The following is a 57,671-nucleotide window of genomic DNA, read 5'->3' as shown; positions in this document are numbered from 1 at the left end:
TTTAAATTACAGAGCTTTTTGAGTTCTATTTTTAAGTCACCATCAAATGCAAACAGACATATATTGTGGTATATCCGGGAGGAGGATGTTAGGTGGATAATCATTTATTCAAAGGTATAGAAAAGAAAACAGGTGTAAATATGAAGGATGTTTTTGAGCTGGCTAACTCGATGCAAAATGCTAATTTCAAAGACGAACAAACAGTACGTAATTTAGTCGGCCGTGTCGCAACTTTAGCAAACCGCAAGGTTCCAAAAGAGTTGGAAGATAAGATTGTAAATACATTGATTAATGGAAATAAACCAGTAGACATGGGAACTATTTCTAAAATGCTGAATGAAAAGAAAAAATAGCTAAAAAGAAAAAAATATCTGCCATCCTTTATTTGGAGTGTGGGAGATATTTTTTTCTATGCTAAACCAAATCCTTATAAAATTGTCTTCAAATTCTCCAGTATAAGCTTACGATCTCCATCCTTTATGATATGGGAGGCTGCTTCTTTGGCCATCTGCAAGTATTCTTCTTTTAAATCATATTGGCTCAAGAGACTATAAGCTCTTGCCATCGCCTCATACGCAAACGCTAAATCAAAATCTTCAATCTTATGCTCCAAACAAATCGAAAGGTTCCGTTTAGCATGTACCAATGAGGACTCTGCTCTCCCTATTACTGCGTACACCCGTGAAATTTGCCACTCACCCCGTGAAAAATTTACAGGTTCCCCTATCTCAGTCCAATGATATCGAGAGGCATGTGCCTTATGTATCATAAGAAAGTCTTCCTCTTCCGTACGATCTTCCTTTTCCAAGAGGTCCCACACTTGATTAAATAACTGTATTGCCTGATTGCGATGAAATTCTGTCCATTGAGCTTTTTCGTGTAATATGTTTGTCATCAGAAACCCCTTATAAGCTTTTATATGTATAGGTTAAATAATACCATCAAATAGTACATAACATAATATTATTTGCAGTGTTAATCTGAATGTTCCAGATGCTGAGTAGTTCTTCTTTTATTAATTTCTTCTTTTAACAACTGAATAAAATGTAAATCTAATTTTAAATCTTTTGCCTGTTTATAGGCAATGCGAAGTGACTCATTTGATAAGCATTTTATCGAACAGGGACTCTTGATTTGATGCACTTAAAAGATCAAACTCCTTCCAATATGGCGAAATAAGCAGCCGTCATATAAATCCTAATAAGTGGTAAATACCCAGACTGTCATTTTTCAAACGCTTTCCAAATAAGTTATGAAAAAATATGCTGATTCAGAAAACATCGGTACAGCCACTAAAAAAGCAACCCCATTAAAGGGATTGCATGAGTGGTTATAGAATATCTCTAATAAATCTAGTTATATATGCTTTTTTACCACGTCTATTTTCCGGTACCGATATGTATAGTGCTTCTTGAGCTCTTGTCATCGCAACATATAGTAAACGGCGTTCTTCTTCTAGTGCGTGTTGATCTCCATTGCGAAACGATTCTAGTGAAAAATCATGAGGTAAACTGCCATCAACAGCACTAAGTAAAAATACTTGTTTGTATTCGAGTCCTTTGGAACGGTGAATAGTAGACAATTGTATGGCATTTGAATGTTTTTTGCTAAGCTTCTTCATTTCATCTGTTTTAGCAATCATGTCATCCACATGCTCTAAAAAGCTGACAGTTGAATTGAATTTCTTGGCGACAACTTTTAAGTCGCGTATATCATCTGATCCTTTTTCGAGAGAATTACCTTCATTGCCACGCTTTTTAATATAATCATCAAAGCCCATGTCTTTCTCAATCATCTCTAGAGCAACAGAAGGTGTTACTGTCTTTAATACAGAAAACATCGGGATGATTTTTTTTATCTTTTTTAACTGAAAAGGCTGAAGATTACTTAAACTGCTTAGAGCTCTTACAAGACTGCAATCCTCTAGAATACTAAGAGCTTTGGCGTCTTGGAGACTGGATTGTTTTAAAAAGAGAGCAGGTAATATATTGGAAAGGGCTTGCACGTCATTAGGGTCATTACTTAACCGTAAAAAACCAAGAATTCCTTTTACAATACGACGATTGTAGAAGCTTTCATAATCCTGATCAAGGGAAAAAGGAAGACCAGACTGGGAAAGGCGTTCGAAGATGGCCCTTGCTGCACTGTGAGTCCGATATAATATCGCGAAATTTTTTGGTGCGGCTCCTTTTTTTATTTGTTGTTTCATATCCCAGACAATCATGGTTGCCTCTTCTTCTTCATCGTAAGGGTAGAAGAGCACCGGGTATGATTTATTGTCGTATCCTGCTAACATACGTTTTTGTTTTCGTCCTTTATTTTTAGCTATAACAAGATTGGAAGCTGCCACAATACCATGGCTCGAACGATAGTTGTTGGAAAGTGTCACAATTTTGGTATGTGGAAAATCTATATGATAGTTAAGAATGAAATCGGGACTGCTTCCACGAAAAGCATAGATAGATTGGTCATCGTCCCCAACTGCACATATATTTCCATCGAGTGCGAGCAATTTTATCGTTTCATATTGTACTTTATTAATATCTTGAAATTCATCAATCAGGAAGTACTTAAAACGAGCTTGATATTTTGCTAGCAAGTCAGGATTATTTGCTAAAAGCTCGTAACACCCCATGAGCATATCATCAAAATCAAATACCTGTTTTTCTTTTTTCCAATCTTCGTAGTCTTGATAAAGAGAAAGAATTTGCTCTTCAAGCTTATTATTCGCTTTTACCTTTTTAGGAAGAAGCATATTATTTTTCCAAAACCCGATTTGTTGAATAGCTTGATCAAAAGGAAAGTCCTTTTCATCAAGTCCAAGTTTGCGACCGGCCTGCTTAAGAAATTGCTCTTTTTGCCAATCCCATTTTAGAAGATTATCACCATTCCAACGGGTAGGGTGGTCGTGTGATAGGATTTTGTAGAAAATACTATGAAAAGTGCCAGTGACCAGGGATGAAATTTTACGAGAATGCTGGTCTTCAAAGAGTCGTAATCTATTTTTCATTTCATTGGCCGCTTTTGCAGTAAAAGTGATCAACATAATCGAACGCGGGTCTATTGCATGTTCCTGTACCATATAGGCAACGCGGGTTGTTAAGACACGGGTTTTTCCGCTGCCTGCTCCTGCAAGTACAAGCAATGGCCCATCTATCGAAGAAGCAGCTTCCTGTTGAAAGGAATCTAAGTAAATATGTCTTTGTTGTAGCCGATCAAAAAAACTACTTAAAACAGGTGATGTTTTTGACACTTCTTTTGTAAAAATCGGAAGATGGGAGAGGACTTTTGGTTCTTTCCAATCTAATTTTTTTGTATCTTGTGAAGAGGGAGAGATGGCACGTGATTTTGGGTAACGAAATCCATCCCGCTCCACATACTCTTCAGCTAAAGTGATAGCGGCTTCTTTTTGTGTTTTTCGTTCTATATTTTCATGAGATATGTCTTCATTGATATGAAAAAATTGAGGTTCTTTCCATATACCAAGATAGAGCTGAACTTTTTCTCCGCAAGTGGAGCATGTAAGAGTCCCTTTGATACCTGCTTCATGAATTTCCTGATAGCGTTCTCTTGTTATATTATCTAAATGGATGTTACGTTCATTCCAAATGGCAGACTTCATAAGATATGTACTCCTTTTTACCGTCAATCTTTCTCATATTAACACATAAACTATAGAGAAAACATCTGACTTCAATAAGTTTGTTTTTTTCAAATTAAGGGAAAAAATAAGTAAAGGAGTGATTATTAATGGGGTATGTCTTACCAGTACAAATGGATACGTATACACAATATGCTAATCGGACAGCTTCTACTAAAGAATATATAAAGCTAGATCCAGTAGTTAAACCAACTTTTTATCGTGTCGACTCCCAATATTCCTGGGAGGATATTCAAAAGAATAATCATAGCAGATTGGTTGAACGAAAAAGGGAAGAACAAACAAAGCAGATTAGTGATCGATTGCTTTTTGATATAACAGGAAAAGGAAGATATATTAACGAGTCTATCTAGAGGCTCGAATGAAAAGGACGGGTATCTAATGGTGTTTCATTCCATCACGGACAAAGCCGGGTATTTCCCTGGGGTGGTTAATATAGGATATATTAGATTATCGAAAAAAGAAGGGATGCTTATTGATGCCGGTTTAGAGGACCAGACGATGAAAAAGGTTATTAAAGAAGCACAAAAGATGGAAATACCAATTACCCACCTTTTTATTACTCACGCACATGCAGATCATTATGGTGGAGCTGCCTATCTACAGCAGGAATACCAGGTTTATACTATTTCCCCTGTCTTTGAGGCAGCGATCCTCCAACACCCGATGATTGAGCCGCTATATTTATTTCATGGTGTCCAGCCACTAAAGTCATGGAGAAATAAATTTCTTGAAGGAAAAGCGGTAAGGGTTGACCTTGTGCTGGAAGAAGAGGGAACAGTTCAACTAGCAGATACATCTATAGAAACCATTGCGCTTCCTGGTCATAGTTACAATCAATTTGGTGTCATTTATGACGAGGTTCTTTTTGCAGGAGATGGATACTTCGGAGTGGAATCTTTACACAAGCATCGAATTCCATATATTGTCGATGCCCATCAGACAATACAATCCATTGAAAAATTAAAAAAACTTTCATGCAAAGGAGCAGTTCCAGGACATGGAAGCTTTGAAGAGAATATTAAGTTAACCTTGGAAGAAAATCTTAAGGTACACAAAGAAATTGAAAATCTCCTATATGAAATGATCAGAGAAAGCCCAGAAGGTATTTCTTTGGATATGCTCATTACAAAAGCCTGTAGAGAAAAAGAAATTATGATAAAAAACACGTCTTCTTATATGTTATTTCGTACTGCCATAACGGCCTACCTAACAAAACTGATGAGGGAGAACAAGGTAGACCTATTAGTAAAGCATAATCAATTATTAGTAGAATCACTTTCTAAATAAGGAATGGCAAACAATGGATTGGCTTCTTCCCATTCAGCATAAATGATGTCGCGCGGCGTATGATATCCTAGTTTTTTTATTTCTGTTAGAAGCCATTGCTCCGTGAGGTTTGTTTCTTTTAGGTTGTCGGAAAGTATTTGTCCATCGGAAATTAAAGGGATGGCAAGGGTTACTTTCTTTTCCGGAATATTTAAGTCGGAATTGTAGGGTTGGGCATATCTGTGTTTTTTAAGAACGCTCACTGTTCCGTCTGTTTCTAATATGGCGTATTCCACTTCTTTTATGGAAAATGCTCCTTTGGAACGCAACAAGTGGCGAAGTTGATCGATATCGAGCTTTGCTTTTTTTAACTCTTTTTTTACAATCTGTCCCTTATGTATAACCATGGATGGGCTGCCTTCTAAAAAAACACGTGTTTTCCCCCACTTTTGTGTAATAAGCTCCAGTAAAAAAATGAGAATCCCCCATAGTGCTACCGTGAAAAGGATCTTACCTACACCAACCTCATCATCATACAGTGCATTACCAACTAATTCTCCTAATACCAGAGCAGAGATAAAGTCAAAAGGGGTAATTTGAGTAATCTGTGTTTTACCCAAAACTTGTGTGATGACAAAAAGAGCGATAAATCCAATTATTAACTCAACTGTAATTTGTCCATATTCCATCATAAATTAGCTTCACCCTTCATTCGTTATCCTCCAAATAGTTTGCACAAAATAAGGAAGCATTATGAAGTATATTTAAATTCTGGCTCTGTTAAAGTTGAGTTTTGATAATTACGCCATTCTAGTGATGATTGGAGCAAAAGGAGGCGGCTCCAACGGGAAATAGCCGTAGACGGCAGACAACGCAGGATTGCCGGAGGCTCCAGCACCGCCCCGTGGGAAGCGTAGCCTTTTGCGGCTATCAACAGCGGCGTTTAACACAGCTAAATTGTTAACAGGGCTGCTACATAACAGATGAATATAAAAATGGATGCACCTACACAGTAATCTGTATAGGTGCATCCATTTATAGTTTTTTTGTCATTGTTACATGTGGTATACCCGCGTCCATAAATAAGCCTGATACCGTTTCATAGCCTAACTTGGAATAAAAACCTTCTGCATGGGTTTGGGCATTGAGTTTTAAAGTAGAAATGCCTTTCTCTTTGGCAAAGTTTTCAATGGCATTCATAATTAAGCGCCCTGCACCTTTGGCAACTCGGTGAGAGGGGAGTACACAAATTCGCTCTACCTTACCGATTCCTTGCAGAACCCGAAAGCGTCCTGCTCCAACAGCTTGATTCTGATCATAAAGGACGAAATGTGCTGCCTCTTTTTCAAATTCATCGATTTCTTCTTCTAAAGGAACTAATTGTTCTTCTACAAATACAGTTTTACGAACAGAATATGCATCTTGTAGTGCCTGCTCATTTTCTACTAATTTTACTTGCAAGGTTCAGCAATCCTTTCCAAAACGAAACGTTTCATATACTGTCCACATACCATCTTCTAATTGGTATAACAAATGAAAGCGATCTGCCACTTCTTCATGCTCGATTTCTGTCATTTTAAGGGACCCTAATACATCAGAATGTTCATCGTCTGATAAATTTTGTCCAATTGTAATGTGAGGAACATAAGAATACTCGCGGTTATCTTCAAAATAGCCCATTCCAGCGTGCAATTTTTCATGAAGTGATAGCAATTCCTCATCAGGATCTACCTTGAGATAAATCACGTTATTAACTGGGACAAATGAACTGACTTTATGGATATTTATAGAGATAGGTGGGGTTTCTTTAGCAATTGAACTAAGCTCCTCCGTTACCGCTCTCATGTCTGATTCATTAATCTCAAAAGCAGTCTTTAATGTGATATGTGGCGGAATCAATGCGTAATGAGCATCATAGCGTTTACGATAAGAATTCGCAAAATCCTGTAATTTTTTTGATGGAAAAATAGCAATACCATATTTCATCCAATATCCCTCCTACATTTGCTAAAAATTTATAAACACATCGGAAAAACTTTTCTTTATTTTATCGCAGTTTTACGATAATTGATAGAAAAGAATTCTGAAAATTACTTAAGAAGAAAGCATTCTTGGCAAGGCTTTTTTTAAGTCAGGCTGCCAGTAAGTCCAAGTATGGGTTCCTTCGAATTCATCATAAATAACAGAATAATTCTTGTCTTTCATTAAAGTATGTAATTTCCGGTTCGGCTCAACAAAATCCTTCTTCTTGCCATCTGTGGTGGGGACTGCTGTTTCTTTAGTACCTATAACATGGTAGAGCGATAGTAGGGAAGTGTCTTGAAATTCCTCTATCTTACTTAATACTGACTCATCGACATACGGAGATTGCATAATTACTTTCCCGAACGTATGAGGATAGGAAAGAGCGGCAGTAAGTGATACTGTTGCACCTAAAGAGCTTCCGATTAATGCACGACCCATCCCCATTTGATAGGAAGGATATTCTTGATCAATATATGGTGTTAGTTCGTGAGCCAAAAAGCGTATATAGGCACCTTGCTTACTTCCTTCTGGGTGATATTTATCTCTGCGATCTTGTACAGTCTTATAAGGTATACCGATAATTATCGTGTTTTGAATTTCTTGGTTCTCTAACAGTTCATCCGCTAAACTACCTATTCTACCTAATGTGAAGTAGTCTTTGCCGTCTTGGGCAATGAGTAGATTGTATTTATAAAGTGGCGAAAAATTCGCTGGTGTATAAACCATTAAGGTTATTTCTTCTTGTAATTCGTTGCTATATAAAGTTTTTTCTTCGATGCGGCCAAATGCCTTTTTCATCCCTATTTAACCTCCTATGATGTCTTATTCCACTCTAGCAAGCGCTTTATAACCAATCATATCATATTCTTTAAAAAAAGTAGGAAAGGTTCGCTTGTTGTAAGGAGGAAAATATTTTTTTTGCTGTCAATATATTGACGAATAAAACATACGTTATATAATAGTTCTTATTCCTATTATTCCGATTAAGCTTATAAGAATTAAAGAAGCGGGTGAAACAATGTTTTTAAAACTTTCCAATATAACCAAACGATACATGCAAAATAATGAAGAAAATCTCGTGCTTTCCTCTATAAATGTGGATATTACAGAAGGTGAATTTGTGTCCATCCTTGGGCCTTCTGGTTGCGGAAAATCCACTCTTCTTTCGATGGTGGCAGGTCTTTTAAAACCTACAACCGGAGAAATCCGACTTCAGGACTCAGTTATTAAGAAGCCTGGAAAGGACAGAGGAATGGTCTTTCAGCAGGCTGCTCTATTTCCATGGATGACAGTGGAAGAAAATGTCCTATTTGCCATTCGGGATATTAAAAATAAAAGTGAACGCTTTGCCAGAGCGCATCTTTATTTAAAAATGGTACAGCTAGGAAGTAACCTTACTCAATATCCTCATGAATTATCAGGAGGAATGCAGCAAAGAGTGGCCATCGCACGTGCCCTTGCAATGGATCCGACCATCCTTCTTATGGATGAACCATTTGGTGCTTTGGATGAACAGACCAGATTACGCCTTCAGCAAGAGCTTGAAGGAATTTGGCTGCAAACAAATAAAACGGTGTTATTTGTTACACATAGCATTCATGAATCACTTAAGCTTTCGGATAGGATTCTCGTGATGGGAACAAGACCAGGCACAATTATTGCAGACATTAAAGTCAATTTACCAAGACCGCGACTAAGAACTGATGAAGAAGTTGCCGCCTTAGAAGCTGAAATTAGCAGTATGTTAGAAAAAGAAATAGATAAAGTGGTAAAAGAGGAGTTAAAGCAATGAATCCAAATTTAAAACGATTAGTATTCTTTGTCTCTCTCTTCTTAATTTGGGAGGTGGCAGTACGAATTATCGGCTGGTCACCGGCTGTAATGCCAAAACCGACAGATGTAGCAGAGGCACTATATAACGGCTTTGCCGATAAAACCTTACTTTATGATCTTCTAGCAAGCTTTAAACGATTAGCAGTTGGATTAGGGATAGCATTAGTACTTGGAACACTGCTTGGTATATGGTTAGCAAAATCTAAATCTGCAGACGAAACACTTGGGACGTTAGTTCTTGCGTTGCAAAGTGTTCCAAGCATTGTTTGGTTGCCACTTGCCATCATCTGGTTTGGTTTTAACGAAACAGCGATTATTTTTATCGTAACCCTGGGTGGTACCTTAGTTATGACCATCAATATGAGAATGGGGATCAAAAGTGTTCCGCCGCTTTATATTAAAGCAGCTTCAACCATGGGGGCTACAGGTATTGAAATGTTCTGGAAGATAATATTGCCGGCATCTGTACCATACGCAGTAACAGGTGCAAGACTGGCATGGGCATTTGCTTGGAGAGCACTTATGGCAGCGGAACTCCTAAGCATGGGACCTGGATTAGGTTATACATTGAAGTATGCTGCTGACTTTGGTCAGATGAGTTTAGTGTTTGGTGTTATTATTATCATTTGTGTCATTGGATCATTCGTAGATCTAGTAATCTTTCAGCGATTTGAGAAAAATGTAATCCGACGCTGGGGCTTGGATTCATAAGGTTGACTTTTACACTGGTATATCATTATCCGTTATGGGAAAAGGTTCATTCATAATAAGAGAGTATTGGGAGGAAGCAAAATGAAAAAAGGTTGGTTAGTTATCTCGGCATTATTTATATTACTAATGGGGGTACTAAGTGGGTGTGGATCTACTAGCGGTAGCTCAGCAGATGGAAAAGAAACAGTTGTTATCGGGTATTTCCCTAATATTGACCATGTGCCAGGAATGATAGCGCGTGAAAAGGAATTATACGAGAAGGCGTTAGGCGATGACTACGCGGTAGAATATAAAACTTTTCCTGATGGAGGAGCTTTTATGACTGCATTAAAGACAGGAGATATTGATGCAGGGTTAGTGGGACCAGCACCAGTTATGAACAATTATTCTAGTGGGGCAGACGTAAGAATCGTAGCAGGTGCTTCATCTGGAGGCACAGTTATCATTGCAAGTAAAGAAAGTGGAATTACTTCTATCGAAGAGTTAGAAGGTGCAACCTTCATTACACCTGGTGTTGGATGTACACATGATGTTCAAATGGAAACATTTCTGCAAGATTACGGATTAACTTCTGCAAGAATAGGTGGAACAATGAAACATGTAACAGGGAACCCTGCACAATATGGTGGTATGTTTGAGTCAGGAAAAGTCGATGCGGCAGCTGTACCTGAACCTTGGGCATCTGTTTTATCTATTGAAAATGGTGCGAAGATCTTAGTGGATAGCAATGAAATTTCCTTTGGCACTACCTTGCCGAACACCATTTTCGTTACAACAGGTAAACTAATTGAAGAGAATAATGAACTTGTGGGGAAACTGGTTGAAGCTCATCAAGATTCCGTTGATTTTATTATCGAAAACCCTGAAGAATCTAAAGAAATTGCAATCAAGTCGATTAAGGAAACAACCAACCAGGAACTTTCCAAAGAAGTAGTGGACAGTGCGTGGGAGCGAATTCGGTTTACACATGAAGTTGATGCTGAGGTTATTCAAGAGTTCGCAAACTCTTCCTTTGATTTGAAATTCTTAAAAGAAAAACCTGATTTCCAAAATCTTATTGATACACAATTCATTGACTAGCATAAACGGAAGGTGTCGGGCTATAATAGTTTCGACACTTTTTTTATAGGCTAAATAGGGGTGCTAGTGAACATTCTGGAGGTTTTTATAATGAAAAGATTAATATTCAGCTTTGGATTAATTGCAACTTTTCTATTTTTTACTGCATGTAGCAGCGAAAGTAAGGTTAATTTAGATGAAGAATTTTCCATGAAGTTAGAAGTTAGTGAAGTAAAAGGGATAAATCAAGATGCAGAGGGCTTTACGTCATTAGATCATCAAGGAGAATTTTGGCTGGCAAATTTCATTTTTACCAATTGTGATACCGTGTGTCCGCCAATGACTGCAAATATGGCGAGAGTACAACGTGAACTAAAAGCAGAGGGGTATAATGTCCCGATTGTTTCTTTTAGTATAGATCCAAATGTAGATACCCCGGAAATCCTTAAAGAATATGGTGATCGGGTGGATGCTGATTATGAAAGCTGGCAATTTGTAACTGGATATGACCAGGAAACGATTGAAAGGTTAGCGAATGTTTCCTTTATGGTACCAGCAGCAAAGGATGAAAGCTCAGACCAATATATGCATAGTACAGGGATATTTCTAGTAGACAAAGAGGGTTTTGTAAGAGAGCAATATAGCGGAATGGATGTTCCTTATGAAGAGATCATGGAGGATATTAAAAAAGTGACAGAATAGTTTTTTTGGGGTTTTTTTATAAAGGGATGATTCAGAAAGAAACCGTGATCAAGTAACGTAAGAGGTGGCAGCATTGGCTACCTCTTCTTTTATTTTTAAGTGTGTAAATCACATAAGCTTTTCTTGATTGTCGAGTGGGAGCTGTTGCTTCGATAGGTAGCGTTCCACAAGTTCATCTAGGTGTTGTATTTTCTCTAAAGCGGTAACCTTGTCAATCTGTTTGTAGTGGTGTTTTCCAGCCTGTTCTTCATCCATTTCATCTGCTAACTTTACAACCTTTTGCAGCGGGCTACGGTTAATATCAATTTCCGGCAAATAGCTATCAGTGTGCAAAAGGATTGCTACGGAAATAACTTTAGCGTTCTGAGGGTTTTCGCCCAAACGTATTAACAGTTTGTGGGCACGTTCAGCACCTTTAATCGCGTGAATATCATTTTTGCGATAAAGTTCATAATCCCACTTACCCTGACGGTACCACTCATAATGACCAATATCATGTAATAATGCTGCCTTTGTAGCAAGGTCAACACTCACATTATATTTAAACGCCAAGTGAAATGCATGATTTGTTACTTCTATGGCATGCGCAACTCCTGATCGTTGTAAATACTTCTGCGTAATAGGATGTTGAAATAAATCAGTTAATGTGACATTTCTCATGATTACTCCTCCTTTTTTGATTAGCATATAAAAATATATTACTGTATAGAATATCATAAGTAGTAAGCTAGTTACAATAGGTAAATTGCGGAATTTATATAGCAATGTTTTCCTTTCTTGGTTTCTTTATAGGGGCAAAGGAAAGGATATTCTCATACAAGAAGGTTCTGTTCGTTTTTCGTAAGTGACAGTATGCAATGACGCTTAAGTTAGTTAATTTTAGTATCGTGATGTTTCTTTGAGTAATCGTTCCGTTCTTCGCCATATAAATGATCTGTACAGGTTCTTTGTTCCCGCCATACCATTTTAATAAACGTTCCATTGTCATCACCTCCTCTATATTATATACGAACATATGTTTTTTATTCAACAAAAAACAGAACATATATTCTGGTTGTTTTCTTTCATTTGTAGAATATACTTTATTAGAAATGATTGTTTCGCCTATACTTAAATGGAGGTGATTAAATGAAAATCTCTACAACATTGAAATGGGTTACTGGTGGTTTAGAAGCTTTTTTGGCTATACCTATTATTGGAGGTACAACAGTTATTTCTCTATTGTATGCACCACTTGGCATTATTCTCGTGCTTCATATTATTACGCTGGTTTTTAGTGTGCAGGAGGGAGAAAAAAAGCATGGAAGCATCTGGGGAATTGTAACCTCTTGTTTAGCATGGATTCCGTTTTTAGGGTGGGCCTTACATACGGTTACAGCGATTCTGCTCATGATTGATGCTTATGGTTCAGGAAGAGAGAAGAATGTATTACGTTCTTAATTGGAGTATTGTCACTATCCATACCTATCAGTCTGCCTTGTGCTTTTTCTATAATAATTCTAGGAATTAGAACAGTGGTTTTTGTTGGTGTAAGGTAACTGGTTTTTGGATTTGGACATTTGAAGTATCGTTCTTACGACTGGCATTTGTAACCTTCCAATAAAGAATTCTTCTACAATCAGAAATTAACGACAAAAACCACTCCGTACGTCTAATGTATAAAAGACAATGGAAGTAGGAGGGGTATTAAAATAGGATAGTGATTATTTTCTGTTTTCCGAATTAATTAAGAGGTGATTCACAACTATGCATATTAACATTAGTGCAACAAACGTACCATTATCAGAAGGAGAAGAATCAAAAAAAGTTGGCCCTACAAAATAGTCAATTATTAGGATTAATATCGCCAATATCATTAGAATTCTATAAATCATAGATGTTCACCTCAAAATTATATATAATCATTCTGTAGTCCCCCTAAGCAATAGTTAATCTTTCAACTATCATCTATCATACCAAATATAATTCCAAATGTATCCATTCTTACGCATTAAACTTACTATAGTACATACACCTAAAGCGATTGTAAGTTTGAGTATATTGGTGCGGTAATGAAGAAAATATTTATAGTTTCTTGTGTAAAACTATTGCAAAGAAGTGCTCTAATAGACTATAATTTAGTATATTCAATAGAGAAACGTCATCAAGTTTTATTATTAATAAACACTTTTAAAATCTGCTTTTTTCAGTTTGGAAATCATATAAAAACATGATCTGATAGTTCAGCGGGAGAATACTACCTTGACAGGGTAGGGGTCGGGGGTTCGAATCCCTCTCAGATCATTTATGAAGAAGCTTCAATTTCTTTTGTTCAAGAAATTGAGGCTTTTTTTATGCAAATCTATTAAATTGGATAAATCTCTTAATGCATTAGTCTATACTAGAAAAATTGCTAGACATACTATGTAGAAACTACGGGGGACATCATCCTTGTAAGGAATGCTGTAATAAAAATACCCAATCATTCCTGAAAATATTTTTCGCATCGTAAGGTTAGTCGCAAGATAACCCCTTAAACCAACCTCACAGGATAAATAGACTGGTTTGTTTTTGGGTAACTCAGATTCAAAACATACAATACTTAATGCTAATTTTTCTGCTTAACCATATCCTTCCTTTGATTTAATCATATTTTTAAGGTATTTGAGACTGTTGTGGTAAGAGTATATAACTATTGACAATATACCCTAAGGGGTATAACATTAACGTAAAGTAATAATCCCTTCCATTTGACAAGGAGGTTAAATATGTTCTTTATTGTATTAATAGTACTTGGTATAATTTCTGCTGCCTTATATATAAGATATTTTCCTATCAGGGGGATTCCTTGTGTAAGTTCGTTAAGCACAAATGAAGATATCATAAAAATTGTAGATGTTAGAGATTACAACCAAGCTTATAAAGATTCAATCCGGGAATCAATTAATATTCCTGTAGCCTATTTAAAAAGAAACTACAGTGAATTACCCAAATCTAAAATTATTATACTAGCTTCTAATCATCTAGAGAAAAATATTAGTATTCGTTTTTTAAGAAAAAGAGGCTTTGAGATTATCGGTTATTCTCTAACAGATTGTGATTGTAAAAAAGAGATAAAACAGAGAACAGCTTAATTGCACCCATCAAAGCATGTTAATGTCCGATTATGTTCTATCTGAACAGGGGATAAATATTTTAAGAATAGGGTGATTAGAATAGAAAACAATAATCTTAAAAGTTGTGGTAATGGTACTTGAGGAATTAAAAATAAAAAATCCCGATTGAAATTTTTACCACCTATATGACCAGGGCTTTTATTTTGGCTCCTGGTAGGAGTCATCGTCTACTTTACAAAATATTATAAATTGGGGGGCTTTTAGCCTCTTTTTTTTCTATTCATTTTTATACAGAATCACAAAATTTAACTAAAGAGGAGTAGTATAAGATGAATCATTGAAAGACTCGATTTCAAGATAAGAACTATGTATATGGAACGGAACCAAATGTATTTTTAGAAGAGATACTGAATAAAATTCCTTTATCAGGTAATGCTCTGGCAATTGCAGAAGGTGAAGGCCGAACTGCTGTTTTTTTAGCTGAAAAGGGAATGAAGGTGACGGTATGGGATTTGCTGAATCCGGTCTAACAAAAACAAATGCGCTCGCAAATAAACGAGGAGTATCCCTTCACACTGAACTTGTAGACTTAAATGAAGCATCATGGGAAAATAATAAATGGGATGAAGTTGTATGTATATTTGGGCATTTTCAATCAGAACTACGGAAGAAAACCCTTGAGGGTGTGAAAGAGGCTGTCAAACCCGGTGGTTACTTTTTAGCGGAAGTGTATTCTATCCATCAACTCCCTTATAACAGTGGTGGACCGAAAGATTTGGAATTTTTGTATACACCGGAAGAATTTATGCGAACATTTGAAGATTGGCGTATTGTCCTCTTATTTATGGGCGAGGTAATCCGGAATGAAGGAGAACTACATAAAGGCTTAAGTCATGCCATTCAGTTTGCTGCACAATAGCCTATCAAGTAAACCAAGTTCAAAAACTGCAAGGTGTGGTTTACCATTTAGTTAAGGATGGGGGAGGAGACAATGCAGATACGGGAAATTGAAGAAAAAGACAATAGAACGATGGAACAAATTATTAAACGTTCATTAGAATCATTTAACTTAAATATTCCAGGAACAGCATATTTTGATCCCCAACTGAGCAATCTAGCACAGTATTACAAGCAATATACAAATGCAAAGTACTGGGTTGCAGTGAATGAACAAGATGAAGTAGTTGGCGGCGTGGGTATTGCACCATTTGGAGAGAATGAAGGGATTTGCGAGCTACAAAAGCTGTACATTACACCGGATGCTCAAGGTAGAGGTCTGTCGAAAGAATTGATGAAAGTAGCACTAGACTTCGCCAAAGAACACTATACCTTCTGTTACCTAGAGACAATGGAGAAACTCCAAGCAGCTAATCTTCTTTACATCAAATTAGGCTTCAAACAACTTGATAGAGCACTAGGAGGATCAGAGCATAATGCGATGGACGCCTGGTATATGAAAGAATTATCATAAAGGTGTACTTTTTTCTGTTTAATATTCACCACAGCTACTAATTATGAAACGATTTTTCCTGATTTCTAGTAACAACTGAATAAAGAATAAAAACCCATAGTCTATAGACCTGGGTTTTTTAAGGAAAAACATTTTAAAAAAATTCAATTAATATCTTTTGTTAAGCTCTCCATCATATTCTCATTCATAGGACCTATTATATAATACCTTCCGAGTCAATAACAAAACTGGTTGGAATCGAGAAGGCTTGATATTGCATACCAATCATACCGTCCTCATCAAGAGGGATTGGGAAGGTTAGCCCATACTCTAGTACAAAGGCATTGATAGCATCCTGACCTTTATCAACATTAGTTAAATTTACAGCCAATATCTCAATGTCATCTTTATTGTTTTCATAAAAGGCTTGCATATGGGTCATTTCATGAATAGGATTAATTACCAAGAAGAGAGCAAGGAGGGATAACTGTGGAACTTAATCAAGTATCAGTAAAGTTTAAAACATTTGCTCAAAAAGAATGTGCAGGGTCGAGTGAACTATATGAGTATTTATCATTAAAAATAGTAGAGGATGTTGAATTGCTAAAATTGAGTTCATATGCAAGGGAAGGGCAGCCGATTCCAAATTTATTCTTTGGAGCCGTACATTATCTTCTAATGAATGGAGAGGAACATCCATTACGTCAGTATTATCCTAGTTTGGTTGAGAAGCCCAAAGAAACGCAAGAATCATTTCAATATTTCAGGGATTTCTGTTCAAAATACAACGATCATATTATCTCTTTATTGAGAGAAAAGTTGGTACAGACTAATGAAGTTAGACGTTGTGGATACCTTTATCCAAGTTTCACCTATGTTTATAACAAGGCTAAAAAGCCATTAGCGTTGATAGAAATTGGAACAAGTGCAGGATTCCAGCTTTTATGGGATAAATACGCATACTCCTATAATTCAGATGAAGTATTTGGTGATAGTGATTCAAAGGTGTACATAAGGTCAGAAATCAAAGGGGAAAACACACCAATTCTTTCTAAAGTAATTCCTGCTGTAACTCACAGGTACGGATTAGATCTGCACATTAATGATGTTTCCAATGTGGAGGATGTATTGTGGTTAAATGCATTAATCTGGCCAGAACATAAAGAAAGAAGAGCATTGTTCGAACAGGCTGTTTCTTATGTTACTGACAATAAGGATGAGCTAAATTTAATTGAAGGTGATGGAGTTAAATTACTTTCTCGTATTATTGAGCAAATCCCAAATGATTCAACTATATGTATTTTTCATACTCACGTGGCTAACCAAATTCCAGTAGCTACTAAATATAAGTTACTAGAGAACGTTAAGGAAATTGCGAAGAAAAGAGATGTATGTCATATTTATAATAATATTTGGGATAGAGATCTTCATCTTGATTATTACATAAATGGTATAGAACATAACGAAACAATAGCGGAAACCGATGGACATGGAAGGTGGTTTAAATGGAAGCTATGAGTTATCTAAGTTTTTAGATAATGAGTCGATAAGGTAACTCTAGTGCTTTACGGTTCTATTAAAAAGATACAGGGAGAAGATGTCATGAGGGTTAGAGAGCTGGATGTTAACGAAATCCCCCCAATAGATTTATTATTGCTAGCTGACCCTTCTCGAAAATTAATAGAGGAATATGTGAGACGGGGAACATGTTATATAGCTGAAAATAATAAAGAACTAATAGGTGTCTATGTTTTGCTTCCCACAAGACCAGAAACAGTTGAGTTAGTTAACATAGCTGTTTCTGAGAACACTCAAGGAAAAGGGTTTGGAAGGCAGTTGCTTATGGATGCAATTCAAAAATCAAAAGCAGAAGGCTACAAAACAATAGAAGTTGGAACGGGAAATTCCAGTATAGGGCAATTAGCTTTGTATCAAAAGTGTGGCTTTAGAATTACCGGTGTTGATCGTGATTTTTTTATACGGCACTATGAGAATAAGATTTTTGAAAACGGTATCTGGTGCAGAGACATGATACGGATGTCCCAGGATTTGTTTTGAATACACATACCCATTTGATTTTGAAAAGATTAAAGAGGTCAAGTTTACTACTGTAAAATTTTTAAAGGAGGAACTATGGTTAAAAAAATTTATGTAATTAGACACTGTGAAGCGGAGGGGCAATCTTCTGATGCGCAGTTAACAGAAAAAGGGTTCATTCAAGCAAATGAATTAGCTGATTTTTTATCTAAAATAAAGATTGATCGAGTCATTTCCAGTCCTTACTTACGAGCCATTCAAACTATAAAGCCTTTTGCAAAGAGCCAGAAAATAGAAATAGAGATGGATAACCGATTAACAGAACGTGTGCTTAGCTCGACCTTTTTTCCTGATTGGATGAACAAACTGGAAGCAACATTCAACGATATGAAATTAAAGTATAAAGGTGGAGAATCCAGTAATGAAGCTATGATTCGGATTGTAAAGGTTGTAAATGAAATCATGGCTAGTGATTTTGAGAATACCATTATTGTTGCACACGGAGGGATAATATCCCTATTGTTAAACTACTTTGATAAAAATTTCGGCTTTGAAGAATGGAAGAGCTTGAGTAATCCAGACGTGTATTTATTGAGCATCACAACAGAGGAAGAGAAAATTGAACGGCTATGGAAAAATGGAAAAACCTTCACAACTTAGTATTTGCAAAAAATTACTCACTAGGAGCTTGAAGCAACCATAACGAAAAGAGTCTAATAAAAAGGACTTTTGAAAATTATAGCGAAATATGAAGAGATACATACAAAAGGGGGGATCGAAAAGATGGATGTCGAAATTGCTTTTCAACAACTAGTACAGAAAATGAACCAAGAGCCTGAAGGGATAAAAAATCTGAATGCAATTTATCAATTTGATCTTAGTGAAGGAAAAACCTATCAGTTTTCTTTTGAAAAAGGTCACGTTGATATGTTCGAAGGTTCAGATAAAGCGGCCGATTGCACGCTTCAGCTATCAGATGAGAATGTATTAAAAATGATTGCTGGAGATTTTAATACAACGATGGCATATATGACAGGAAAGCTCAAAGTCAAAGGGGAACTTGGTCAAGCGTTAAAGCTCCAATCTGCCTTAGAAAAATACCAATAAAATCGTATATGATTTAAACCCATAAGTGCACCGGGGTCCTAAGACTATTAAAGTGGAAAAACCGTAGACAACCTCATATTTCCTTGAGATTGTCTACGGTCAGTAATAACGACCTTAAGAGGTCTCTTTTTTTTCAAAATATAAGTGATAGTGCAACTCGCAGCCCGGGTTAAACTTTGCGGAGCAGTAAGGGCAGCTGGAATCGCTCATTAAATATTCTTCAATAGTTAGTTCGTTGCTGCAGGCTCCACATAGAATTGCTTTTTGATTCCATTTTTCCTTTGGCCATACTTTTATTGAATGATTTTCTTGTTCATCATGGCATTTGTAGCATGGAAAATATTTTTGACAGCAGTAGAATTTTATTGCAATGACATCTTTTGGAGATTGATAATGAACACATCTTGTTTCATGGTCAACAGTCTGGCCATGAACCTGGAGAATGTTTGATTTTTGCATCACTGATCGCTCCTGCGGCTAGTTTAAGGTACTTTTAATAATTCTCAATACAAGCCACTAAATCCTTTAATTATTCGTCAATAAAACAAATCTGGTGATCATTGCTGCAAGCCTTGGTTTTCAGCGGGGCAGGAATTAGTCAACGCTAGTACTCGCGCCGCGCTGATCTCTGGAACGGATATCATCCAGGGTAGAAGATTTTAATAATTATACGGTTGCCAAACTATTTCACCTGATTTTGATTCTTTGTCAATTTCCACCTGGAAGTTATGCTTTTCATAGAAGTGTATGAGACGGTCCACATGGCCCCAGTCGCGTTTTGCAATATCCCCTGTGATGGACTGGATATTCTGGTCTTTGGCCACTTCCTTAAGGTAGTTCATGCAGATAGATCCATAGCCTTTATTTTCAGGGCCTTTGATATCACCGATGAAGAGGGTTTCTTCATCCTTGTAGGTCGCCTGAATGGAGAAATCCCATTGGCCGCGGTAGGCGGTCTCGCAATCATTCAGCATGATTTTGCAGGAATTGTTATCATAGTTGGTGTATACAACTACCCAGGTATCGTCCTTAGTCTGATCAATGCCGATTACCTGCCACTTTTTGGCGATTTCCTTCATGTTTTCCTTCATCCGAAACATTTGGAATTCAAGCTCATCCAACTCCTGTTTTATCTCTTCTTTGTTTTTTGTCTCTTCTTCGGCTAAGAATAAGCTTGTAAAAGACATCGTATTCCCCCTTACAGAAAAGCCTTGTTAATTTTATTTAAAAATTTTTGACAATCCAGCAATACATTATACAGGTATTCAGACAAATAATCAAACGTGACATAATAAAAGCGGGCCGTCCCAAAGGATCAGCCCGCTTTTATCTTTATTGAGAGCGCTACTATTATTGATGCATAGCGCATTAGTAACTTGCTTCATCACAAGCATTATAAATGACATAAAAGTTTATATTCGTTTGCCGCGGTTATAAATTCCATGGTAGTTTTTCTTACCTTAAACAACGCAAGCCCTACCTCTCAGACGTCCTTACGGCTCCTAGACCGTGCCAGTACGATTAAGTTTGCTTAAAAAACTATATGGAACGCCAGTGCATCCTTGTGTTCTTTTTGTAAAGCTTAAGAATGTCATAACGTTCTTCCTCTCTATATCAAGTTACTAATTTGTGGGTCATGTACCCAAACGTTTATTATACATCATAGAAATTTAAAGTCAAGGTTTTTTGTTCGCTGAGTAGGAACTAGCATCAAGTATCGCTTTTTTTCGCAAAAATATTACATGAATAAGCCTATACATGTTGTGCGATTTCTTTTATCCTAGTAATAGGAAAGTATTAGTAATTAAGGAGTGGTAGTTTGAATTATCAAGCAAATGTACAAGAAACTTTTTCATTGATTAAAGAACTAGTTTCCATCCCCAGTCCATCGGGAAACACAACAAAAGTTATAAATTATGTTGAAAATTTTTTGGCGGATTACGGGGTAGAATTAAAAAGAAATCGTAAAGGAGGATTAATTGCTACTATTAAAGGAACCAATAATCAGGAGCATCGAATGGTAACTGCCCATGTGGATACTCTTGGGGCAATGGTAAAAGAAGTGAAATCGAACGGCAGATTAAAACTTACCATGATTGGCGGATTTCGTTGGAATGCAGTAGAAGGAGAATATTGTGAAATTGAGACAGCCTCTGGAAAAACCTATACAGGTACTATCCTGATGCATCAGACTTCTGTGCATGTATATAAAAATGCAGGAGATGCACCAAGAAATGACGAAAACATCGAAGTTCGAATTGATGCAAAAGTAACCACTGCTGAGGAAGTGCGCGCACTTGGTATAGAAGTTGGGGATTTTGTTTCCTTTGATCCTCGTGTTCAAATCACAGATAGTGGGTACATTAAATCGCGACACTTAGATGACAAAGCAAGTGTAGCTATGCTACTAAATTTAATAAAGCATATTCAATCGGAAATGATCCCCCTTCCATATACTACTCATTTCTTAATTTCAAATAATGAAGAAATCGGCTATGGAGGGAATTCGAATATCACACCAGAAACAGTGGAATACCTGGCCGTTGATATGGGTGCTTTAGGTGATGGTCAAGCGTCTGACGAGTATACTGTGTCCATCTGTGTGAAGGATTCCAGCGGTCCTTATCATTATGGACTTCGTAAACACCTAATTGAGCTAGCAGATAAAAACAATATTGAGTATAAATTGGATATTTATCCTTTCTATGGCTCAGATGCTTCTGCTGCTATACGATCAGGGCATGATATTGTTCATGGTTTAATAGGTGCTGGAATAGAATCTTCTCATGCGTTAGAAAGAACCCACGAAACTTCAATTCGTAATACACAAGAATTGATTTACCACTATCTTTTGTCTGATATGGTGAAATACTAAGAAGTAATTGAAAGAGGGGTTGGGACAAAAGTGTTTTAGCCTAAGAAAAACCCGAACTAATTTAGTTTTAAGATAAAATTAGTTCGGGTTTTTGTGTAATATACGTTTAGTATTTAGGTTACTTCAGCGGTTGATTGGAGTGCAAGACGGAGACTCCTGCGGGAGAAGTGGCCAATGTGAGACCCCGCAGGCAAAGCCGAGGAGGCTCACGGGTCACCCGCGGAAAGCGAAGTCTTGCACGGAAATCAATAGCGGTTTTAGAGCCGGTACTTAAATCATTCGTCTTTTGTAAGAGTTTTTTTAGTTTTGTCCCATTCTCTTTTTTTCGTTAGGTAAAGTACTCAATTTTAGCTTGAGGAAAATAAGCATGAATGTACTCCGACAAGGTTTCTTTTATCTCGGTTGCTTCATCCTTCTTATAAACATATTTACCAATACCATATTTACCCCATTTGTATTGCCGTTTTGCTTCATCCAGTTCTAGCTTAGTCATTGGATAGTTTTGTTGGATTACACGTTTGGCAGGTTTAGTAAATCTATGCTGTATTAATTCAAACGTCAAGTCCTCTGTTGCATGACGCGGCAGTTTTTCGTAAAGTTTTTGTATCAAGGTTTTGTATCCTTCTTGCCAACCTTCGTGTAAATAGATGGGAGCTACAATGAAGCCAAGTGGATAGTCAGCGCTTGCCACCTTTGCTGCAGCTTCAATCCGAAGATCAAGGGGAGAGGTACCAGGTTCGAAATTTTTAATAACGTAGTCTGCATTTACACTAAAGCGAAACCGGGTTTTCCCTTGATGGTCCGCATCGAGCAAGTGGTCCACATGGTGAAATTTCGTTACAAACCGTAATAAGCCGTGTTCTGAACGGCCAAAATATTCAATGGCTCTTTTTAACGAATGAGTTAAATGATCAATTCCCACAATATCTGACGTACAGGAAGCTTCAAATCTTGTCATTTCTGGAGCACGTTCCGCCATATATTTTTCTGCTGCACCAAAAATTTCGTCTAAGTTGACGTAGGTTCTGATATACGGTTTGCTACCCATCGTCGTTTGTAAATAGCAGTAGTGGCAATGTCCCATACAACCCGTTGCAAAAGGAATTGCGTATTCTGCTGAAGGTTTGGAGGTATCAAACTTCAAAGTTTTTCTCACTCCAACTACAAGGGTTGATTTGGCATTTCGGTATTTTTGTAAATCGTTCTTACCTGGTATGTTCCGAACCTGATTGTGTGAGGTCGTTTCTCTTATTTCAAGCCCCATCGTTTCAAATTTCCGTTTTAACTCTACACCAAGCTCGTACTCAAGTGCCTTTGGTTCTATATATACTAATTGTGGTACGAATGGTTTATTCAAAGCGGAACCTCCTACTCATAAGTTGGTCCAAAATAATCATTATACATGGCCTCCGCTTCCTCTAATGACTTAAAGAATACAAATTCATCTGATAATGGATAGTAGGTATCAAAGAGAAAGATAGCCAACTTTCCAGCATCATGTGGATCGGGTTCTATTGTAGCTTCTTGCAAGGTCGCTACATTTTGGGTATGAGGATTTCGATAAAAAAGATACACCGAATCTCCGGGATAAACATCTTTGGAAGAAGTTTGTTCATAAGTGTCCATAAAAATCACCTTCTCTTATTAAATTATCCATTTTTATTGTTCAATTTAATCAACCATTTATGCTTGAGAAATATTGTAAGAGTATTTTTTAGAATCGTTATTGGAAATAAGTAAAACAATAACTATTAAGCGATTAAAGCAGGGGTGTTATATATAGATCTTCAAGCAGGAAAGCGGATGTTAATAGGCGTAGGAAGATAGTACCTGCAGAGGATGAATGCCTGGGGATGATGATCTGATTGGGCTTAGTAGGTTTATGGAAATTAAAAGTGATTCAAAGGATATGTACTATAATAAGCAGAACAGGAACTACTGATGCAACCATCTATGCACAAAACATCCTAAATAAAAGTATATTAATTGAAAAATTCTGAAACCTTAAGCCCCCCTCAAACGTCTATTAACTATAGAAGGATGTTGAAGAGGTGAAGGTATTGAACCATGTAGACTTAAGACCAAAGTCCAGATCAGCATTGCGAATTTGGTTAGGAACTCAGTTTTACACAGCTAAAAGGTGGCTAGAATGGCAAAGCGATAAGAAAAAGTACGCAGAAGAATTAACAGATGAATTGTTGCCTTATAAAGCATATGCACATAAAACTCCGATGCTTAGGAAGCTCAAGGACGTGGAGATGTGGTATCAGCATAATAAAGTTATAAATCTTCGGATTGCCGTAAAAAAGTTGAATGGAGTGGTATTAAAGCCAGGTGAAACCTTTTCTTATTGGAAGTTGATTGGTAAGCCCACAAAAGAGAAAGGGTACGTAGATGGAATGGTATTGTTTTATGGAACCTTCAAGCCGGGTTTAGGCGGAGGGCTGTGTCAACTTTCAAATTTAATCTACTGGATGTCTCTCCATACTCCTTTAACTGTAACTGAAAGATATCGTCACAGTTTCGATGTATTCCCCGATTCAAGAAGATCGCAGCCATTTGGCAGTGGTGCCACCTGTTCTTATAATTACTTAGATTTACAACTTCGTAATGACACGAACCAACCATTTCAGCTGCTAGTAAAGGTTAAAGGCGATTTTTTAATTGGAGAGTGGAGGATGGCAAACCCAGCGCTTTGCACCTATAAAGTTTATGAAAAGGAACACATAATTACCCCTGCATATTGGGGAGGTTATCTGCGGCACAATGTTATCCATAGAAAAGTAATCAATGTGCAAGGAATTGAAGTGGATGATCAATATGTGACAGAAAATCATGCGATTATGATGTACGAACCGTTACTCGAGTCATCAAATAAGAGCGGTTAGTTTAAGGATAAGGTATGGATACATAGCGCTAATATACTATAGACCTTTTGTTGATTCATTCTAAGATGAATTAACGTAAGGTTTTTTTTGTGGATTAAACAGAGAGTTAGCAAGTTTCACTTTAAAGAATAAGTGGAATGAAAAGCTATAGGTGGTGATGCAGTTGAGAACAAATGTATTAGTTATTGGTGGCGGTGTTGGGGGACTAACAGTTGCACTCAAGCTTGCCAAGTGTGGGATTGGGGTTACTGTGGTTGAACAGTCAAAAGGGAGTGTTCACTTATACAAAGGAGAGCTTGTTCAGCCCAAAACGTTACAAATATTTGACAGCATTGGACTTCAATCGCCTGTTTTAAAGAAAGGACATGTAATAAATGATATTGACATAGTAGAAAGAAAGAACAGGTCTGCTCCTATTGATGACTTACCAGTTCAGTCGATGAGCTATAACGTGTTGCCGCATCCATTTCATCATGCATTGATGATTCCACATGAAACGTTGAAAAATATTCTTTTAGAAGAAGCAATGAAGTATCCTTCCTTTCAATATATTCAACCTGCAAGATTTCTTGGTTTTTCAAATGGACAAGGTAGAGTGAAAATTGGCAAGGAAGAAGTGTTGATTCATGCGGACTACTATATTAGTGCGGAAGGTAGGAAATCGAAAGTTCGAGATGAAATGGATTTAGGAAAAAAAGAGAAAAAATATGACCATCATTTTCTTACCGTTACGTTTCCACGACCTCCTACTCTCACAGAAGGAAAGATAATTTCCAATAACCATACTTTCTTAGGGTTATTTCCTTTACCAGGAGAAATGGTAAGGTCGGTCTATCTTATTCCAAAAGGGTCTTATAAAAGAATGATAGAAGAAGGATTAGAAGAATTTTATAAAAAATACTTAGAGTTATGCCCATCCTTGGATGGTTATGTGCAGCAAATTGATTCTTGGAAAAAGATTCAATTAATGATACCGGTTCATTATCATGTGAACCATTATGTGAAAAATAATATTGTTCTACTAGGAGATGCAGCGCACAGTGTACACCCGATGGCAGGAGAAGGAATGAACTTGGCCATTCAAGATGCGGATGTATTAGGAGAACTACTTTGTTGGATGTATGAGCATAATAAACACTCTAACGACTTTCTTCTATTATATGAAAAAGTGAGAAAACCTAGAGTTCAGCATATTTTAAAGCTTAGTCATTTATCCGCATTAGCCTACTCCCGACCATTACGATCATTTGTATCATGGAGAAATAAAGTAATGGAACAGCTTACTAGTGATCCGATCTTGCATATCAAACATATGTTGAATATTTCAGGATTGGGAATCTGGAAGGAATCAATTATTGATAGAGCGATACAAACAGGGGTAGTACCAAAACGACAAGAAGATGAAGGTTTTCAATTGGACAAACGTCATCTCTTTACAGAAATAGAAGATTACCCTTGGCGGGGTATGAAGGAGGAGACAAAGGGATGATTAGAGAATACATCAGGCTTTTTAAAGCAAGAGGTTATATGAAGAGGAACTTACCTTTTTTGTATAGCTGGCATGCCTATGTTGGATATGAACTGGATTTATACGAGGCATTTAAAAAGCCAAAAACGGTTGATGAGGTATCAAAAGATTTGACACTTAATGAAGATCTTTTGGTGAGGTGGGTTGAGGTTGGCGGAGTAATTGGCTATTTAAAGCAACGTTCCAAACAGCGATATCAAACGGTTAAGCGTTTTATGGTACCATCTAGTAAAAACAATCCCAGGTCAACGGGTGTTCTATTAAAAGAAATGATGGAACTTCATATTCCAACACTTATCAAATATCCCAAATTGATGAGAGAAGACCAAAAAGAGACGTTCGATCAAAAAGAGCATGGAATGGTTGTAGCTCAAACTTCTTCCTTATTAGAGCAACTAGCGGTGCCTAGAGTGATGAAAGTAATTAAAGAAGCAAAACCTAAAACACTTGTGGATGTAGGATGTGGAAGTGGCGGGTATTTACAAAAACTCTCGAATAAGTTTCCTAAAGTCCGTATGACAGGTATCGAATTGAACGAAGAGGTGGCAGAAGAGGCCGCAAAAAACTGCCAAGAGCAAGAACGAATTAAAATTATTTGTGCAGATGTTCAAGAATGGACACCTGAATCAAAAGTTGATTTTGTTATGATAAACAATGTCTTACATTACGTTTCCTCTGAAGAGAGGGTAAAATTATTTAAGTCTATAAGTCAGTGGCTAAATAAAAAAGGAACTCTATCAGTGGTTACCCCGATTCATAATTCCAAGCATGGGGGACAATTCTCTAGTGTCTTTAATAGTTTCTTTACAGCATTTGAAAATTTATATCCACTACCATCAGAAAAGGATCTGCAAGAATTAGCACGTAGTTCCGGAATGAAGGTTGAGAGAATGAAGCCGATAATTAAAGAGGGAGGTTGGTACCAAATAACCTTGACTAAAAAATAATATGAGATTGAAAGATTCTGTTTTTGAGTAAAAACTCCTAACAGAATCTTTTTTTTGGGTGTTTATTGGGTGTATACTCCTAGATTGGAAAACTATTCTATCTTTCTTCTAAAATAAGGAAATCTCGTAATAGTCTATTAATATTGGCGTCATTTAAGTAATGCAATTGTTATCGCTCTGTTCTTTAAATCTAGCTTATACATGATAGAATTGAACCAATGAGTCAGAAACATAGGAGGAATTAGTTTATGAAGAAGACCATATTTTCATTAGTAACAGCAGCAACAATAGCTGGTTCTTTCAGCTTAGGTTCAAATGCCTCTGCTGCAGAAGTAACTGTAAAAAAAGGTGACACACTTTGGGATCTAGCAAAAGTAAATAATATTTCAGTGGAGGAATTAAAAGATTGGAATAATCTCACCACTGACATTATCCATCCCGCAGATCAATTAAAAGTGGCACTTGCAGAGCTTTATGAAATCAACAGAGGGGATACTCTGAGTGGAATCGCCAAAAAATATGATGGAGTTTCAGCTCAGCAGATAGCAGAGTGGAATATGTTAGAAAACCCAAATTTAATTTATCCTGGCGAAACATTAGCCATTTACGTTAAAGGAAATACAAACCCTGTATTACCAGATGTACAGGAGGAAGAACCTGTTGTCGTTGATGCAGTAGAGGAAGCTCCGGTTGAGGCGCCAGTAACAGAAGCACCAGCGGAAGAACCTGTAACAGAAGCCCCAGCTGAGGAGCCGGTAACAGAGGCACCAGCAGAGGAACCTGTAACTGAGGCACCAGCGGAAGAACCTGTTACAGCAGCACCAGCTGAAGAAGCACCGGCTAATGAAGAAGTGGTGCAAGAACTTACTGTGACAGCTACTGCTTATACTGCTTATTGTGAAGGTTGTTCTGGAATTACAGCAACTGGGATTAACTTGATTGAAAATCCACACTTGAAAGTAGTTGCTGTCGATCCAAACGTTATACCATTAGGTTCTAAAATTTGGATAGAAGGTTATGGCGATGCAATTGCTGGAGATACTGGTGGAGCAATCAAAGGAAATAAGATTGATTTGTTTATACCAAATAGACAAGATGCACTTAATTTTGGAGTGCAAGAAGTAAGAATTAAAGTATATAATTAATAAGTTTTTAGAAAAGAGGCTGCCTTTGGGTGGCCTTTTTTTTCTGTAAGAAAGTATATTCTTGTTTTGGAGCAGGCGCGTACTAAGTACATGAAGAGCAGGAAAACAGAAGAAAGATGTACTAAAGGGAGTGAGCAAAGTACAGGTTGGGGTGGATGGGAAGTTTTAATTGAGGAGAAGGGTTATGTAAGGATGGGGAAGTGAAGCAATTGGGGCGCATTGGCTATAGTTTTTATAAAGTTTTTGTGGGTTTTGTTGAGGGGGGTTTAGTATGGTGAGGAGGTGGAATATAGAGAGGAAGGGAATTAATTATAAAAGGATGTTGATATAGTGGAGTCTTTGTCGTGGAGAAGTAAATTAGTAGATTGGTTAAGGGCAGGTTATATAAAGGAAAAGTGGTTGCCTATTCTTTTGGTTTTACTTGGTATGGGAATTAGTCTTATGGCTGGTGTTTTGTTTTTAGAGCTGGCCGAGGAAGTATGGGAAGAGGAAACATTCTTATTTGATCAGGTTATAATAGATTTTCTACATAAACAAGATTACGCATTGATCTACTCTAAGATGAAAGTGATTACAGAGGCTGGATCTGTATGGTTTTTAACTGTGGTTACCATCATTACGGTAGGAGTTCAATGGTTTAAGGTAAAAGACAAATGGAACATTTTGTTCTTTATTGTTGCCATAGGTGGTGGAGGTATTCTTATATCTGTACTAAAGTACGTGTTTCAGCGGCCTCGACCAACTTTAAATCCAGCATATGATGGTACTGGATTTAGTTTTCCGAGCGGACATGCCACAGGGAGTATGATTCTGTACGGATTTCTTATATATTTTATCGCACGAGGGGTTAAACTAAAGCTAAGTAGATATTTTGCTATTATATCCCTTTTAGTCCTTATTCTCTTAATTGGCATTAGTAGAGTTTATTTGAGTGTACATTTTCCAAGCGATATTCTTGCAGGATTTGCTGTTGGTACAATTTGGTTAATGTTTTGTATCTTTGCATTAGAGTTCGTGAAAATCTATAAAAGTAAAAATTTAAAGAAACATATTAATAGCTTACTTAAAAATAATAAACATATAAAGGACGAGAAAGGTTAAGGTTCCTTCTCGTCCTTTTTGGTTAGTTTTCCTTTTCTTTTTCAACCTCTTGTTTTACTTCTTTTTGATATTGTCTTAACAACTCGTTCTGATCCTCTGTGTGATATTCTTCCGTTAAACGAGAGAATAATTTTTCCCAAACAAGAGTTTGTTCATAAAGTTCACGGTCGTAACCATGATTTAATTGATAGACTGTTAATCCAAGCGCTTCCGCATAAGCTTTCTGTTGCGGGAAAATATCTTGATCTGGACCCTCTTCTATCCAATTGTCCAATTCTTCCTCTGTAACCATCACATTATACTGTTTTTCTGCAACAGCTAACCACGCAGTATTTAGTTCCTGATTCTCTTTCGCTATTTCGAGAGCTTCTTCCTTTGTTAGATCTCGTTTATTAGAAATTTTTTCATCTCCTAGTGCGCGTATTACCCATTTTTCCAACGATTCATCTTCAATATTCATCGATTTTGTCCGATTTACAATATCCTCAAAGATAAAAACATATTCTCCATAGCTAAGATCAGTTTGAGAGAACAGATTTTCTAACGGTGCTGTTTCATTAGTGTCATCATTTTGTTCCTGGCAAGCTGTTAACATTAATGGAGAGATGACGATAAAAAGAATAACTAACAATTTTTCCACAATAATTCACCTTTTTATTTTTTTCTTTTATCCTATCAATAAATGGATGTATGAGCAAAAATATAGATGGACGATTAGATTGTTTTCTAAGGCAAAATGTAATTTTTCAGGATGAAAGGAGTGCATCTGATGTTTAAATATATAAAATCTCATAAACTGGCTATGTCGATTAATCTATTGTTGCTATTTATCGTTGGATTGGTTGGGTATCATTTTTTTGATTTTGTTGAAGATGGGTCTCTTTTTTCTTCGACCACTCTGGCTTCCGTTCAAGAGATAGAGCATAAAGAATACGAGGAAAGTATCTTGTATCAGGATGGTAGAGAAGTAACAGCACTAGAAACATTAACGATTCAGCATAGCTATTTAAATGATATTACAGGGTGGGGTGGAGTAGAAACAGTGAATCTACGAAACTTAATAACATCTGATGAATGGAAAGAGTTAAAGGTATCTGTGAACTGGATGAAAGAAGAGGGATTTGCTCCCTCAAAGATATTAAATGATATGGAAAATGCTCATGGCTTGATTTTATTAGTAGAAAGAAATGGCGACCGAACCGCACTGAGGTATTTACACCGTATCTTTCACGATTTAGATGTTCATCTTAATGAAGTAAAAGAAGATAAGGGTGAAACAAATATCTGGGGTGTGACACATGCACTTGGCAACAATCGTGAAATAAGAAGAATTAATAATTATTTGAAGAAACATTTTTAAGGAGGACGATACGATTCGTCTTCTTTTTTTGTCATAAATTATTAGAAAAGTTTGAAAAAACAAAGGAATTTGTCCTTCTTTGTAGAATAGTTAGGGTGTATGAAAGGAGAGAAGGAGGAAGCGTTGTGAAAATCACTGAATTTATGGGGAATAAGGTCTGTACCCTCATGATGGAATCAGAGGGGCATAAAGTTCAAATTGAGTTTATGTTTTCTGTTCAACATCCAGAAATTCTTGACTACAGCTTTCGTATCAATGGTACCCCTTCCTTACTAACAAGAAATAGACTTAATAATCTAGCAGAAAAGAAAATGCAAGTTATCTTTGATCAACTTATACAAAATGTACTTTAAATTATTATGGGTCCTTCTAGCAAGGTCCTTTTTTTGTTTTTCCTGATTAAGAAAGGCCTATTTCAAAGCAACTAAGTTTTTCCCGTCTTTTAAAGGAGGAAAGCTTGTCCGTATTCACTGAAAAGTGAGATAATGTAAAAAGACAGATAAGGGGGAGAGGTTTATGGAGAAGACGTTAAATAACATGAAGCAATGGGATGAGCAGGATTCCTTAAAAGAATATCGTAATGAATTTTACATAAAAGATAAAACTATCTATCTTGATGGCAATTCACTTGGACTTTTATCGAAACGAGCGGAGCAAGCTTTGTTGAGCATGCTTGAGTCATGGAAAAATCACGGAATAGATGGATGGACTTCTGGAGATAATCCTTGGTTTTACTTTGCTGAAAGCCTTGGGGCGTTGAGTGCTCCTTTAGTCGGAGCAAAAAAAGAGGAAGTGACGGTAACAGGTTCGACAACAAGTAATTTACATCAGCTCTTGGCGACATTTTATGAACCAAAAGGAAAAAGAACAAAAATAGTAGCTGATGTGTTGAATTTCCCTTCTGACATCTACGCGATACAAAGTATATTAAAGCTTAAAGGCAATGACCCTAAAGAGCATCTGGTACAAGTTGATAGTGAAGATGGGAGAAACATAAGGGAAGAGGATATTATAAAAGAATTGTCAGATGAAGTAGCATTACTTATTCTGCCAACCGTCCTTTATCGAAGCGGCCAGCTTTTTGATATAAAGAAAATAACGGAAGAAGCACATAAACATGGAATACTTGTGGGATGGGATGGGTGTCATTCTGTAGGAGCGATTCCTCATCACTTTCATGACTGGGGAGTTGATTTTGCTTATTGGTGTAACTATAAGTACTTGAATGCTGGTCCTGGAGGAGTTGGAGCTTTATTTGTTCATGAAAAGCATTTAGGCAAAACACCAGGACTAACGGGCTGGTTTGGTTCTCAAAAAGAAAAGCAATTTGACATGGAACATACCTTTACCCCGGCACAAACAAGTGGTGCCTTTCAAATAGGAACTCCCCATATCTTTAGTATGGCACCGCTTTTAGGTTCTTTAGAGATGTTTAATGAAATTGGTATAGAAAAGATCCGCGAAAAATCACTTCATCAAACAAGAATTTTGATGGAGCTTATCGAGCATGAATTAAAGGATTTTCATTTTAATATTGCAAACCCAACAGAGGACAAGATTCGTGGCGGACATGTTAGTCTTGAACATGAAGAAGCAGCAAGAATTTGCAAAGCTTTAAAAGAACATGGAGTAATCCCTGATTTCCGTAAGCCTTCCATCATCCGCTTGGCGCCAGTGGCCCTCTATACAACCTATGAGGAGCTATACGAAACAGTTATGATTCTTAAGAAAATCATGCAGGAGAAGCTCTATGAAAATTATTCAAATGAACGCGGAGTAGTTGCGTAAGGAGGAAATATGAAAATACATGACATATCAAGAATCTTAAACAATCATACTCCTATGTGGCCCGGAGATACGCCATTTTCCTATACCTTGAATTGGAGTAAAGAGGAAACAGGATCTGTAAATGTAGGAAGCATTGAAATGAGTGTTCATACCGGAACACATGTCGATGCCCCATTTCATTTTGATAGCACAGGGAAAAAAATTGTTAACATGGATCTATCTGTTTTTATAGGACCGGCTATTGTGCTGGATGTTACAAATAAAGCTACAATTAGCTATGAAGATATAGCCCAGTCATTAAAAGCACATCCGCAGAAAAGAATTTTATTTAAAACAAATGCATGGAAGCAGGAAGATGAATTTCCATCAACTATTCCCACCTTATCTAAGGAAGTAATAGAACTATTAAAAGAGCTTGAGGTTCCATTAATAGGAGTAGACTTACCTAGTGTAGATAAGCTTGATAGTAAAGAGTTACCACTTCATCACCTTCTACTTGAAGCCAATATCTCCATACTAGAGGGAATCGATTTAAGGATGGTGGAAGAGGGCGAATACAAACTAGTAGCCCTTCCTCTAAAATTAGAGGATGCTGATGGTAGCCCTGTAAGAGCTATATTAATAGAAGAATAATGCAAAATGTATTAATAAAATAGGAGTTTTTCTTATGGGAAATACGGTTCTCACTGTTTCAGTAAGAAAGCTAGTAGAATTTGCAACAATGAGTGGCAGTATAGATTCTAGATTTGTTGGATCAAATATTATGCAGGAAGGAACAAAAACGCATCAAAGATTGCAAAATAGCAGAGGAGAAGATTATCAAAAAGAAGTTCACTTGGCAATGGACATGCCTGTAGGTGCATATGTACTGCATATTGAAGGAAGATGTGACGGGATCTATTCCAGAGAAAAACAAACCATCATAGAAGAAATAAAAACTACTTCCAGAGAGCTATCTACACTAACAGAAAAGGACTTTCCGTCGTATTGGGCGCAAGCTAAAATGTATGGATATATTTACGGCAAGCAGCAAAAGCTGGATCTGATTGATATTCATTTATTATTTGCCAAGCGAGATAGTCTTGAGGAAAGAACATTCATTCAGTCCTTTACACTAGAAGAACTAGAAAGTTTTGTTGAAACAACACTAGCAGAATATATGAACTTTATGCATCTGATAATGGAAAATAAGTATAATCGAAATCAAAGTATAAAAGAACTCTCCTTTCCGTTTCCGGTTTATCGCAAAGGTCAAAAAGATTTAGCTAAAGCTGTCTATAAAACAATCAAAGAAAAAAAGCGCCTGTTTGCTAGTGCTTCCACAGGAATAGGGAAAACCATTTCTACCATTTTTCCTGCTTTATTGTCCATAGAAGATGGCAAGGCTGAAAAAATAATGTACCTTACAGCTAAAACTGTCACAAGAACTGTTGCGGAAGATGCATTTCGATTACTTATGAATCAAGGTCTATCTTTTAAAGTCGTAACAATTACTGCAAAAGAAAAAATATGCTTTCAGGATGAAACCCGCTGTCAGAGGGAGTTTTGTTCTTATGCCGATGGCTATTATGACCGATTGAAAGAGGGCCTTCGTGAGATTATTAGTAACGAACAGTTGATAGATCGTGGTGTCATTGAAGCTTATGCACATAAACATCATCTTTGCCCTTTTGAATTTTCATTGGATATCGCAATGTATGCAGATGCAGTTATTTGCGATTACAACTACTATTTTAATCCAAAAGTAAAATTACAGAGATGGGGAGAGTTTCATAAAGAGTCGATTGTTCTTATTGACGAAGCTCATAATTTAGTGGACCGGTCCAGGGAAATGTTTTCGGCCGAAATAAGTAAGTCGCTTTATCTTCATGCGAGCAGAATCCTTAAAAGCGGGGACAATGTTTTATATTTGAGACTAAAAGCAGTGAATGACATAATGCTAGTCTGGAAAAAAGAGCTTATAGCGCAAGATACGTTTGTGATTGATGAAAAGCCTTCTCATCTAATCCCTTCTTTGACAGAAGCAGTGGAGGAATGCGAGCGTTGGCTTAAAGTGAATTCTTCTGGTACTGGTTATGAAGAGGTTCTTTCCTGTTACTTTGAAATGCAGTCCTTTATTCGAGTGATGAAGGATTATAATGATAGTTTTAAAACAATCGTAACCATTTATAAAAGTGAGGTTATGGTCAAGCTTCTTTGCCTGGATCCGTCTTCCTTATTACGTGCAATTACGAAAAAATCCTATGCAATCATTTTCTTTTCTGCGACGCTGCAGCCAATTGGATATTATCAGACCCTTCTAGGCGGAGAAAAGGACGATTATCATATTAAAATCGAAACTCCATTTGAACAAGAACAATTGAAGGTATTTGCGAGTTCTATATCTACAAAATACAAAGATCGTGAAGCGTCTATACCTTCCATCGTAAAAACAATCATTTCCACTTTTCACTCACGAAAAGGGAATTACTTAGTGTTTTTTCCATCTTTTGAGTATATGCTTCAAGTGTATGAATCCTACAAAGCCATAGTCCATCAAGAGAATGTTCACACCATCGTTCAAGAACCAATAATGACAGAAGATGAGCGAGATCGTTTCTTGCGCTTTTTTTATCCGCGAAGTGAGGATACCTTAATCGGATTTGCAGTTCTTGGCGGCATATTTTCAGAAGGCATTGACTTAAAAGGGGATCGCTTAAACGGAGTAGGAATTATAGGCGTAGGACTGCCCAAAATAAATTTAGAAAGAAATGTAATGAAAGATTATTTTCAAGAAAAAGGCTACAATGGTTTTGATTTTGCGTATGTCTATCCTGGTATCAACAAAGTCCAGCAGGCAGGTGGAAGGTTAATCAGGAGTGAAGAAGATACTGGATTTATCTTATTAATAGATGATCGCTATTTTTCGTCGAAATATAACTCCCTGCTCCCAATGGAGTGGAAACCAGTTCAACCTGTAACATTTAAATAATCATTTAATATAAAATTTAACAATTTCTTCATGTTATATCAATAATAATTGGCTATGATAACTAATAAATAAACTTATTAGGATGATGGCTCATGAAAGGAAAAATGCAAAAAGGCTTGGAACTGCAACGGGACTATTATATAAAAAAACTTCTGTTAATAGGAGTATACGATTTAGTTATTTTAGAGGGCATGACAATCAGGGAGTTAAGTGAAGAATATCATTACTTTTATTATGATATCCCTAGTAAAAAACTCACTCCCAAAAGGGAAAATAAAAAGGAGGCATAGTCTCATACAGAGACTATGCCTTATCAATGCCGAACATATTCTTTTTTTAACTCTTCCTGAGCGTTATTTTCTATATGAAGGGTACGAGTCGGGAAGGCGATTACGACACCTTCTTTTTCTAATACTTCCATAATTTTAAAATTAATATCCTCTTTAACCTCTAAATAATTCGCCCACATGACAGTATTGGTGAAAAAGTAGATAAATACGTTCAGACTACTATCGCCAAAGTTATCGAAACGGACCATGATAGTATCTTGATGAACCTCAGGATGGGCTTGGAGCATTTGTTCAATACTGCGAACGACACTTTCCAAGCTTGCTCTTGAGGTGTTATATTGAAGACCTAACTCAAAAGTAATTTGACGCTTTCCCATTTTAGACCAGTTCGTGATCGGCTCATTCGATACTGTAGCATTTGGTACCGTTACGATTGCTTGAGCAAAAGTACGGATTCTGGTGCTCCTGAACGATATATCCTCGACCACACCTTCTACACTTGGAGTTTTTACCCAGTCTCCCATTGTAAATGGTTTTTCGGTTATAATAATAAACCCACCCAACAGGTTTTTTAACGTTTCCTGCGCAGCTAAAGCGAAGGCCAATCCGCCTAAACCTAGACCTGCAACAAAACCACCTACATTATAATCCCATTCTTCTAGCACAATACTTAATGCTAAAGCGATTAATATGAAACGTAATATCTTTGTGATAAAGGGCATAACAATTTTATCCACTTCAAAATCCAGCTTAGTAGTTAATTTGGAGAACAGGATTGAGGAGGAAGGAATAAAATTAAATAGTCCCCAAGCAATTAGAATGATAACGGATGATCGCATCAAACTAGACAACGTAGTAGGCTCTATTATTTCAAATGGAGCGGTCCTTAAGGCAAAATAGATTCCTAGAATAACAAAAAATGTTCGAACAGGCTTATTAAATGCTAATACAATATAAGTGAAAAGATCGGTAGGTGTTTTTTGAGAAAATGCCAAGATGATTTTGAAAAAATATTTGGTAAAGAGCTTTCTCCATAAAAGAAAGAGAAAAAGGATAAGAAGGGATCCGCCAAAATCCATCCAGAAAGTAATATCAGTCCAAAAATCATAGGTGAAAGTCTCAGTAAAGCTATTTATTATTTTGTTCAAAGGTGCAAACCTCCTGTGAATAACTCCATTTGAAAACAAGTAACGTACTATCAATCTATTATAAAGCCTTATGATACTATGTAATCTTCTAAATTTCAATTCGCAGAAACAGTGGAATGTTTTGCGAACAGTAAATGTTTTTGTAGAATTCTGACTAATAAAGTGGTAGTATTTTACTATATTATTTCGGATTTCGTTAAATAGGGGTGTAGCCATTGGGATTCACATGGAAGATTACGAAAACGTTACTGTTTTTTCTATTCGTAGCAATACTTTTAATTTTAGCAGTTTTATTCCCAAGGTCACCGGATATTGCTGTGCATGGAAAGGCAATGACCGTGGAGTATGGATATGAATTTTCTTGGAATGCCTATAAACATAATATATCCATGTTTATTCATGATGTAAGGGAAAATGGAACGTTGGGATTTACAAGATATGATAACCCTGCAGAAGAAGAGATACTGTTACATATGAAAAGAAGCTTGAAGGTTATCGTTACCGCCTTTATTATTACTCTTATTTTTGGAATCTTAAAGGGGATTTATGATTTTTATGATCGTTGGAATGGATGGAATATCTTTGGAAAAGGTATGACTTGGCTGTTACAATCCATCCCTGATTTTTTCCTCATAATTTGCTTGCAATGGTTAATTATCTTTTATCTTCCGTTTATCAGGATTTTTGGACATGATCATTGGTATAGTTTTTTACTGCCAGCCTTTTTAGTATCTTTATATCCAATGTTATATATTGCAAGAATCACTTCAACAGCTTTAGGAAGTGAAAAGGGAAAGCCATATATTCAGGTTGCACGCTCGAAAGGTCTTTCTGGAAAAAAAGTCTTATGGAAGCATATGCTACGGAATAGTCTTTATCCCATACTTTCCAACCTGACTGCAGTGATGCTATATTTATTATCCAATTTACTCATAGTAGAGTATCTTTTGGATTATCGGGGAGCAGCGTTTCGGATGTTCCAAGCATTTGATGTAAGTAAGGCAATATCAGGAAATAATAGGTTTATAGATGAATCAGGATTAATTATTGGGTTTGGTCTAAGCTTTATGATCATTGTATTAATATCACAAGTAATTACACTCTTTATTATGAAAAAAGTAGAACCGAGGTAGGTGAAATCATGAATCGGAACTGGACATTAATTATAGGTAGTTCTTTTTTAATTTTCTTAGTGCTGGTAACACTTATTGGCCCGTTTTTACCCTTTATTGATAATGTGCTAGAAAGCAGGCGGGTGGTGTTTACTGAAACAGGAATAGAGACCGCACCGTTTGAGCCCTCTGGAAAACATATCTTTGGTACTGATCGAGAAGGAAGAGATATCTTAAGCATTATTGTGGTTGGTGCGAGGGATACCCTTATGCTGATTTTTGGAATAACTCTTATTCGCTATTCAATCGCGATTATGTTAGCTCTTTTGTCAGTAAATAAAAAAGGGCCGGCAAATTGGGTTTTACAGGGATGGCATCAGATTTTCTCTGCATTACCAGTTATTTTTTCTGCCATTATCTTGCTCAATCTACCTATCTTCGTATTTAATGAACATCGTTTTTTATGGGCAATAGTCATTTTGGCTTGTATTGAAGTAGGAAGGGTAGGTACCGTTCTCCAACACCAGTTTTACAAAATAAAACAAACCCCATATGTAGAAGCAGGAATTACAGTAGGTGTTTCTTCCTTTACACTTTTCACCAAGTATTATCTTCCTAATACCCTGCCAGAAATAATTGTACAGTTCTTCTTGGATTTAGGTAGAATTGCTTTATTAATTGGTCAGCTTGGTATATTCAGTATCTTCATCTCACAGGAATTTGTACAACTTTCCTATGGATCAGGTGAAATACAAAACACCAGCTTTAACTGGGCTACCTTATTAGGTCAAGCAAGAGGAGATGTTATCCGATCTTTTTGGATTCCATTCTTCCCAGCCCTAGCACTGGCATTTACTGTATTCACTTTTAATGTTTTTGGAGAGGGGTTAAGAAAACATTTCCATCGATTAGAATCATCATGACTGTCGAAATTACTCGACAGTTTTTTCTTTGTTCATTAAAATAGATAGGGTGTGCAATAAGTTGAGTTAGGAGATAAAGAAATGGCAGCAAAGCAAAAACCACTAAAAGATCTGACTCGAAAGTTACCAGTTTGGTTTATCGGAACAGCATTTATATTATTGATTGCAATAGCTGCAAAATTACTTGGTGAAGTGTTTCCAACGGTAGGAGGAGTTATATTTGCACTCCTAATAGGAATAATTCTACGCAATAGCTTTAAGTTAAATGAGGTTATTGCTCCAGGTATTCATTTTGTTGTGAAGAAACTTTTAAAGTTGGCAATTATTCTTTTAGGTGCAACCTTAAGTATACAAAGTATCTTAGAAATTGGAACACAGTCCATTACTGTTATATTGATTGTAGTGATAGGCGGGATTTTTGGTACCTTGCTAGTAGGTAAACTGTTAAAAATTGATAATATACTCAGTCTTTTAATAGGGGCAGGTACAAGTATCTGTGGTGCCACGGCAATTTTTGTTATTAAAGGAGTAGTTTCTGCAAAAGAAACGGTAACAGCCTATGCAATCACCACTATCTTCTTTTTCAATATAGTAGCAACCCTGTTATATCCTTGGGTCGGTCAATGGCTACAATTAACCACGCTACAATTTGGTATTTGGATAGGGACTACTATTCATGATACTTCGTCTGTCGTGGCTGTCGGGTATTTGGTAGGTGACGAAGTAGGAGAGATTGCAACAACTGTGAAGCTTGTTCGTACGTTGTTTATTATCCCGCTTGTATTGGCTATTACTTTTATATTGGTTAACAAAAGTAACGAAAATAACGTCAAAAACAGCAGTGTAAAAAATGCCTTTCCTTTATTTATTATTGGATTTCTTATTATGAGTATATTCTATTCTGTTGGAGTGATACCTGAAGCCTTTAGCAGTATGCTTGGGTCTTTTGCTAAATTTCTGATTGTCATGGTGATGGCAGGTGTTGGGTTACAAGTGGAGTGGAAGAAGTTTCGAACATTAGGCTTTAAACCTTTTCTTGCTGGTTTCATCGCTTCCCTGTTTGTGGCGGTTGTGAGTTTAGTGTATGTGATATTTTTGATTGATTGATTATGCAGAACATCCATATTTATGGATGTTTTTTTGATGGGGGACTTTTTGTAAACTCCCTGCTGCTTTGCGTTTCAGGTGTTCGCTTATCCAAGTGCGGTGCGGGAGCTTCCTTGGCTATGTTTGTGATTATAAGTTTGAAAACAAAACAAGCTGTTTCTGTTTTAGATACAGCTCGCTTTTATGAAATATTATCTTTTAGCTCGGTCGTTGATTTAATTTGATCTAGTAAGACATTTTTTAGGGAAGCAAGGTAAAAGGGGGAAATCATGGATGTGATATCCTGCCATATTTCTTTCTTGGGCCGATAAACAATTAGCTTGAGCTCTTGAAGAGATACTTTTTGTAAAAATAAACGATAACGTCGGCTTTCTAGAGGCTCGGTTTCATCAACAAATTCCAAAATTACGGAGTGATCTATTTCAACTATAGGATGGACAATAGCAAAGGCCTGCAAAACAATCACCTTTTTCTTTTAGGCTATATTTAAAAAAACTTATACTACTGTCCATCTTCTCCAATTAATTTCCACCTTATACTTGATCTAAAAAGGAAAGAACTTTGTCAAAAGGTTGCCGATCTTGCTTTAGATGATAGCTATGAAATGGATCACCTTTTTCTTTTAAACGCTCTAGCACATTTGATACAGTAAATTGCTTTGGGCGTAACCCTTGGTTCACTTCACTCCAATTGAGAGGAGTAGCAACGGTAGGCAGGCTATTTTCTCTTAAGGAGTATGGTGCAATAATTGTTTTGCCTTCAGCATGCTGAATGAAATCCACATATACTCTTGTTCCGCGATTCTTTTTTAATCGTTCGATCGTGAACAATTCTGGTTCTTTTGACACTAGATAGTTTGCTACAAACTCTGTGAATTTCCTTGTTTGCTCATAGGTAAATGTCTCTTCAGGGAGAGGGATATATACTTGCAACCCCTTCCTGCCAGAGGTTTTTACAAACGACGCAAGCTGTAACTGATCAAATATCTCCTTCATCATTAATGCCCCAATCACGGCATTTGCGAAGAATTTCTCCGATGGTGGATCAAGATCAAAAACTATTTCACATGGTAGCAGGGAGCCTGTTTTCTGAAAAGGAATATGCAGTTCTATCGCAAGCTGGTTACCAAGCCAAACGAGTGTTTCGAGATTATTACATACAATGTAGTGAATACCATCATTTACAGAGGTTTCTACATATTCTGGTGCATAATCTGGGCGGTTTTTTTGGTAAAATTTCTCGCCAGACATACCATGAGGGTAACGAATAACGGTTAGCAGCCTATTTTTTAAAAATGGTAAAAGAAAAGGCGAGGCTTCCGTTAAATATTGCAAGTAATCTAATTTGCTAAAAAAAGGTTCCTCCCACAACGGTTTTTCGGGATGTGTAATCTGAACACTCTTCGGCAGGTCTAAATTAGAACTGCGCAGACTATTCCACGTACAATCCTTTACTTGGATATCAAAGCGGAAACGACGGAATTCAGGATGTCGTAGTTGACCTTGATAAAGCTCCAAGTAGTATAGTTCCACACAAATACCTGGTTCTACGTATACAAATAAATTGTCCTCATTTTTGCTATTCTCTTTAACGACCGCAATTAAAGCTCGTCGCTCCTCTGAACTCATTCCATGAGAAAATAGACCGATGGGAAGGATGCGATCTTGGTTCATTACCGCTACATGAAAATAACCGTTATCTTTTTGATAAGCTGTGATAAAGCAACTGATGTTACGAAAGTTTTTAATTTTGATCCAATCTGGAGTTCGCTTACCTGCCTGATAGGTACTAGACGTTTTTTTTGCGATTATTCCTTCTCCATGGTTCTCTTTAATTTTTTTAAAAAGCATATCTCCATTCAACTGGTATGGTACATACTGCAAAGGTACAGAGCTGTATGTGTTTGGACTAAGAGGCAGGTCCAGCAAGGTGAATATTTCCTTTAATTTCGCTTTTCTTGTTTGAAAAGGCAATGAGACAAGCGTTTTACCACTTGCTTTAAGGATGTCGAATGCCAATAAGGTAGCAGGTGTTGATTGAGCAAGGTCTAAAACAGTCTCTTTAGTCTTTGTTCTCCCTCGCTTTTGAATCGCTGTAAAATTCCCTTTCCAAGGTGAAGTTAGAATAGTGAGTTCGGCGTCTAGTACGAGCGGAATAAACTGTAGCAATTTATCCTGTTGAACTAAAGCCTCTAAAAAATCGATTATCTCTGGAAAATGATTGTTCAAAGATTTGCCATTCCTGCTTTGAAGAGTAATATTATCCTTATCAAGGAAAACTAGACAGCGAAAGCCGTCATATTTCACTTCATACCCCCATTCTTCTCCAACTGGTGGGTCACGATGGAGGGTGAGAAGCATTGGTTTTATCATTTTATCTTTCCTTTCTTCTGCTTTTAAGAAATCCCGTATGGATTTTTACGTATTATTAACATGCGCTCGCACAAAACAAACTATGTTAATGAGGTGTAACAATGTATCAAGGAATATTTCTAGACCGCGATGGTGTGATAAATGAAGTGTTGTCAAAGAGAGTGAAATTCGTAAATAAGCCGAGTGATTTTCATTTTCTTCCCGGAGCGAAAGAAGGCATCAGATTATTGTCAGAGGCGGGGTATAAGCTTTTTGTTGTAACAAACCAGGGTGGAGTGGGCCTTGGTTTTATGGATAGTCTTGCATTAAATGAAATACATCAATTTATGGTAAAAGAAATTAAAAAAGCAGGTGGAGAAATTGAAGAAGTTTCAGCATGTATCCATAAACCGGACGAAGGTTGCATGTGCCGAAAGCCTGGGGCAAAAATGATAGAAGATCTTGCTGAAAAATATCGTATCAATTTGTCTTCTTCCTATATGATTGGTGATCGAGAACCAGATATTCTGGCAGGAAAAAGTGCAGGAACCAAAACAATCTTTATCGGTAAAGAAACCAACATAGCAGATTATACCTTTCCTACTCTGTTGGATGCTGCAAAGTGGTTAGTTAGACAAAAATAATAGAGGTTGTAATTTTAGCGTGAGAACTAGCACCCAAGGGCATACTTCGCTTGGGTGTTTTTTCTTTGCTCGTCTGTGTAAGAAATCAGCCGTGCATCTCCCGAAGATGCTGCATCAGATCCTGGGGGTTTGTCCAAATCGCCATGAGATATGGAGAAAAAGCGTTCCGTGCGCAAATCTCGAGAAGTGGTACGGAAAAACCGAGTTCCGTGCGCAAGTCCCGAGAAGTGGTACGAAAAACCCGGGTTCCGTGCACAAGTCCCGAGAAGTGGTACGCAACCTGGAAGATTGTTGCTATATGCCCTTTAAAAAAAGAGAAGTGGTGCGAAAAGTGCTGCTAACGTGCAGAAAGCGGTTGAGGAGGACAGTAAAACTCGAAATGAAAGTGGAGTTATTCTCGTGTATTAAGCAAAATATCCGGAAAGTAGCCGGTGTGCTGGAGTAAATACATGCAGAATTCATAGGATGAGGAGCGTAAACTCTAAATGCTGCGTTCGTGGCTCATTCCTGTATTACCCAAAAAGCGACTAACATCAGCTAGTCGCTTTTTTTCGAGTAGTTCTTTTTTTAGGTTTTGCTTTCGTTGTGGTATCTTTCTTTTCTTCTTCTTGCTTGATTACTGCTTTCTTTTTTTCCGGTTTTATCTGCTGATCCTTCGTTCGTTCGATACTTGCCTGCAGGGCACTCATCAGGTCGACAACATTTGTCTTACCGCCTGGTTCTTGAGGAGTGGTGGTATCTTCTTGTTTATTTACCTTGTTTTCAATTAAAGCTAACACAGCTTCACGATAGTTGTCATGGTATTTTTCAGGATTAAAATCGGTTGTTAGTTGATCTATAAGCATAATCGCCGTCTTTAACTCTTGTTCATTTATGTCCGTCTTTTCAGGAACACTTGGTACATCTCGAACATTTCGGACCTCATCAGGGTAATGGACTGTTTCCATAACAAGACAGTCTTGGTAAACACGCACAATAGCAAGTTGCTGTTTTGAGCGGATTGAAATTTCTGCTACTCCAATTTTTTTTGACGTTTCTAATGCTTCCCGTAATAAAGAATAAGCCTTGCTTCCGTTCTCTCCGGGTCCTAAGAAATAGGAACGATTAAAGTAAATGGGATCAATATCTTCAAGTTTCACAAAATCAATAATTTTTACGCTTTTATCTTCATGCTCTTCTTTAAGGGAACTTAACTCTTCGTCATCCAGAATCACATATTTTCCTTTTACATATTCATACCCTTTTACTAAGTCACTTTGCTCGACTTCCTTTTCACAATGGGGACAAACCTTTTCGTACTTAATAGGTGAATGACACTCTTTATGCAGGGTACGTAGCTTAATATCTTTATCTTCTGTGGCAGAGAACATCTTTATAGGAATGTTAACAAGTCCAAAGCTGATGGAACCTTTCCACATGGTATGCATTTTTATCACCTAACCTAATTTTTATAGTTGCTCCTTTTTAGTTTAACCTGAAAAAAAGAGTCAATTACTTAAAATTATGGAAGAAATAATGAGAAAGAAATCCAGAGCGCAAAGCGATATGGAAAAAATCCACTTATTTCCAAAAGGCTTTTATGGCTCTCACTTTAAACTGTTATCGTGAAGAAATGAATGTTTTTAAAAAATATTTTTTGTCGCTCCCCCGAAAAGATTGAAACATTCACGTAATATTTGAGTGAAGATATATATCAAAAACAGTGATTGGGGGAAGAAATCAGGATAATTTTACTATGTTATCAATAACTGAAAGTAATTTTTTACCGATTAAGTAGCATTAAAGTGGTTAGTATTTCCTTATATATTGATAAAAGCTGTCTTAACAGGTTTTTACATTGACATTTTATAGAGAAAACGTCACCTTTATAAAGAGACAGGTGACTTTTTCTTGAAATCGAAAAAGCCTCCTTCTTAAAATTTGCTGTATACTTTAAACATTAGTTATTAAAGAATATAAGCAGGGAGAGAGGTGAAGCCGGTGCTAAGCCTACTTTTTAAAATCGGCAAAAGACGCACAAAATCACTTGAAGATGAAGTGCTAGAAATTCAAGCTGGAAATATACAATTACAAAATTACTTAATAAATAAATATAAACCATTTATCGCAAAGGCTGTTTCATCTGTTTGTAAAAGATATATTAATGAAACGGATGATGAATTTAGTATCGGTTTAATCGCTTTCAATGAAGCAATCGAGAAGTATTCAACTGATAAAGGAAGTTCTTTGTTATCTTTTGCTGAATTGATCATTAAAAGAAGAGTAATTGATTATATCCGAAAAGAAAGCAAGAACATGACTATTACTATGTCGGAGCAGGATGTTGACCAGGATGATTATGCTTCTAATAACATCGAAGCTAAACTATCCGTTGAGGAATTTCAAAAACAAATAGATCAGGAACAACGTAAAGAAGAAATAATCTATTATCAAACAATTTTAAAAGAATTCGGCTTAACTTTTTCTGACCTGCATGCGTGTGCTCCTAAGCATTCTGATGCGAGGCAAAATGCTATTAATATTGCACATATATTAGTCCAAAATCCGGAATTAAAGAAGCATTTATTTGATAAGAAAATGTTACCGATGAAGAACTTAGAAGGATTGGTTGACGTTAGTAGAAAAACAATAGAACGCAACCGGAAGTACATTATAGCAGTGTCTATTATTTTATCAGGGGATTATATATATTTAAAAGATTACCTAAAAGGGGCGATTACGAGTGAAAAAAGGGATTGTGCTCGAAGTTCATGATGACTATGTCACGATGCTGACCCCAGACGGCGAGTTTTTAAGATCGAGAAAGCAAAAAGGGGAAGTTGGAATTGGGGAGGAAATCATTTTTTTCCCCATGCATAGGTCTACTGAGTCATCTAAGAAGAGGAGATTTTCTCTTTTTAAAATAAGATGGGCCATAGTAACTTTGCTAACGGCAACTATATTGCTTTTTACACTCTATCCTAAATATATCAACAACCAGGTTTATGCCTATATTTCATTAGATGTAAATCCTAGTTTGGAATTAAGCATAAATAAGCATTTTCGTGTTCTATCTATTGATGCCTATAACGAAGAAGGTAAACGATTATTAGGTGACTTGAAGGATTGGGAGAATGAAGAAATTGCACATGTGTCATCAATGATAATGGGATTAATTCGTGAAGAAGGCTACTTGAACAATGGCGGAGAGGTAATTATTGCTTCCGTTTTGTCAGAAAGTGATAATTTAATCTGGAAAAATAAAATTCAAAATGAAATCATCGCTATTTCTAAAACAATTCAAGTGGAGAATATAAATGTAACTACGATAGAAACAACTAATGAAAAACGCGGAGAAGCGCTTAGACAAGGTGTAACTCCAGGTAAATTTATTCAAAATGAACGTAGCACCGAACTGGTAGAAAAAGATGATACCTCAAGTTTAAATGAAAATACCAATACCGGAATTACAGGATTACAAAATTTAAAAAGCACGAAAGAAAACCCAGCTGAGAATGGCTTAGATAAGCAGCAAATAAGCAAGGACAAGGAAAAGATAAATGAAGAAGCTTTAACAACTGAAAAAGCAATAAAATTAGAAACATCAAAGCTTGACAGGTTGGAGAAAAAAGAAGAACGTGAGCTAGAGAGGATGCAAAGGAAAGAAGAACGTGAGTTGCAAAGGAACCAAAGGAAAGAGCAACGAGAAAGAGATAGAGAAAGCAAAATAGATAATAGAGGTTATAAAGAAGATGAAAAAATTAAAGAAGTAGATAAGAAACAGAAAAAGGAACAAAAAGTACATAATAGACCTAGCAAAGGGCAGCATGAACAAAAAATTGAGAATAAACGAAATAGCAAAGAACACCAAAATAATAATGGCAAGGGACAATAATAACTTTTGATTTTACTTAGTTTCGTTGATTTCATTTTTTCTGTTGCCTTATAAGCACAAACTTCACAAACAAAAGAGACATGCTATAATAAAATCCCAGAGTGAAACACTCTGGGATTAGCCATGTTTATGAAGTTTATTGACCTTTAAGTTGTGATTGAGCTTGTGCTACAAGACGTTTCGTGATTTCTCCACCAACAGATCCATTGGAGCGCGCTACTGTATCTGAACCAAGTGTTACACCAAATTCCTGTGCAATTTCATATTTGATCTGGTCTAAAGCCTGCTCAATACCTGGTACTAATAATTTATTGCTGCTTCGTGCCATTATCATCACTCCTTTTCTTATTGAACTACAACTTATATAATAAAAGTTGTACACATAGTATTGGTTAATCCGAAAAACAGATACTAGTAAGTATTAGACAAATAATGTAATATAGAGAGAATTATGAAACATTTTCTAGTCAGTACCGTATATAAGAATAATGATTAGAATAAAGGCAGTTTTAACGTGAAAGGGTCAACATGATAAAAATTAAAAGTTTATTTAATGAAAAAGTACATAATTTATCACCTGCACAACTTATAGTAAGTTTTTATTTTTTGGCTGTAATTGTAGCAGTATCTTTATTAAGTTTGCCTGTTGCGAGATATGATGGTGTGGACTGGACCTTTATGAACGCGCTTTTTACGGCAGTTAGCGCGGTAAGCGTAACTGGTCTGACAGTGTTAAACACTGCGGAAACCTTTACTGTTCCGGGCATCTTTATTCTCGCATTTGTCCTGCAATTTGGTGGGGTTGGTGTTATGGCTGTAGGAACTTTTATCTGGCTTATCTTAGGAAGAAAAATAGGTCTGAAAGAAAGAAGATTGATGATGCTTGATCAAAATCAATCAAACCTATCAGGTATTGTTAAACTTATTAAGCAAATTCTATTTTTAATTTTAACGATTGAATTAATAGGTGCATTAATCTTGGGCACGTATTATTTATCGTACTACTCAACCTGGCAAGAAGCTTATTTACATGGGTTTTTCGCAGCGGTAAGCGCCACAACAAATGGTGGTTTTGATATTACTGGAGAATCCCTTGTTCCGTTTGCCAATGATTATTTTGTTCAATTTATTACGATAATTTTAATTACCACCGGTGCAATTGGATTTCCGGTATTAGTGGAAGTTAAGGAATTTATTATGAATAAGGGTGGTCGTTTTCGTTTCACTTTATTTACCAAAATAACTACTATTACCTTTGCAGGTTTAATTATTTTTGGAACAGTTGCAATCTTAATAATGGAATCTGGAAAATTCTTGGCAGGAAAGTCCTGGCATGAAGCCTTTTTCTATGCTCTGTTCCAATCAGTTACAACAAGAAGTGGTGGTTTAGCGACCATGGACGTTAGTGAATTCGCACTTCCTACGCTATTGGTCATGTGTGGGCTAATGTTCATTGGTGCTTCCCCAAGTTCAGTAGGAGGGGGCATACGAACAACTACTTTTGCCTTAAATATATTATTCTTGTTTCACTTTGCACGGGGCAGAAAGAACATTAAGCTTTTTCGACGGGAGATTCATGAAGAGGATATTATTAAGTCGTTAGTTGTCCTGTTGCTGGCCATAATAATATGTTTTTCATCTTTTATTATATTAAGTATTACAGAGCCTTTTGAGTTAATAGAAATTATGTTTGAAGTATGTTCCGCTTTTGGTACGACCGGTCTTTCCATGGGAATAACATCTGAATTATCTACAATAGGGAAATTGGTTATCATGTGCTTGATGTTCATTGGGCGAGTTGGGTTACTTACGTTCCTCTTCATTTTAGAAAGTAAAAGAAAACCAGCAAAATATCACTATCCAGTAGAAAGAGTAATAATTGGTTAAGTCCATCTATAAGCTAAAGAGTATAAATTTTAGGCTGTTTTAAACGCCGCTGTTGATTTCCGCAAAAGGCTACGCATTTTACGGGGAGGTGTCGGAGCCTCCTTGGCTGAGCCTGCAGGTAGCAAGCCTACCGCTATTTTCGAAGCCGCTGAAAAAGTACATAATTTTGGTTTGGGTTAAACACCGCTGTTACTTTCCGCAAATGGCTTCGCTTATCCAGAGGGCGACCTTGAGCCTCCTCGGGCTATGCCCTGCGGGGTCTCAAGCTTGTCGCTACTCCTACGCTTGCGTCTATGCCATTTGCTCCAATCCACAGCTAGAAGCCACCCAAATCTATATGTTTTCAATTTTTCAGTGGCCTTCTATTTTCCCGTTGGAGTCTCGCTAGAATAGCCTTATTTTCAACACACAACTTTAACAAGGCCAAAACTTAAAAAGCAGCAAAGTGAATATTCACTTTTGCTGCTTTTTTTAGCGGGAAGACTTAATCTCTCCCATAGCTAACATCTTTATCAGGATGGGTAAAGGGTACACCTTTGGGCTCTTTCGATTTTTCCACCAGTTCTCGATTTTCAGTTGAATTCCACCCAATATCATTAGTAGGGTGGACCCATTGGTCACCAGCCATTATAGAAGGATCAACCTGATCTGACCAGTTGTTAAGTGGAGAATCTTCTGAATTGTAAAGGCTGTCACCAATTACAACACCATGTTCGTTTATAAAAGGGGGCTGCATTTTTATGCTACTGCCCTTAAAAGAAGGTGAATTAATCTGGTGTGGCATCGTTTCATCGATATAAGGTAATTCTTGTTCTTTATTTTTATGTTTCATCTTATTTCACCTCCCATTAGCGTGACTAGTTTTAGCATTTCATTAAAAATTAAGAAGTATGTAATTGGAAAGAAAAAGGAGTGGAGAATACTTTTAAACGTTAATGAAAATAGCTCTTCTGGACAAAATAATCGTATACCAAGGGGGTGAAGGTTTTGGCAAAACGAAAAGTTTCTTTTGATGCTGCAGTTAATAATAATAAAACGCCTAAAGAAAGTCTGCCTGACACTGAATTTGCAGCAGAATATCAAACTGAGGATATGATTCGGGGGGCAAATAGAAATTCCAAAAAAGGGAGACAAGGAAAGTAGGGAAAGAGGAATGGATAAAAGCTCAAGCAAGAAAAAGCAAAAACAGGCACATAAGCATAGTCATGCAATTCCTGAACAGATACTAAAAGAGGAATTTGGACCGGAATTAGGGGACCCTAATGCGATGAAAGCTTTTGAGGGTGCTATTGAAGCAAAAAATAAGGCATCAAATAAGAAAAAATGCTAGCGTCAGCTAGCATTTCTTTTCAGCTTGGATGGTATAGGGAAAATTTCTGTCGTGTTCGTTGTTTGATTAAAGTAAACTAACATAAAGCAATCGTCCTGCTTAATTTGTCCTGTTTCTAAGTACAGGGCAAGATCAAATGGAACCTCTTCAATCATTGTATGCTTATACAGCTCTTTTTCGTTTAATTGGATTTTTACAAAGGTATTGCCTAGTACCTCTGGTGCAGCCAACAAACTTTTATATAGGGATGTTCGGACTTGCTTGGAGAGTCTGTCCTCCCACCATGGCTTACGAGGTTTGAATTTTTGATGACGAAGATAGTCGTACTTCATCAAACCTTCAACCTCAACACTATTCTTTTGAGCTGTATCCTTTAAAAAAGAGAATAGTCGTTTATATAAGTCTTCTAGCTGATGACCGATTCTTGACCACCCCTGATTATCCCAATAGGAACCAAATGATTGGAAGAAATCAAACGGTGTGGGGAAAACATTAGTTACTAAATGTTCAACAGTGGCATCCATACGATGATCATTCCAGTATTTTTCCAGAACGTCTTCCACTTGTTTAATCCGTATGATGTCATCAAAGCTAAGGATATTGTTACCAAGAATTTCATAAGGGGCATTATCCATGTAGATATACCCATGTTCATGAGCCCGGATGCGAAGACCGGTACCGCGTAACATTTTTAAAAACCCTAGTTGAAGCTCCTCTGGTCGGAGAGCAAAGACATCGTTAAAGGTATTTTTAAAAGACTCGTAGTTTTCTTCCGGCAAACCTGCAATTAAGTCCAAATGCTGATCTATTTTACCGCCTTCTTTTACCATGGTTACCGTACGCGAAAGCTTTGTGAAATTTTGTTTCCTCATAACCAATTCATTTGTTTCGTCGTTTGTCGATTGTACTCCGATTTCAAAACGGAATAATCCTGCTGGAGCTTCTTGGTTCAAGAACTCAATCACTTCTGGGCGCATAATATCTGCGGTAATTTCAAATTGAAACACTGTCCCTGGCTTATGCTCATCAATTAGAAATCGGAACATTTCCATAGCATAGCTCCGACTAATATTAAACGTTCGATCAACAAACTTTATTGTTTTAGCCCCATGCTCCATTAAAAAGCGAATGTCTTCTTTCACTTTTTCTCTGTCAAAATACCTCACTCCTACTTCAATAGAAGATAAGCAGAATTGACAACTAAAAGGGCAACCTCTGCTAGTTTCAAAGTAGGTAACGCGTTTGCCTAGTTGGGATAGATCTTCTTGAAAGCGATAAGGGGAGGCCAATTCTTTTAGGTCCACTTTATTGCGTTGTGGCGATATTTTCTTTTCTTGGTCTACACGATAGGCAAGCCCACTAATAGAAGCAAAATCCCTTGCCCCCTCTAGCTCTTTTAAAAGCTGCTTAAAAGTTATCTCACCTTCTCCGATGACTATGAAATCAACGTCTACTAAACGTTCAAGCCAATAAGAAACATCATAAGTTACTTCCGGACCACCAAGTACAATAGTCAGGTTAGGTTTGATTTTTTTTAACATACTTATAACTTTTATTGTTTCTTCAATATTCCAGATATAACAGCTAAAACCTATAACATCTGGTTTTTTTTGAATTAAATCAGAGACAATGTTCATTAATGGATCTTTTATTGTATATTCTACTAGATCCACATTGTATTCAGGTTCGGCATAAGCCTTTAAATAGCGTATCGCAAGATTTGTGTGGATGTATTTTGCATTTAAGGTTGTAGCAATTATTTTCATTTTCGTTCCATCAAACTCCTAAAATAAATTCTAATAGAGATTGCTTAATAAATACGCATTCACTATTTGTTTTTAATACTTATTGCATAACTTATATAGTTTATCATAATTGCAACAAATGAGTAATAAATTGCATGTACTTTAAAAAGGGGAAATATTCCCTATGAATAGGAATCTTTATGCTACCATTATCTACAAGATTACATTTAAATATTACAACAAGATTTCAGAAAATGACTTTTTAGTTGCTAAGCTATCTTTAAAAGGATTTTTGGAAGAAACGTAGAATTTGTAATAAGAAATAAATAATATCTTTTATAAGTGGGGGAAGTTGGATGACCCAATATATGGTGGAAGCAGAGGTCCGAAAATTGGAAGATGAGAATGAGGTCCTTAAACAAAAACTGGAAGAGATTGAGAAACAAAATAGATTTCTACAACTTACATTTGACCATGCGAATGAAGCCATCGTTTTATTGGATAGAAACTTAAGATTCACACAGGCCAATCTTAAGGCGTGTGAGCTATTCGAGTTATCTAAAGGTGAATTACAAAAGAGAAACCTTTATGAATTTCTTAATTTAATGGCTAAAGAGGAAGTCCAATATCAAGAAGCAGTGCTGGAAAAGGTAAAAGAAGCAGAAAACGAACTTATCCTTCGTTTAGATAATGGATCTGTCAAGTTTGTAGAATATTCTGCCGTCCGAAATCCTGACGAAAGCGACTATGATATTTTTGTTATTCGAGATATAACCGTAAAAAAGAAGGCGGAAAATGAAGCAAATAAAAGTAAGCAAATGTATCATGATGTATTTAATCGGGCAGTGGATGGGATCGTGGTATTTGACAAAAAAGGGAGCTTTATCGATGTTAATCCTGCCTTCTGCTCGAATTTTGCAATGGCCAAAATAGATCTATTGAAAGCAAAACTAGACGACTTTGTGGAAGAGGACTATCAATTTAAAATTGACAAAATATGGCTTCTGTTGGAAAAGTACGGACGTGTTCGTGGGGAATTGCCCGTATTGCTTCAAAATGGGGAAAAGAAAAGATTTGAAGTGACCATAACTGCTAATATCTATGATGATTTTTATTTAGCAATCATGCGTGATGTAACAGAGAAACGAAATATGGAGTTGCAATTAGAAAAAAGTGAAGAGCGATTTCGTGAGATGTTTCAGCATGCCCTAGATGCTATCGTGCTTGTAGATAATGTTGGGAATATTATGCGAGCAAATCCTGCGGCAAGCAGAGCCTTTGAATTGCCTTTGAATGAACTTGAAAATGCAAAATTACAGCAATTTGTATTAAAAGGCAATAAGAAACTTTCTACTATACTTAAAGTTTTTAGTGAAAAAGGAGAAATTAGAGAAGAACTAGAATTTCACATGCCCAATGGCCAAAAGAAGTTATTGGAGTTTACAGCCAATAAAGGAATAATTGATGGCTACAATATGGTTATTTTCCGAAATGTTAGTGAGCGCAGGAAGATGGAAAAGGATTTACGGGAGAGTGAACAGAAATTCCGAAAGATATTCAATAACGCTATGGATGGAATAATACTATGGGATGACTCGTGCGCTATTATTGATGCAAATCCAAATGCTAGTAAAATTTTAGATTTATCGAGAGAAGAATTGATGTCAAAATGTTTAAACCAATATATTAACCTTGATCAACTAGACATTATGAAAAACAAATGGAGTTTGTGCTTAGAAAATGAAGAACTTAGTGGCGAGGTTTGTCATAATCTAGCCAAAGGACAACAGATTTTAGAATTCTCAGCAAAGAAGAATGTCATAGAAGGTCTTCATATGACTATATTTCGAAATATTACCGAAAAGCGTGAAATGGAAGATCAGCTAAGAAAGTCAGATACCTTAACAGTTGTTGGTGAACTGGCAGCAGGAATTGCACACGAAATAAGAAATCCGATGACAGCTCTTAAAGGTTTCATTCAGCTCTTGCAAAATAATATAACGGACGATCAGTATGCCATGTATTTTGATGTGATTACATCAGAACTGAAGCGAATTGAATCTATTATTACAGAGTTCCTTGTATTGGCGAAACCACAGGCAATTTCCTATCAGCAGAAGAATATAGTAAGAATTATGCAAGATACGTTAGATCTCTTAAGTGCACAAGCCGCACTGGAAAATGTACAATTTGCAAGTTACTATGAAGAAAACCTTCCTGATATTTATTGTGAACCTAATCAATTAAAGCAGGTTTTTATCAATATTTTGAAAAATGCCATTGAAGTCATGCCAAAGGGCGGCACCATTTCTGTCTCTTTACAGCAAAAAGAATACCAACAGGTGCTAATTTCAATTAAAGATGAGGGAATTGGTATTCCAGAAGGAAAAATTAAAAAACTAGGTGAACCATTTTACACAACAAAAGACAGAGGTACTGGATTAGGACTTATGGTAAGTTATAAAATAGTGGAAGAGCATAATGGGATAATAGAAGTAGAAAGTGAACTAAACAGAGGAACGACTTTTCACATTAAACTACCGATTAACCCGCCGCTGAACTAAGATAGGGAATAGGAAGGAGAACCTAATGTTCTTTTATAAGAAAATGGAATCACCGATATCCACTTTGTATATAGTTTGTGATGAAAATAGTCTTGCTTCTATCTTGTTTTGCAAGCAAGAGTTGATGGAAAGATTCGGAGACAAGGTTCTTACTCTTGCTGCTGATCATCCGATGTGCCTGGAAGTAGAAAAGCAGCTAACAGAGTATTTTAACGGAGACCGTACAGAATTTTCCCTGCCGATTCAACTTAACGGGACACCATTTCAGGTTGATGTTTGGAATGCGCTCAGTAAGATTCCTTATGGAAGTGTGAGAAGCTATAAAGAGATAGCAGAAGAAATAAATAAACCCCTTGCAGTAAGAGCTGTCGGGCAAGCAAATAAAAGAAATTCCTTTCCTATTGTTATTCCATGTCATCGAGTGATAGGGAAAAATAATACACTGGTCGGTTATGCAGGGGACAAAGTAGGTATGAAAGAGAAGTTATTAATATTAGAAGGTGTTTTACATTAGTACGGTAGGGTTACCTATCGTTTTTTTTATGAGATTGACGATTATATGTATCAAATCTGATGCCGATTCATATAATTTACTAACACTAAAAAAGTTGCGCATAGGAAACAAATAAAGGGGGGCGAAAACATTGGGAAAAAGTAATAAATTAACCTTCTATACGAATGTCTTAACAAAACTTCAAGTAATTAGTGAAAATGATAAAGCGGTAATTTTAAAAAAAGTGACAACTAAAGGTTGAAAAAGATAAGAGATTCGACTATCATCTAATTAGATGATAATCTATTTAGAGGGGTGTTTTAACTGCAATTAAATAAATTGGTAAATTTTCATAAGGTGATGGGTGACCAGACGAGAATAAGATTACTAGTTTTACTTGCTTCAGAACATGCTTTGAGTGGGCAGGAGCTTGCTGAAAAATTAGGTGTAAAGCCTCCGACTATCTCCCATCATATTGCAAAATTAAAAGAGGTCAGTGCGGTATATGAAAGACGTAATAAAAATACTATCAACTATTTCCTAAACGAGAAAGCAATAAAACAACACTCAGAAGGATTGTTAACCATTATTAGTCGAAGCAGGAAGGAGGAAGAAACAGTGAGTCAACAAAAAGATAATACGCAAATACTGGAAAATTTTCTACAACCAAATGGAATGCTAAAAACGATACCGGCCCAGCGTAAGAAAAAGCTAATCATTTTTGAACATATGATAAAAGATTTAGAGCCAGGAAAGAAATATACAGAGAAAGAAATCAATGAACATATAATGAAATTTCATGAAGACTATGCCACTATTAGGCGAGAGTTTATTATTAATCATTATATGTATCGAGAGAACGGAATCTATGAACTAAATCCACAAGAAATGTGGGCAAAGTAAGAGAGAGAACCTATGATACGTTCTCTCTCTTTTGCTGTGTTTAAAGGCTCACTTTTTCGGTAGAGAATACAATCTATATAAATAAGTCTCTAATATGAGTTCGATAGTCTCCAGATATAACACCTTTTTCAGTGATGATCGCGGTGATATATTCATTTGGAGTAACATCAAATGCCGGATTAAATACTGTTACTCCTGCAGGTGCAATTAATTGATCACCTATATGAGTTACTTCGGTAGGTGGCCTTTCTTCAATCACAATTTCCTCTCCCGTTTTTTTTGTAAGATCAAAAGTCGAAAGTGGAGCTGCAACATAAAAAGGTATGTTAAAGGATTTTGCTAATATCGCTAGATTAAGTGTCCCAATTTTATTTGCTGTATCTCCATTGGCTGTTATTCTGTCGGCACCTACAATTATTGAGGTAATACCTTTAGTTTTAATCGTATGTGCAGCCATATTGTCCGTTATCAAGGTTACATCAATATTAGCCTGAAGTAACTCCCAAACCGTCAGCCGTGCACCTTGCAAGACAGGTCTTGTTTCACATGCGAATACCTTAAGAGGCATTTCTCTTTCTTTTGCTAAATAAAAAGGTGACAATGCCGTTCCATACTTAGCCGTAGCAATCGAACCAGCATTGCATATCGTTAACACTCGATCATTTTTTTTGAAAAGTGTTAAAGCATATTCCCCAATCTCCCTGCAGGTTGCCTCATCTTCCATTTGTATACTAACTGCTTCATGAATAAGGTTCGTCTTCGCTGCGTTAACGGATGACGCATGATCGATTGCTTTCATAAGACGGTCGATTGCCCAAAATAAATTAACAGCGGTTGGCCGAGAGGAAGCAATATAATCTCTGTCTTCCTGAAGCTTCCTTCTGAATTCATTTAGACAAGATACGGTGTAGCTTTGGGCAGTAAGGGCAAGGCCGTATGCAGCGGTAATACCGATAGCTGGGGCGCCTCTCACTTTCAATGTGACTATCGCTTGGAAAACATCCTTTAATGTAAATAAATCAAGAAAAACAGTTTCATGTGGTAATTTCTGTTGATCTAATATCCTAATGTAGGTTTCTTTCCATTCTACGGATAATGGTATTTCGGTAAGACTTTTAGTCATAGTTATATCTCCTCTATTAAATGTTTACATAAGGCTTCCAGTTTTATAATATTAGGAAGATTTTTTTGATTTAAAATCAATTTTTGACCTAAGGATAGGGCAAGTTTTTTTGATCTTATTTTATTTTCATAAGCTCCTATTCCGTCCAAATCGGCTACATGGGCCAAGCCAATTGTTCGACGAATTAGCTCGCAGCCAGCAAAACCAATTGTGTCTTCAAAAATACCTTGTAGGACATGTTCCAAGTAACCTTCCGTTTTTGTGAACGGTTCTGTAGAAGATCTTTGCCAAAGTTCAGAAAAATGAACCTCAAAAGTTTCCCAGGTTTGATGGAGGTGAGTAAAAATTACTTCCCGGTCCTCTAAGGATCTTGTCAAAGCTTGGAATAGGAGATTGGCAAAAAATTGGCCAATATCAAATCCCATCGGTCCAAAAAAAGCAAACTCTGGATCAATAACTTTTGTCTCGGTGTGATTCACAAAAATACTTCCTGTATGAAGGTCTCCATGCAGTAATGCTTCTCCTTGAGTCAAAAAGTTATATTTTAACTTTGCTACTTCCAATTTTAGTGTATGGTTGTTCCATATTTCCTCTGCGTCTGACCTTAATTCAGCTTCAAAACTAT

64 protein-coding genes, 1 tRNA gene and 1 pseudogene (1 of these 66 cut by a window edge) are annotated in these 57,671 nt (G+C 36.7%); 41 read left to right on the top strand and 25 right to left on the bottom strand.

Translation table 11 applies throughout. The features are described 5' to 3' along the window. Positions 1-92: 92 nt before the first annotated feature. Complete coding sequence (locus tag K9B36_RS03685) at positions 93-353, top strand: stage VI sporulation protein F (protein WP_223700641.1); 261 nt, start codon at positions 93-95, stop codon at positions 351-353. A gap of 74 nt (positions 354-427) precedes the next feature. Here the strand turns inward: K9B36_RS03685 and K9B36_RS03680 are convergent, their stop codons facing one another. The 3 genes from K9B36_RS03680 to K9B36_RS03670 form a co-directional block, all read right to left on the bottom strand. Beyond that, a complete protein-coding gene (locus tag K9B36_RS03680) occupies positions 428-895 on the bottom strand; it encodes a hypothetical protein (RefSeq protein ID WP_223700640.1) in 468 nt (155 codons plus the stop codon). 80 nt (positions 896-975) lie between these two features. After that, a complete protein-coding gene (sda, locus tag K9B36_RS17030; protein WP_223700639.1) occupies positions 976-1,143 on the bottom strand; it encodes a sporulation histidine kinase inhibitor Sda in 168 nt (55 codons plus the stop codon). Between the two features lie 187 nt (positions 1,144-1,330). Beyond that, entirely contained in the window at positions 1,331-3,622 is a 2,292-nt protein-coding gene (locus K9B36_RS03670) for an ATP-dependent helicase (RefSeq protein WP_223700638.1), read from the bottom strand. A 128-nt stretch (positions 3,623-3,750) separates the two neighbouring features. Here K9B36_RS03670 and K9B36_RS03665 point away from each other — a divergent pair, with 128 nt between their 5' ends. Next, the gene (locus K9B36_RS03665; RefSeq protein ID WP_223700637.1) at positions 3,751-4,014 is read left to right on the top strand and encodes a hypothetical protein; all 264 of its coding nucleotides are present in this window, start codon (positions 3,751-3,753) and stop codon (positions 4,012-4,014) included. Positions 4,015-4,042: 28 nt separating this feature from the next. Continuing rightward, complete coding sequence (locus K9B36_RS03660; RefSeq protein ID WP_223700636.1) at positions 4,043-4,951, top strand: MBL fold metallo-hydrolase; 909 nt, start codon at positions 4,043-4,045, stop codon at positions 4,949-4,951. Here the strand turns inward: K9B36_RS03660 and K9B36_RS03655 are convergent. From K9B36_RS03655 to K9B36_RS03640, 4 genes are all read right to left on the bottom strand, one after another. Next, positions 4,921-5,622: a DUF421 domain-containing protein gene (locus K9B36_RS03655; protein ID WP_223700635.1), complete on the bottom strand. Its 702-nt coding sequence runs from the start codon at positions 5,620-5,622 to the stop codon at positions 4,921-4,923. The two genes, K9B36_RS03660 and K9B36_RS03655, sit on opposite strands and share 31 nt — an antisense overlap. Before the next feature lie 343 nt (positions 5,623-5,965). Then, on the bottom strand, positions 5,966-6,391 hold the full coding sequence (locus K9B36_RS03650) for a GNAT family N-acetyltransferase (RefSeq protein WP_223700634.1): 426 nt from the start codon (positions 6,389-6,391) through the stop codon (positions 5,966-5,968). 3 nt (positions 6,392-6,394) lie between these two features. Further along, positions 6,395-6,916: a YjcG family protein gene (locus K9B36_RS03645; protein WP_223700633.1), complete on the bottom strand. Its 522-nt coding sequence runs from the start codon at positions 6,914-6,916 to the stop codon at positions 6,395-6,397. Between the two features lie 108 nt (positions 6,917-7,024). Continuing rightward, complete coding sequence (locus K9B36_RS03640; RefSeq protein ID WP_223700632.1) at positions 7,025-7,753, bottom strand: alpha/beta hydrolase; 729 nt, start codon at positions 7,751-7,753, stop codon at positions 7,025-7,027. Positions 7,754-7,973: 220 nt separating this feature from the next. Here K9B36_RS03640 and K9B36_RS03635 point away from each other — a divergent pair, with 220 nt between their 5' ends. The 4 genes from K9B36_RS03635 (at position 7,974) to K9B36_RS03620 (ending at position 11,260) form a co-directional block, all read left to right on the top strand. Then, positions 7,974-8,747 (top strand): ABC transporter ATP-binding protein, encoded by a 774-nt coding sequence (locus tag K9B36_RS03635; RefSeq protein WP_223700631.1) that lies wholly within the window; start codon positions 7,974-7,976, stop codon positions 8,745-8,747. Next, on the top strand, positions 8,744-9,499 hold the full coding sequence (locus K9B36_RS03630; protein ID WP_223700630.1) for an ABC transporter permease: 756 nt from the start codon (positions 8,744-8,746) through the stop codon (positions 9,497-9,499). The genes K9B36_RS03635 and K9B36_RS03630 overlap by 4 nt, the downstream gene beginning before the upstream one ends. 81 nt (positions 9,500-9,580) lie before the next feature. Then, complete coding sequence (locus K9B36_RS03625; RefSeq protein WP_223700629.1) at positions 9,581-10,579, top strand: aliphatic sulfonate ABC transporter substrate-binding protein; 999 nt, start codon at positions 9,581-9,583, stop codon at positions 10,577-10,579. A gap of 90 nt (positions 10,580-10,669) precedes the next feature. Beyond that, positions 10,670-11,260, top strand: coding sequence for an SCO family protein (locus tag K9B36_RS03620; protein ID WP_223700628.1), 591 nt, complete (start codon positions 10,670-10,672; stop codon positions 11,258-11,260). A 108-nt stretch (positions 11,261-11,368) separates the two neighbouring features. On the opposite strand, the gene K9B36_RS03615 is transcribed toward K9B36_RS03620, so the two are convergent. Both K9B36_RS03615 and K9B36_RS03610 read right to left on the bottom strand, forming a co-directional pair. After that, positions 11,369-11,920 (bottom strand): HD domain-containing protein, encoded by a 552-nt coding sequence (locus tag K9B36_RS03615; RefSeq protein WP_223700627.1) that lies wholly within the window; start codon positions 11,918-11,920, stop codon positions 11,369-11,371. Positions 11,921-12,014: 94 nt separating this feature from the next. Further along, positions 12,015-12,242: a hypothetical protein gene (locus tag K9B36_RS03610; protein WP_223700626.1), complete on the bottom strand. Its 228-nt coding sequence runs from the start codon at positions 12,240-12,242 to the stop codon at positions 12,015-12,017. Positions 12,243-12,388: 146 nt separating this feature from the next. Here K9B36_RS03610 and K9B36_RS03605 point away from each other — a divergent pair, with 146 nt between their 5' ends. Continuing rightward, a complete protein-coding gene (locus K9B36_RS03605; RefSeq protein WP_223700625.1) occupies positions 12,389-12,700 on the top strand; it encodes a hypothetical protein in 312 nt (103 codons plus the stop codon). A 263-nt stretch (positions 12,701-12,963) separates the two neighbouring features. On the opposite strand, the gene K9B36_RS03600 is transcribed toward K9B36_RS03605, so the two are convergent. After that, positions 12,964-13,134, bottom strand: coding sequence for a hypothetical protein (locus tag K9B36_RS03600; protein WP_223700624.1), 171 nt, complete (start codon positions 13,132-13,134; stop codon positions 12,964-12,966). 337 nt (positions 13,135-13,471) lie between these two features. Here K9B36_RS03600 and K9B36_RS03595 point away from each other — a divergent pair. The 4 genes and pseudogenes from K9B36_RS03595 to K9B36_RS03580 all read left to right on the top strand — a co-directional run bounded on the left by K9B36_RS03595 (position 13,472) and on the right by K9B36_RS03580 (position 15,826). Continuing rightward, positions 13,472-13,543, top strand: a tRNA-Val gene (locus K9B36_RS03595). Positions 13,544-14,007: 464 nt separating this feature from the next. Beyond that, complete coding sequence (locus K9B36_RS03590) at positions 14,008-14,373, top strand: rhodanese-like domain-containing protein (protein WP_223700623.1); 366 nt, start codon at positions 14,008-14,010, stop codon at positions 14,371-14,373. 329 nt (positions 14,374-14,702) lie between these two features. Beyond that, a pseudogene (locus tag K9B36_RS03585) lies at positions 14,703-15,274 on the top strand (class I SAM-dependent methyltransferase); the annotation flags it as partial. A 72-nt stretch (positions 15,275-15,346) separates the two neighbouring features. Then, positions 15,347-15,826 (top strand): GNAT family N-acetyltransferase, encoded by a 480-nt coding sequence (locus K9B36_RS03580; RefSeq protein ID WP_223700622.1) that lies wholly within the window; start codon positions 15,347-15,349, stop codon positions 15,824-15,826. A 196-nt stretch (positions 15,827-16,022) separates the two neighbouring features. Here K9B36_RS03580 and K9B36_RS03575 read toward each other — a convergent pair whose 3' ends face one another. Next, positions 16,023-16,238 carry a TlpA disulfide reductase family protein gene (locus K9B36_RS03575; protein WP_223700621.1) on the bottom strand — a complete coding sequence of 72 codons (216 nt, stop codon included), beginning with the start codon at positions 16,236-16,238 and terminating at the stop codon, positions 16,023-16,025. A gap of 56 nt (positions 16,239-16,294) precedes the next feature. Here K9B36_RS03575 and K9B36_RS03570 point away from each other — a divergent pair, with 56 nt between their 5' ends. The 4 genes from K9B36_RS03570 (at position 16,295) to K9B36_RS03555 (ending at position 18,949) form a co-directional block, all read left to right on the top strand. Continuing rightward, complete coding sequence (locus K9B36_RS03570) at positions 16,295-17,323, top strand: DUF2332 domain-containing protein (protein ID WP_223700620.1); 1,029 nt, start codon at positions 16,295-16,297, stop codon at positions 17,321-17,323. Between the two features lie 84 nt (positions 17,324-17,407). Then, positions 17,408-17,863, top strand: coding sequence for a GNAT family N-acetyltransferase (locus K9B36_RS03565; protein ID WP_223700619.1), 456 nt, complete (start codon positions 17,408-17,410; stop codon positions 17,861-17,863). Between the two features lie 75 nt (positions 17,864-17,938). Continuing rightward, entirely contained in the window at positions 17,939-18,502 is a 564-nt protein-coding gene (locus tag K9B36_RS03560; protein ID WP_223700618.1) for a histidine phosphatase family protein, read from the top strand. A 123-nt stretch (positions 18,503-18,625) separates the two neighbouring features. Next, the gene (locus tag K9B36_RS03555; protein WP_223700617.1) at positions 18,626-18,949 is read left to right on the top strand and encodes an SCP2 sterol-binding domain-containing protein; all 324 of its coding nucleotides are present in this window, start codon (positions 18,626-18,628) and stop codon (positions 18,947-18,949) included. A gap of 114 nt (positions 18,950-19,063) precedes the next feature. Here the strand turns inward: K9B36_RS03555 and K9B36_RS03550 are convergent, their stop codons facing one another. Further along, positions 19,064-19,408, bottom strand: coding sequence for a CHY zinc finger protein (locus tag K9B36_RS03550; RefSeq protein WP_223700616.1), 345 nt, complete (start codon positions 19,406-19,408; stop codon positions 19,064-19,066). Between the two features lie 200 nt (positions 19,409-19,608). After that, positions 19,609-20,136: a GNAT family N-acetyltransferase gene (locus tag K9B36_RS03545; protein WP_223700615.1), complete on the bottom strand. Its 528-nt coding sequence runs from the start codon at positions 20,134-20,136 to the stop codon at positions 19,609-19,611. 632 nt (positions 20,137-20,768) lie between these two features. Between K9B36_RS03545 and K9B36_RS03540 the strand changes: the two genes are divergently transcribed. Further along, positions 20,769-21,824, top strand: coding sequence for a M42 family metallopeptidase (locus K9B36_RS03540; RefSeq protein ID WP_223700614.1), 1,056 nt, complete (start codon positions 20,769-20,771; stop codon positions 21,822-21,824). A gap of 328 nt (positions 21,825-22,152) precedes the next feature. Here K9B36_RS03540 and splB read toward each other — a convergent pair whose 3' ends face one another. Together splB and K9B36_RS03525 are read right to left on the bottom strand one after the other, a co-directional pair. Beyond that, complete coding sequence (gene splB, locus K9B36_RS03530; protein ID WP_223700613.1) at positions 22,153-23,181, bottom strand: spore photoproduct lyase; 1,029 nt, start codon at positions 23,179-23,181, stop codon at positions 22,153-22,155. Between the two features lie 11 nt (positions 23,182-23,192). After that, entirely contained in the window at positions 23,193-23,450 is a 258-nt protein-coding gene (locus K9B36_RS03525) for a transcriptional regulator SplA domain-containing protein (protein WP_223700612.1), read from the bottom strand. A gap of 434 nt (positions 23,451-23,884) precedes the next feature. Here K9B36_RS03525 and K9B36_RS03520 point away from each other — a divergent pair, with 434 nt between their 5' ends. From K9B36_RS03520 to K9B36_RS03495, 5 genes are all read left to right on the top strand, one after another. Continuing rightward, complete coding sequence (locus K9B36_RS03520; protein WP_223700989.1) at positions 23,885-24,712, top strand: VanW family protein; 828 nt, start codon at positions 23,885-23,887, stop codon at positions 24,710-24,712. A gap of 157 nt (positions 24,713-24,869) precedes the next feature. After that, a complete protein-coding gene (locus tag K9B36_RS03515; protein ID WP_223700611.1) occupies positions 24,870-26,201 on the top strand; it encodes an FAD-dependent monooxygenase in 1,332 nt (443 codons plus the stop codon). Continuing rightward, a complete protein-coding gene (locus tag K9B36_RS03510; protein ID WP_223700610.1) occupies positions 26,198-27,187 on the top strand; it encodes a class I SAM-dependent methyltransferase in 990 nt (329 codons plus the stop codon). Before K9B36_RS03515 ends, K9B36_RS03510 begins: the two co-directional genes overlap by 4 nt. Before the next feature lie 248 nt (positions 27,188-27,435). After that, a complete protein-coding gene (locus K9B36_RS16955; RefSeq protein ID WP_317889852.1) occupies positions 27,436-28,332 on the top strand; it encodes a LysM peptidoglycan-binding domain-containing protein in 897 nt (298 codons plus the stop codon). A 330-nt stretch (positions 28,333-28,662) separates the two neighbouring features. After that, positions 28,663-29,433, top strand: coding sequence for a phosphatase PAP2 family protein (locus K9B36_RS03495; protein ID WP_223700609.1), 771 nt, complete (start codon positions 28,663-28,665; stop codon positions 29,431-29,433). 22 nt (positions 29,434-29,455) lie between these two features. On the opposite strand, the gene K9B36_RS03490 is transcribed toward K9B36_RS03495, so the two are convergent. After that, complete coding sequence (locus K9B36_RS03490) at positions 29,456-30,073, bottom strand: hypothetical protein (protein WP_223700608.1); 618 nt, start codon at positions 30,071-30,073, stop codon at positions 29,456-29,458. Positions 30,074-30,202: 129 nt separating this feature from the next. Here K9B36_RS03490 and K9B36_RS03485 point away from each other — a divergent pair, with 129 nt between their 5' ends. From K9B36_RS03485 to K9B36_RS03460, 6 genes are all read left to right on the top strand, one after another. Then, positions 30,203-30,793, top strand: a complete 591-nt coding sequence (locus tag K9B36_RS03485; protein ID WP_223700607.1) for a hypothetical protein — start codon at positions 30,203-30,205, stop codon at positions 30,791-30,793. 125 nt (positions 30,794-30,918) lie between these two features. Next, entirely contained in the window at positions 30,919-31,146 is a 228-nt protein-coding gene (locus tag K9B36_RS03480; protein WP_223700606.1) for a hypothetical protein, read from the top strand. A 163-nt stretch (positions 31,147-31,309) separates the two neighbouring features. Further along, positions 31,310-32,581: a kynureninase gene (kynU, locus tag K9B36_RS03475; protein WP_223700605.1), complete on the top strand. Its 1,272-nt coding sequence runs from the start codon at positions 31,310-31,312 to the stop codon at positions 32,579-32,581. A 9-nt stretch (positions 32,582-32,590) separates the two neighbouring features. After that, entirely contained in the window at positions 32,591-33,214 is a 624-nt protein-coding gene (gene kynB / locus K9B36_RS03470) for an arylformamidase (protein ID WP_223700604.1), read from the top strand. A gap of 34 nt (positions 33,215-33,248) precedes the next feature. Then, positions 33,249-35,552: an ATP-dependent DNA helicase gene (locus K9B36_RS03465; RefSeq protein WP_223700603.1), complete on the top strand. Its 2,304-nt coding sequence runs from the start codon at positions 33,249-33,251 to the stop codon at positions 35,550-35,552. Between the two features lie 92 nt (positions 35,553-35,644). Beyond that, complete coding sequence (locus K9B36_RS03460) at positions 35,645-35,842, top strand: stress protein (protein WP_223700602.1); 198 nt, start codon at positions 35,645-35,647, stop codon at positions 35,840-35,842. A 23-nt stretch (positions 35,843-35,865) separates the two neighbouring features. Here the strand turns inward: K9B36_RS03460 and K9B36_RS03455 are convergent, their stop codons facing one another. Next, positions 35,866-36,990, bottom strand: a complete 1,125-nt coding sequence (locus K9B36_RS03455; RefSeq protein WP_223700601.1) for a mechanosensitive ion channel family protein — start codon at positions 36,988-36,990, stop codon at positions 35,866-35,868. Between the two features lie 215 nt (positions 36,991-37,205). On the opposite strand from K9B36_RS03455, the gene K9B36_RS03450 reads away from it, so the two are divergent. The 3 genes from K9B36_RS03450 (at position 37,206) to K9B36_RS03440 (ending at position 40,132) form a co-directional block, all read left to right on the top strand. Further along, positions 37,206-38,123, top strand: a complete 918-nt coding sequence (locus K9B36_RS03450) for an ABC transporter permease subunit (protein ID WP_223700600.1) — start codon at positions 37,206-37,208, stop codon at positions 38,121-38,123. An 8-nt stretch (positions 38,124-38,131) separates the two neighbouring features. Beyond that, positions 38,132-39,025 (top strand): ABC transporter permease, encoded by an 894-nt coding sequence (locus K9B36_RS03445; protein ID WP_223700599.1) that lies wholly within the window; start codon positions 38,132-38,134, stop codon positions 39,023-39,025. Between the two features lie 81 nt (positions 39,026-39,106). Continuing rightward, positions 39,107-40,132 carry a YeiH family protein gene (locus K9B36_RS03440; RefSeq protein WP_223700598.1) on the top strand — a complete coding sequence of 342 codons (1,026 nt, stop codon included), beginning with the start codon at positions 39,107-39,109 and terminating at the stop codon, positions 40,130-40,132. Positions 40,133-40,313: 181 nt separating this feature from the next. Here K9B36_RS03440 and K9B36_RS03435 read toward each other — a convergent pair whose 3' ends face one another. Both K9B36_RS03435 and K9B36_RS03430 read right to left on the bottom strand, forming a co-directional pair. Then, positions 40,314-40,589: a hypothetical protein gene (locus K9B36_RS03435; RefSeq protein ID WP_223700597.1), complete on the bottom strand. Its 276-nt coding sequence runs from the start codon at positions 40,587-40,589 to the stop codon at positions 40,314-40,316. Positions 40,590-40,665: 76 nt separating this feature from the next. Beyond that, a complete protein-coding gene (locus tag K9B36_RS03430) occupies positions 40,666-42,504 on the bottom strand; it encodes a DNA ligase D (RefSeq protein WP_223700596.1) in 1,839 nt (612 codons plus the stop codon). A gap of 101 nt (positions 42,505-42,605) precedes the next feature. On the opposite strand from K9B36_RS03430, the gene K9B36_RS03425 reads away from it, so the two are divergent. Then, positions 42,606-43,127 (top strand): D-glycero-alpha-D-manno-heptose-1,7-bisphosphate 7-phosphatase, encoded by a 522-nt coding sequence (locus K9B36_RS03425; protein ID WP_223700595.1) that lies wholly within the window; start codon positions 42,606-42,608, stop codon positions 43,125-43,127. Between the two features lie 533 nt (positions 43,128-43,660). Here the strand turns inward: K9B36_RS03425 and ku are convergent. Continuing rightward, positions 43,661-44,554, bottom strand: a complete 894-nt coding sequence (ku, locus tag K9B36_RS03420) for a non-homologous end joining protein Ku (RefSeq protein WP_223700594.1) — start codon at positions 44,552-44,554, stop codon at positions 43,661-43,663. A 544-nt stretch (positions 44,555-45,098) separates the two neighbouring features. On the opposite strand from ku, the gene sigI reads away from it, so the two are divergent. Both sigI and K9B36_RS03410 read left to right on the top strand, forming a co-directional pair. After that, entirely contained in the window at positions 45,099-45,881 is a 783-nt protein-coding gene (gene sigI / locus K9B36_RS03415) for an RNA polymerase sigma factor SigI (RefSeq protein ID WP_223700593.1), read from the top strand. Further along, on the top strand, positions 45,850-47,001 hold the full coding sequence (locus K9B36_RS03410; protein ID WP_223700592.1) for an anti-sigma factor domain-containing protein: 1,152 nt from the start codon (positions 45,850-45,852) through the stop codon (positions 46,999-47,001). The genes sigI and K9B36_RS03410 overlap by 32 nt, the downstream gene beginning before the upstream one ends. Before the next feature lie 136 nt (positions 47,002-47,137). Here the strand turns inward: K9B36_RS03410 and K9B36_RS03405 are convergent, their stop codons facing one another. Next, a complete protein-coding gene (locus K9B36_RS03405; protein ID WP_223700591.1) occupies positions 47,138-47,329 on the bottom strand; it encodes an alpha/beta-type small acid-soluble spore protein in 192 nt (63 codons plus the stop codon). Between the two features lie 209 nt (positions 47,330-47,538). Between K9B36_RS03405 and K9B36_RS03400 the strand changes: the two genes are divergently transcribed. Further along, positions 47,539-48,888 (top strand): TrkH family potassium uptake protein, encoded by a 1,350-nt coding sequence (locus K9B36_RS03400; protein ID WP_399201376.1) that lies wholly within the window; start codon positions 47,539-47,541, stop codon positions 48,886-48,888. 484 nt (positions 48,889-49,372) lie between these two features. On the opposite strand, the gene K9B36_RS03395 is transcribed toward K9B36_RS03400, so the two are convergent. Further along, on the bottom strand, positions 49,373-49,720 hold the full coding sequence (locus tag K9B36_RS03395) for a DUF3905 domain-containing protein (RefSeq protein ID WP_223700589.1): 348 nt from the start codon (positions 49,718-49,720) through the stop codon (positions 49,373-49,375). A gap of 155 nt (positions 49,721-49,875) precedes the next feature. Here K9B36_RS03395 and K9B36_RS03390 point away from each other — a divergent pair, with 155 nt between their 5' ends. Continuing rightward, entirely contained in the window at positions 49,876-50,031 is a 156-nt protein-coding gene (locus tag K9B36_RS03390) for a hypothetical protein (RefSeq protein WP_223701012.1), read from the top strand. A gap of 10 nt (positions 50,032-50,041) precedes the next feature. After that, positions 50,042-50,218: a hypothetical protein gene (locus K9B36_RS03385; RefSeq protein WP_223700588.1), complete on the top strand. Its 177-nt coding sequence runs from the start codon at positions 50,042-50,044 to the stop codon at positions 50,216-50,218. Positions 50,219-50,220: 2 nt separating this feature from the next. Here the strand turns inward: K9B36_RS03385 and K9B36_RS03380 are convergent, their stop codons facing one another. Beyond that, positions 50,221-51,984 carry a B12-binding domain-containing radical SAM protein gene (locus K9B36_RS03380; protein WP_223700587.1) on the bottom strand — a complete coding sequence of 588 codons (1,764 nt, stop codon included), beginning with the start codon at positions 51,982-51,984 and terminating at the stop codon, positions 50,221-50,223. Positions 51,985-52,147: 163 nt separating this feature from the next. Between K9B36_RS03380 and K9B36_RS16855 the strand changes: the two genes are divergently transcribed. From K9B36_RS16855 to K9B36_RS03365, 4 genes are all read left to right on the top strand, one after another. After that, entirely contained in the window at positions 52,148-52,270 is a 123-nt protein-coding gene (locus tag K9B36_RS16855; RefSeq protein ID WP_263399252.1) for a hypothetical protein, read from the top strand. A gap of 49 nt (positions 52,271-52,319) precedes the next feature. Beyond that, on the top strand, positions 52,320-54,527 hold the full coding sequence (locus K9B36_RS03375; protein ID WP_223700586.1) for a PAS domain-containing sensor histidine kinase: 2,208 nt from the start codon (positions 52,320-52,322) through the stop codon (positions 54,525-54,527). A gap of 25 nt (positions 54,528-54,552) precedes the next feature. Further along, positions 54,553-55,041: a methylated-DNA--[protein]-cysteine S-methyltransferase gene (locus K9B36_RS03370; RefSeq protein ID WP_223700585.1), complete on the top strand. Its 489-nt coding sequence runs from the start codon at positions 54,553-54,555 to the stop codon at positions 55,039-55,041. A gap of 303 nt (positions 55,042-55,344) precedes the next feature. Next, positions 55,345-55,923, top strand: a complete 579-nt coding sequence (locus K9B36_RS03365) for a DUF2087 domain-containing protein (RefSeq protein WP_223700988.1) — start codon at positions 55,345-55,347, stop codon at positions 55,921-55,923. Between the two features lie 73 nt (positions 55,924-55,996). Here the strand turns inward: K9B36_RS03365 and mtnA are convergent, their stop codons facing one another. Both mtnA and mtnK read right to left on the bottom strand, forming a co-directional pair. Then, the gene (gene mtnA / locus K9B36_RS03360) at positions 55,997-57,046 is read right to left on the bottom strand and encodes an S-methyl-5-thioribose-1-phosphate isomerase (RefSeq protein ID WP_223700584.1); all 1,050 of its coding nucleotides are present in this window, start codon (positions 57,044-57,046) and stop codon (positions 55,997-55,999) included. A 2-nt stretch (positions 57,047-57,048) separates the two neighbouring features. Next, positions 57,049-57,671 carry the 3' portion of an S-methyl-5-thioribose kinase gene (mtnK, locus tag K9B36_RS03355; protein ID WP_223700583.1) on the bottom strand. Its footprint extends 571 nt past the window's final position, so 623 of the gene's 1,194 nt are visible here — the last part of the coding sequence; its start codon lies beyond the right edge, outside the window; it ends in the stop codon at positions 57,049-57,051.

This window comes from Sutcliffiella deserti (assembly GCF_020037475.1).
GTDB classification, from domain to species: Bacteria; Bacillota; Bacilli; order Bacillales; family Bacillaceae_I; genus Sutcliffiella_A; species Sutcliffiella_A deserti.
This window is presented reverse-complemented; position numbering and strand designations above follow the sequence as displayed.

Bases quoted from the DNA above. Each gene is read 5' to 3' on its own strand.
- K9B36_RS16955 (WP_317889852.1), top strand. From the start codon at position 27,436: ATGAAGAAGACCATATTTTCATTAGTAACAGCAGCAACAATAGCTGGT.
- K9B36_RS03640 (WP_223700632.1), bottom strand. From the start codon at position 7,753: ATGAAAAAGGCATTTGGCCGCATCGAAGAAAAAACTTTATATAGCAAC.
- K9B36_RS03600 (WP_223700624.1), bottom strand. From the start codon at position 13,134: ATGATTTATAGAATTCTAATGATATTGGCGATATTAATCCTAATAATT.
- K9B36_RS03525 (WP_223700612.1), bottom strand. From the start codon at position 23,450: ATGGACACTTATGAACAAACTTCTTCCAAAGATGTTTATCCCGGAGAT.
- K9B36_RS03425 (WP_223700595.1), top strand. From the start codon at position 42,606: ATGTATCAAGGAATATTTCTAGACCGCGATGGTGTGATAAATGAAGTG.
- ku (WP_223700594.1), bottom strand. From the start codon at position 44,554: ATGCATACCATGTGGAAAGGTTCCATCAGCTTTGGACTTGTTAACATT.
- K9B36_RS03560 (WP_223700618.1), top strand. From the start codon at position 17,939: ATGGTTAAAAAAATTTATGTAATTAGACACTGTGAAGCGGAGGGGCAA.
- mtnA (WP_223700584.1), bottom strand. From the start codon at position 57,046: ATGACTAAAAGTCTTACCGAAATACCATTATCCGTAGAATGGAAAGAA.
- K9B36_RS03375 (WP_223700586.1), top strand. From the start codon at position 52,320: ATGACCCAATATATGGTGGAAGCAGAGGTCCGAAAATTGGAAGATGAG.
- K9B36_RS03550 (WP_223700616.1), bottom strand. From the start codon at position 19,408: ATGCAAAAATCAAACATTCTCCAGGTTCATGGCCAGACTGTTGACCAT.
- K9B36_RS03660 (WP_223700636.1), top strand. From the start codon at position 4,043: ATGGTGTTTCATTCCATCACGGACAAAGCCGGGTATTTCCCTGGGGTG.
- kynB (WP_223700604.1), top strand. From the start codon at position 32,591: ATGAAAATACATGACATATCAAGAATCTTAAACAATCATACTCCTATG.
- K9B36_RS03680 (WP_223700640.1), bottom strand. From the start codon at position 895: ATGACAAACATATTACACGAAAAAGCTCAATGGACAGAATTTCATCGC.
- K9B36_RS03440 (WP_223700598.1), top strand. From the start codon at position 39,107: ATGGCAGCAAAGCAAAAACCACTAAAAGATCTGACTCGAAAGTTACCA.
- K9B36_RS16855 (WP_263399252.1), top strand. From the start codon at position 52,148: ATGAATAGGAATCTTTATGCTACCATTATCTACAAGATTACATTTAAA.
- K9B36_RS03590 (WP_223700623.1), top strand. From the start codon at position 14,008: ATGTTCTTTATTGTATTAATAGTACTTGGTATAATTTCTGCTGCCTTA.
- K9B36_RS03580 (WP_223700622.1), top strand. From the start codon at position 15,347: ATGCAGATACGGGAAATTGAAGAAAAAGACAATAGAACGATGGAACAA.
- K9B36_RS03465 (WP_223700603.1), top strand. From the start codon at position 33,249: ATGGGAAATACGGTTCTCACTGTTTCAGTAAGAAAGCTAGTAGAATTT.
- K9B36_RS03620 (WP_223700628.1), top strand. From the start codon at position 10,670: ATGAAAAGATTAATATTCAGCTTTGGATTAATTGCAACTTTTCTATTT.
- K9B36_RS03635 (WP_223700631.1), top strand. From the start codon at position 7,974: ATGTTTTTAAAACTTTCCAATATAACCAAACGATACATGCAAAATAAT.
- K9B36_RS03510 (WP_223700610.1), top strand. From the start codon at position 26,198: ATGATTAGAGAATACATCAGGCTTTTTAAAGCAAGAGGTTATATGAAG.
- K9B36_RS03670 (WP_223700638.1), bottom strand. From the start codon at position 3,622: ATGAAGTCTGCCATTTGGAATGAACGTAACATCCATTTAGATAATATA.
- K9B36_RS03615 (WP_223700627.1), bottom strand. From the start codon at position 11,920: ATGAGAAATGTCACATTAACTGATTTATTTCAACATCCTATTACGCAG.
- K9B36_RS03485 (WP_223700607.1), top strand. From the start codon at position 30,203: ATGTTTAAATATATAAAATCTCATAAACTGGCTATGTCGATTAATCTA.
- K9B36_RS03645 (WP_223700633.1), bottom strand. From the start codon at position 6,916: ATGAAATATGGTATTGCTATTTTTCCATCAAAAAAATTACAGGATTTT.
- K9B36_RS03625 (WP_223700629.1), top strand. From the start codon at position 9,581: ATGAAAAAAGGTTGGTTAGTTATCTCGGCATTATTTATATTACTAATG.
- K9B36_RS03515 (WP_223700611.1), top strand. From the start codon at position 24,870: ATGCAGTTGAGAACAAATGTATTAGTTATTGGTGGCGGTGTTGGGGGA.
- K9B36_RS03665 (WP_223700637.1), top strand. From the start codon at position 3,751: ATGGGGTATGTCTTACCAGTACAAATGGATACGTATACACAATATGCT.
- K9B36_RS03555 (WP_223700617.1), top strand. From the start codon at position 18,626: ATGGATGTCGAAATTGCTTTTCAACAACTAGTACAGAAAATGAACCAA.
- K9B36_RS03655 (WP_223700635.1), bottom strand. From the start codon at position 5,622: ATGATGGAATATGGACAAATTACAGTTGAGTTAATAATTGGATTTATC.
- K9B36_RS03630 (WP_223700630.1), top strand. From the start codon at position 8,744: ATGAATCCAAATTTAAAACGATTAGTATTCTTTGTCTCTCTCTTCTTA.
- K9B36_RS03460 (WP_223700602.1), top strand. From the start codon at position 35,645: ATGAAAGGAAAAATGCAAAAAGGCTTGGAACTGCAACGGGACTATTAT.
- K9B36_RS03430 (WP_223700596.1), bottom strand. From the start codon at position 42,504: ATGATAAAACCAATGCTTCTCACCCTCCATCGTGACCCACCAGTTGGA.
- kynU (WP_223700605.1), top strand. From the start codon at position 31,310: ATGGAGAAGACGTTAAATAACATGAAGCAATGGGATGAGCAGGATTCC.
- K9B36_RS03395 (WP_223700589.1), bottom strand. From the start codon at position 49,720: ATGAAACATAAAAATAAAGAACAAGAATTACCTTATATCGATGAAACG.
- K9B36_RS03605 (WP_223700625.1), top strand. From the start codon at position 12,389: ATGAAAATCTCTACAACATTGAAATGGGTTACTGGTGGTTTAGAAGCT.
- K9B36_RS03405 (WP_223700591.1), bottom strand. From the start codon at position 47,329: ATGGCACGAAGCAGCAATAAATTATTAGTACCAGGTATTGAGCAGGCT.
- K9B36_RS03575 (WP_223700621.1), bottom strand. From the start codon at position 16,238: ATGCAAGCCTTTTATGAAAACAATAAAGATGACATTGAGATATTGGCT.
- K9B36_RS03385 (WP_223700588.1), top strand. From the start codon at position 50,042: ATGGATAAAAGCTCAAGCAAGAAAAAGCAAAAACAGGCACATAAGCAT.
- K9B36_RS03545 (WP_223700615.1), bottom strand. From the start codon at position 20,136: ATGTCTTTTACAAGCTTATTCTTAGCCGAAGAAGAGACAAAAAACAAA.
- K9B36_RS03565 (WP_223700619.1), top strand. From the start codon at position 17,408: ATGAGGGTTAGAGAGCTGGATGTTAACGAAATCCCCCCAATAGATTTA.
- K9B36_RS03445 (WP_223700599.1), top strand. From the start codon at position 38,132: ATGAATCGGAACTGGACATTAATTATAGGTAGTTCTTTTTTAATTTTC.
- K9B36_RS03610 (WP_223700626.1), bottom strand. From the start codon at position 12,242: ATGGAACGTTTATTAAAATGGTATGGCGGGAACAAAGAACCTGTACAG.
- K9B36_RS03380 (WP_223700587.1), bottom strand. From the start codon at position 51,984: ATGAAAATAATTGCTACAACCTTAAATGCAAAATACATCCACACAAAT.
- K9B36_RS03370 (WP_223700585.1), top strand. From the start codon at position 54,553: ATGTTCTTTTATAAGAAAATGGAATCACCGATATCCACTTTGTATATA.